Annotated in this window: 46 protein-coding genes and 1 pseudogene (2 of these 47 cut by a window edge); 42 read left to right on the forward strand and 5 right to left on the reverse strand. The window is 41.9% G+C overall.

What is annotated here, in order from left to right:
- From ACXAEY_RS04815 to ACXAEY_RS04840, 6 genes are all read left to right on the forward strand, one after another.
- On the forward strand, positions 1–216 hold the final stretch of the coding sequence (locus tag ACXAEY_RS04815; RefSeq protein ID WP_474810718.1) for a Crp/Fnr family transcriptional regulator. Its footprint begins 471 nt before the window's first position; only the last 216 of its 687 coding nucleotides appear in the window; the start codon falls outside the window, past its left edge; it ends in the stop codon at positions 214–216.
- 24 nt (positions 217–240) lie between these two features.
- On the forward strand, positions 241–705 hold the full coding sequence (locus ACXAEY_RS04820; RefSeq protein WP_474810719.1) for a DMT family transporter: 465 nt from the start codon (positions 241–243) through the stop codon (positions 703–705).
- Positions 706–852: 147 nt separating this feature from the next.
- Positions 853–1,584, forward strand: a complete 732-nt coding sequence (locus ACXAEY_RS04825) for a MurR/RpiR family transcriptional regulator (RefSeq protein ID WP_474810720.1) — start codon at positions 853–855, stop codon at positions 1,582–1,584.
- A gap of 119 nt (positions 1,585–1,703) precedes the next feature.
- Positions 1,704–3,635, forward strand: a complete 1,932-nt coding sequence (gene mngA / locus ACXAEY_RS04830) for a PTS 2-O-a-mannosyl-D-glycerate transporter subunit IIABC (protein ID WP_474810721.1) — start codon at positions 1,704–1,706, stop codon at positions 3,633–3,635.
- A gap of 22 nt (positions 3,636–3,657) precedes the next feature.
- Positions 3,658–6,267: a mannosylglycerate hydrolase gene (gene mngB, locus ACXAEY_RS04835; protein ID WP_474810722.1), complete on the forward strand. Its 2,610-nt coding sequence runs from the start codon at positions 3,658–3,660 to the stop codon at positions 6,265–6,267.
- A 10-nt stretch (positions 6,268–6,277) separates the two neighbouring features.
- Positions 6,278–7,378, forward strand: a complete 1,101-nt coding sequence (locus ACXAEY_RS04840) for a glycerate kinase family protein (protein WP_474810724.1) — start codon at positions 6,278–6,280, stop codon at positions 7,376–7,378.
- Positions 7,379–7,509: 131 nt separating this feature from the next.
- Here ACXAEY_RS04840 and katG read toward each other — a convergent pair whose 3' ends face one another.
- Positions 7,510–9,756, reverse strand: coding sequence for a catalase/peroxidase HPI (katG, locus tag ACXAEY_RS04845; RefSeq protein WP_474810725.1), 2,247 nt, complete (start codon positions 9,754–9,756; stop codon positions 7,510–7,512).
- A 308-nt stretch (positions 9,757–10,064) separates the two neighbouring features.
- Between katG and ACXAEY_RS04850 the strand changes: the two genes are divergently transcribed.
- The 8 genes from ACXAEY_RS04850 to ACXAEY_RS04885 all read left to right on the forward strand — a co-directional run bounded on the left by ACXAEY_RS04850 (position 10,065) and on the right by ACXAEY_RS04885 (position 22,938).
- Positions 10,065–13,256, forward strand: a complete 3,192-nt coding sequence (locus tag ACXAEY_RS04850; protein WP_474810726.1) for a DEAD/DEAH box helicase — start codon at positions 10,065–10,067, stop codon at positions 13,254–13,256.
- Between the two features lie 243 nt (positions 13,257–13,499).
- Positions 13,500–13,940 carry an Lrp/AsnC family transcriptional regulator gene (locus ACXAEY_RS04855; RefSeq protein ID WP_474810727.1) on the forward strand — a complete coding sequence of 147 codons (441 nt, stop codon included), beginning with the start codon at positions 13,500–13,502 and terminating at the stop codon, positions 13,938–13,940.
- A 50-nt stretch (positions 13,941–13,990) separates the two neighbouring features.
- Positions 13,991–15,607: an ABC transporter substrate-binding protein gene (locus tag ACXAEY_RS04860; protein WP_474810728.1), complete on the forward strand. Its 1,617-nt coding sequence runs from the start codon at positions 13,991–13,993 to the stop codon at positions 15,605–15,607.
- Positions 15,608–15,642: 35 nt separating this feature from the next.
- Positions 15,643–16,719: a M42 family metallopeptidase gene (locus ACXAEY_RS04865; protein ID WP_474810729.1), complete on the forward strand. Its 1,077-nt coding sequence runs from the start codon at positions 15,643–15,645 to the stop codon at positions 16,717–16,719.
- Between the two features lie 194 nt (positions 16,720–16,913).
- The gene (locus tag ACXAEY_RS04870) at positions 16,914–18,980 is read left to right on the forward strand and encodes a right-handed parallel beta-helix repeat-containing protein (RefSeq protein WP_474810730.1); all 2,067 of its coding nucleotides are present in this window, start codon (positions 16,914–16,916) and stop codon (positions 18,978–18,980) included.
- A gap of 121 nt (positions 18,981–19,101) precedes the next feature.
- The gene (locus tag ACXAEY_RS04875) at positions 19,102–19,470 is read left to right on the forward strand and encodes an ArsR/SmtB family transcription factor (RefSeq protein ID WP_474810731.1); all 369 of its coding nucleotides are present in this window, start codon (positions 19,102–19,104) and stop codon (positions 19,468–19,470) included.
- A gap of 26 nt (positions 19,471–19,496) precedes the next feature.
- Positions 19,497–21,986, forward strand: a complete 2,490-nt coding sequence (locus ACXAEY_RS04880; protein WP_474810732.1) for a heavy metal translocating P-type ATPase — start codon at positions 19,497–19,499, stop codon at positions 21,984–21,986.
- 91 nt (positions 21,987–22,077) lie between these two features.
- Positions 22,078–22,938, forward strand: a complete 861-nt coding sequence (locus tag ACXAEY_RS04885) for an AraC family transcriptional regulator (RefSeq protein WP_474810733.1) — start codon at positions 22,078–22,080, stop codon at positions 22,936–22,938.
- A 68-nt stretch (positions 22,939–23,006) separates the two neighbouring features.
- Here ACXAEY_RS04885 and ACXAEY_RS04890 read toward each other — a convergent pair whose 3' ends face one another.
- Positions 23,007–23,501 carry a CBO0543 family protein gene (locus ACXAEY_RS04890; RefSeq protein ID WP_474810734.1) on the reverse strand — a complete coding sequence of 165 codons (495 nt, stop codon included), beginning with the start codon at positions 23,499–23,501 and terminating at the stop codon, positions 23,007–23,009.
- A gap of 157 nt (positions 23,502–23,658) precedes the next feature.
- Here ACXAEY_RS04890 and ACXAEY_RS04895 point away from each other — a divergent pair, with 157 nt between their 5' ends.
- The 12 genes from ACXAEY_RS04895 (at position 23,659) to ACXAEY_RS04950 (ending at position 35,629) form a co-directional block, all read left to right on the forward strand.
- A complete protein-coding gene (locus ACXAEY_RS04895) occupies positions 23,659–24,111 on the forward strand; it encodes a MarR family winged helix-turn-helix transcriptional regulator (protein ID WP_474810735.1) in 453 nt (150 codons plus the stop codon).
- Positions 24,108–26,507: an MMPL family transporter gene (locus tag ACXAEY_RS04900; protein WP_474810736.1), complete on the forward strand. Its 2,400-nt coding sequence runs from the start codon at positions 24,108–24,110 to the stop codon at positions 26,505–26,507. The genes ACXAEY_RS04895 and ACXAEY_RS04900 overlap by 4 nt, the downstream gene beginning before the upstream one ends.
- Positions 26,508–26,650: 143 nt before the next feature.
- On the forward strand, positions 26,651–26,806 hold the full coding sequence (locus ACXAEY_RS04905; protein ID WP_474810737.1) for a hypothetical protein: 156 nt from the start codon (positions 26,651–26,653) through the stop codon (positions 26,804–26,806).
- Positions 26,807–26,869: 63 nt separating this feature from the next.
- Entirely contained in the window at positions 26,870–27,730 is an 861-nt protein-coding gene (locus ACXAEY_RS04910) for a hypothetical protein (protein ID WP_474810738.1), read from the forward strand.
- A 119-nt stretch (positions 27,731–27,849) separates the two neighbouring features.
- Complete coding sequence (locus ACXAEY_RS04915) at positions 27,850–28,827, forward strand: LacI family DNA-binding transcriptional regulator (RefSeq protein ID WP_474814734.1); 978 nt, start codon at positions 27,850–27,852, stop codon at positions 28,825–28,827.
- A 6-nt stretch (positions 28,828–28,833) separates the two neighbouring features.
- Complete coding sequence (rbsK, locus tag ACXAEY_RS04920) at positions 28,834–29,724, forward strand: ribokinase (RefSeq protein WP_474810739.1); 891 nt, start codon at positions 28,834–28,836, stop codon at positions 29,722–29,724.
- Complete coding sequence (gene rbsD, locus ACXAEY_RS04925) at positions 29,721–30,107, forward strand: D-ribose pyranase (RefSeq protein ID WP_270179747.1); 387 nt, start codon at positions 29,721–29,723, stop codon at positions 30,105–30,107. Before rbsK ends, rbsD begins: the two co-directional genes overlap by 4 nt.
- A 14-nt stretch (positions 30,108–30,121) precedes the next feature.
- Positions 30,122–31,612, forward strand: coding sequence for a sugar ABC transporter ATP-binding protein (locus ACXAEY_RS04930; protein WP_474810740.1), 1,491 nt, complete (start codon positions 30,122–30,124; stop codon positions 31,610–31,612).
- Complete coding sequence (gene rbsC, locus ACXAEY_RS04935; RefSeq protein ID WP_270179745.1) at positions 31,605–32,555, forward strand: ribose ABC transporter permease RbsC; 951 nt, start codon at positions 31,605–31,607, stop codon at positions 32,553–32,555. Before ACXAEY_RS04930 ends, rbsC begins: the two co-directional genes overlap by 8 nt.
- Before the next feature lie 10 nt (positions 32,556–32,565).
- Complete coding sequence (rbsB, locus tag ACXAEY_RS04940) at positions 32,566–33,498, forward strand: ribose ABC transporter substrate-binding protein RbsB (protein ID WP_474810741.1); 933 nt, start codon at positions 32,566–32,568, stop codon at positions 33,496–33,498.
- 258 nt (positions 33,499–33,756) lie between these two features.
- Entirely contained in the window at positions 33,757–34,593 is an 837-nt protein-coding gene (locus ACXAEY_RS04945; protein WP_474810742.1) for an ABC transporter permease subunit, read from the forward strand.
- Between the two features lie 13 nt (positions 34,594–34,606).
- Complete coding sequence (locus ACXAEY_RS04950; protein WP_474810743.1) at positions 34,607–35,629, forward strand: ABC transporter permease; 1,023 nt, start codon at positions 34,607–34,609, stop codon at positions 35,627–35,629.
- Positions 35,630–35,729: 100 nt separating this feature from the next.
- Here ACXAEY_RS04950 and ACXAEY_RS04955 read toward each other — a convergent pair whose 3' ends face one another.
- On the reverse strand, positions 35,730–37,187 hold the full coding sequence (locus ACXAEY_RS04955) for an aldehyde dehydrogenase family protein (protein ID WP_474810744.1): 1,458 nt from the start codon (positions 37,185–37,187) through the stop codon (positions 35,730–35,732).
- Positions 37,188–37,403: 216 nt separating this feature from the next.
- Here ACXAEY_RS04955 and ACXAEY_RS04960 point away from each other — a divergent pair, with 216 nt between their 5' ends.
- The 7 genes from ACXAEY_RS04960 (at position 37,404) to ACXAEY_RS04990 (ending at position 45,985) form a co-directional block, all read left to right on the forward strand.
- Positions 37,404–38,477 carry an SDR family NAD(P)-dependent oxidoreductase gene (locus tag ACXAEY_RS04960; protein ID WP_474810745.1) on the forward strand — a complete coding sequence of 358 codons (1,074 nt, stop codon included), beginning with the start codon at positions 37,404–37,406 and terminating at the stop codon, positions 38,475–38,477.
- Between the two features lie 392 nt (positions 38,478–38,869).
- Positions 38,870–39,781: a peptidoglycan-binding protein gene (locus ACXAEY_RS04965; RefSeq protein ID WP_270179740.1), complete on the forward strand. Its 912-nt coding sequence runs from the start codon at positions 38,870–38,872 to the stop codon at positions 39,779–39,781.
- 220 nt (positions 39,782–40,001) lie between these two features.
- On the forward strand, positions 40,002–42,461 hold the full coding sequence (locus tag ACXAEY_RS04970) for a S8 family serine peptidase (protein ID WP_474810746.1): 2,460 nt from the start codon (positions 40,002–40,004) through the stop codon (positions 42,459–42,461).
- A 796-nt stretch (positions 42,462–43,257) separates the two neighbouring features.
- A complete protein-coding gene (locus tag ACXAEY_RS04975; protein ID WP_474810747.1) occupies positions 43,258–44,124 on the forward strand; it encodes a GNAT family N-acetyltransferase in 867 nt (288 codons plus the stop codon).
- A gap of 176 nt (positions 44,125–44,300) precedes the next feature.
- Positions 44,301–44,453: a hypothetical protein gene (locus ACXAEY_RS04980; protein ID WP_474810748.1), complete on the forward strand. Its 153-nt coding sequence runs from the start codon at positions 44,301–44,303 to the stop codon at positions 44,451–44,453.
- 99 nt (positions 44,454–44,552) lie between these two features.
- On the forward strand, positions 44,553–45,062 hold the full coding sequence (locus tag ACXAEY_RS04985; RefSeq protein ID WP_474810749.1) for an N-acetyltransferase family protein: 510 nt from the start codon (positions 44,553–44,555) through the stop codon (positions 45,060–45,062).
- A gap of 155 nt (positions 45,063–45,217) precedes the next feature.
- A complete protein-coding gene (locus ACXAEY_RS04990; RefSeq protein WP_474810750.1) occupies positions 45,218–45,985 on the forward strand; it encodes a class I SAM-dependent methyltransferase in 768 nt (255 codons plus the stop codon).
- 46 nt (positions 45,986–46,031) lie between these two features.
- On the opposite strand, the pseudogene ACXAEY_RS04995 reads toward ACXAEY_RS04990, so the two are convergent.
- Both ACXAEY_RS04995 and ACXAEY_RS05000 read right to left on the reverse strand, forming a co-directional pair.
- Positions 46,032–46,910, reverse strand: a pseudogene (locus ACXAEY_RS04995) (IS3 family transposase); the annotation flags it as partial.
- A gap of 11 nt (positions 46,911–46,921) precedes the next feature.
- Positions 46,922–47,242 (reverse strand): transposase, encoded by a 321-nt coding sequence (locus ACXAEY_RS05000; RefSeq protein ID WP_474810219.1) that lies wholly within the window; start codon positions 47,240–47,242, stop codon positions 46,922–46,924.
- 181 nt (positions 47,243–47,423) lie between these two features.
- Here ACXAEY_RS05000 and ACXAEY_RS05005 point away from each other — a divergent pair, with 181 nt between their 5' ends.
- The 9 genes from ACXAEY_RS05005 to fabG form a co-directional block, all read left to right on the forward strand.
- Positions 47,424–50,639 carry a BTAD domain-containing putative transcriptional regulator gene (locus tag ACXAEY_RS05005; protein ID WP_474810751.1) on the forward strand — a complete coding sequence of 1,072 codons (3,216 nt, stop codon included), beginning with the start codon at positions 47,424–47,426 and terminating at the stop codon, positions 50,637–50,639.
- 87 nt (positions 50,640–50,726) lie between these two features.
- The gene (locus ACXAEY_RS05010; protein ID WP_474810753.1) at positions 50,727–51,953 is read left to right on the forward strand and encodes a substrate-binding domain-containing protein; all 1,227 of its coding nucleotides are present in this window, start codon (positions 50,727–50,729) and stop codon (positions 51,951–51,953) included.
- Between the two features lie 71 nt (positions 51,954–52,024).
- The gene (locus tag ACXAEY_RS05015) at positions 52,025–52,789 is read left to right on the forward strand and encodes an ABC transporter ATP-binding protein (protein WP_474810754.1); all 765 of its coding nucleotides are present in this window, start codon (positions 52,025–52,027) and stop codon (positions 52,787–52,789) included.
- Positions 52,773–53,480 carry an ABC transporter ATP-binding protein gene (locus tag ACXAEY_RS05020; RefSeq protein WP_474810755.1) on the forward strand — a complete coding sequence of 236 codons (708 nt, stop codon included), beginning with the start codon at positions 52,773–52,775 and terminating at the stop codon, positions 53,478–53,480. Before ACXAEY_RS05015 ends, ACXAEY_RS05020 begins: the two co-directional genes overlap by 17 nt.
- A gap of 15 nt (positions 53,481–53,495) precedes the next feature.
- Positions 53,496–54,356, forward strand: coding sequence for a branched-chain amino acid ABC transporter permease (locus ACXAEY_RS05025; protein WP_270179730.1), 861 nt, complete (start codon positions 53,496–53,498; stop codon positions 54,354–54,356).
- Positions 54,357–54,360: 4 nt separating this feature from the next.
- On the forward strand, positions 54,361–55,362 hold the full coding sequence (locus ACXAEY_RS05030; RefSeq protein WP_474810756.1) for a branched-chain amino acid ABC transporter permease: 1,002 nt from the start codon (positions 54,361–54,363) through the stop codon (positions 55,360–55,362).
- 8 nt (positions 55,363–55,370) lie between these two features.
- Entirely contained in the window at positions 55,371–56,393 is a 1,023-nt protein-coding gene (locus tag ACXAEY_RS05035) for a 3-oxoacyl-ACP synthase (RefSeq protein ID WP_474810757.1), read from the forward strand.
- Positions 56,390–57,289 (forward strand): intracellular short-chain-length polyhydroxyalkanoate depolymerase, encoded by a 900-nt coding sequence (gene phaZ, locus ACXAEY_RS05040; protein WP_474810758.1) that lies wholly within the window; start codon positions 56,390–56,392, stop codon positions 57,287–57,289. The genes ACXAEY_RS05035 and phaZ overlap by 4 nt, the downstream gene beginning before the upstream one ends.
- Positions 57,290–57,299: 10 nt before the next feature.
- A protein-coding gene (gene fabG / locus ACXAEY_RS05045) for a 3-oxoacyl-ACP reductase FabG (protein WP_474810759.1) crosses the window boundary here: on the forward strand, positions 57,300–57,671 show its 5' portion. It continues 369 nt past the right edge of the window; the window shows 372 of its 741 coding nt (coding positions 1–372); the start codon lies at positions 57,300–57,302; the stop codon falls past the right edge of the window.

The following is a 57,671-nucleotide window of genomic DNA, read 5'->3' on the forward strand; positions in this document are numbered from 1 at the left end:
CTTCTCTCAGTTACAGAAGATGAACATGAATTGGAACAAGATAAAAAAGTCAATTTGACCGATGCTTCGAACCTGATCGGAACGAGCTATCGCCACCTTAATCGGATTATTAAACAGTTCTGTGAAGAAGGTTTGATCGAACGGAGCAGCGGTGGCATTTTAGTGAAAGATCGAAAAGGTCTTGAAGCGTTGGTCGGTCAAAGTATATATGAATAGCAATCAATTTGAGGTGATTATAAAATGATGATCGGTTTACTAATGGCAGTCATCGCTGGCTCATTTGTTAGTTTGCAAAATATCTTCAATAGTAAAGTAAGTGAACGAGCAGGATCCCTAGTTACAACAACGCTTGTGCTAGGTCTAGGATTTCTCGCTTCCCTTGTGATCGGATTGTTTGTTGAAGGTGGAAATCTATTTATGCTTGCAGATATGAAGCCTTGGTACTGGTTAAGCGGTGCGATCGGTATCGGTGTCGTGGTCTGCTTAGTGCAAAGTATTAACCACCTAGGTCCTACATTCGCCATTTCGATCGTGATGGCTTCACAGTTAGGTTTTGCCATTCTTTCAGACTCACTCGGCATTTTAGGATTAAAACAAGTCCCTTTCACATTTCAACAGCTTTTAGCGGTCATCGTGATTGTCTCCGGAATGATTATTTTTAAAATGAGTGGTAAGAAAGAGGAAGAAGTTGCGAAGGCTGCTTAATTCGTGATGAAAATATAGATCTATCCACCTTATCTTGTAGTAAGGTGGATTTTTTGTACCTAATTTCACTGGATTAACCTGGTCGTTCCAACAACTAAACCAACGGTGGTAAAATAAGTGTAAGACTACGCGTGAAGGAATGGTGTCATGTTATCTTTGGAGGAACGCTATCGCAAATTTGAATTTCAGTTGACTGATTTAGAAGATCAGATCATTCAATATATGCTCGAGCATCGTAGAGATGTTGTGAAGATGTCGATTCAGAAGCTTGCAAAGGAAACACATACTGTTCCGAATTCGATTATGAGATTGATGAAGAAGTTAGAGTATGAAGGGTTTACTCAGTTAAAGCTACGACTTAAAGATGAGATGGAAGAAACGGAGACAAAACCTGATTCGTTTCAATATGAAATCGAGCGAACGTTTGAATTAACAGATCCGAAGCTGATCGAAGTTGCGAGTGAATGGATGCATCAATCTCAGCGGTTGCTCGTATACGGCGCAGGAGCACTTTCCTATATTAGTGAACTGCTCGTTATGAATATTAAACCCTTCCATAAAGACGTAACGTTTACCGTACATAGACATCAAAATATAGCTGCGTTACACCATTTTACGAAAAAAGATCTGGTTATCCTCTTGAGTCAGTCAGGAGACACGGATCAAACCGTTGAACTTGCAGAATATGCGAAAGAGCGCGGTGCACGGGTTTTAGGAATGAGTCATATGGGTGAAAGTCGTTTGAGTCGGGTAGCGGATTTAATGCTGTATTGCTATGCACCTAAGGAAGAAATAAAAGGATATAATACTACGAATTTCGTCCCGATGGCGATCGTTGGACGAAAGGTAGTCGAAGCTTACAGAAAGCTCTGTGTATAAATACACAGAGCTTCTCTAATAGAGATCAGTTTTGTGAATGCGCTAACAAAAATAAGGGATAGAAGAAAAAATACTTTAAGCTATAGTTGTAAGCGATTACTTGATGAGGGGGTATAAACATGAACCTACAAAGCGTCACTTCTCTCGATTTGATTAAGATCAATCAACAGTACGCTTCAAAACGTGAAGCAATAGAATCATTAACAGAAGCCTTAGACGTAGCAGGTAAGCTATCAGATAAAAACCAATACTTAGAGGCGGTTTTAGACCGCGAAAAGCTTTCACCGACAGGTTTCGAAGGTGGACTTGCGATTCCACATGGAAAATCGACCGGTGTAAAAGAAGCGGCATTTGCGGTTGCAACTGTGACAAAGCCGATCGAGGATTGGGAAAGCGTCGACCCGACTAACGAGGTAGACCTCGTCTTTCTCCTCGCCATTCCTGAAGCAGAAGCAGGTACGACGCATGTTTCTCTTCTAGCGGATTTAGTTACGCGACTTTCCGACCCAGCTTATAAAGATCGGTTAGTAAAGGTGCAATCAGCAAAAGATCTCTATGATGCGCTAGGCAATGCTGAGGAAAAGGTGTCTAGTGAAGAAGATGAGTCTCGTCCTCTTGTTCTAGGTGTTACCGCCTGTCCTGCAGGTATCGCGCACACATACATGGCAGCAGAAGCTCTTTCAAAAGCAGCCGAGGGACTAAATGTAAGGATGAAAGTAGAAAAGCAAGGTGCGAATGGAATCGAAGGGCGTCATACGAAGAAAGACTTAAGTGAAGCTGTTGGGGTCATTTTCGCAAACGATGTAGCAGTGAAGGACCAAGATCGGTATAAGCACTTACCGATCGTGAAGACGAATGTCGCGTCTCCGATGAAGGAAGGAAAACAGCTGATTGAAAAAGTGATGCAAAAGAAACGTTCTGGTGATCAAAACATCGACCATTTAGATGAGATGGATGAAGAAGAAGGTGGTAAGCCTTTCAAAACGGAAATCAAAGATTCCATCTTAACAGGGATCTCGTACATTATTCCGATCATCGTAGCTGGTGGTATGATTTCAGCTTTTGCAACATTAATTGCACAAGGATTTGGTATGGAGGAGCTCCTTGCTACCGAAGGATCATGGCTGAATCAAGTGAAAACGCTTGGAGGACTGCTATTAAGTACGCTGATGGTACCCGTTCTTGCAGCATATATGGCGTACTCGATCGCTGATAAGCCAGGTCTTGGTCCTGGTTTTGCAGCAGGTGTCGCTGCAAACATGATTGGAAGCGGGTTTCTTGGCGGGATGCTAGGTGGATTTCTCGCAGGTTTCCTATTGAAATATATGAAGCAGAAAATTAAGCCGAGCGGAACATTCGCTGGTTTTGTGAGCTTCTGGGTCTACCCGGTATTTGGCTCACTCATCACGATTTTAATCATGCTGTTTGTAGTCGGTGAACCCGTTGCATGGTTGAATGGGGCACTTCTAGGTTGGCTTGATGGGATGACAGGTACAAATGCAATTATTCTTGGTGCTTTAATCGGTGGTTTCGTTTCATTTGATTTAGGTGGTCCAGTTAATAAAGCGGCTTATACGTTCTGTATCGGTGCGATGGCGAGCGGTAACTTTATTCCTTACGCTGTCTTTGCATCAGTAAAGATGGTGTCGGCATTCTCCGTTACAGCAGCAACGATCATTGCGAGTCGTTCGTTTAGTCAAAGTGAAAAAGCAGTTGGAAAACAAACGTGGATACTAGGTTTGGCCGGAATTACAGAAGGAGCGATTCCGTTCATGATCAATGATCCGATTCGCGTGATCCCATCTCTCGTCGCAGGTTCTGCCGTTACAGGAGCAATCGTATCTGTCGCGAATATCGGACTAAATGTCCCGGGCGCAGGCATCTTCTCACTTGCTCTACTACAAGGCGGATCAGGTGGCGTCATGAATGCAGTGATCTGGTTTGGAGCTGCGATCGTTGGTGCAGCAATATCAACTCTTCTCTTAATTCTATCTAGAAAACAAAAAATCCATAAAGTTGGATACGAAAAAGCGCTAAAACAAGCAGCATAATTTTTAAACGAGGTGAAGCAGCATGGCAGCGAACGTACACATCGTCCCACATATGCACTGGGACAGAGAATGGTATTTCTCAACGGAAGAATCACGAATTTTACTCGTTAACAATATGGAAGAAATTTTAACAAGGCTCGAAACCGATCCAGACTATCCTTACTATGTATTGGATGGACAAACCGCAATTCTAGAAGACTTCTTTGAGATTCGTCCTGACCAACGAGACCGCGTCAAACGCCTCATTCAAGCAGGTAAATTGATTATTGGCCCGTGGTATACGCAAACGGATGAAATGGTCGTTGGAGGAGAATCAATCGTACGAAACCTTTATTATGGAATGAAAGATTCCAAGGAATTTGGTGAGCCGATGAAGATCGGCTACCTTCCAGATTCATTTGGGCAATCAGCTCAAATGCCGCAAATATTGAATGGGTTCGATATTAAGTATTCGATATTCTGGAGAGGAACATCTGAACGTCACGGTACGGATAAGACGGAATTTTATTGGACAGCACCAGGGGGCTCTAAAGTCCTTGTACAGCTGATGCCGCTCGGATACGCAATTGGAAAATATCTTCCCGAAGAAGAGGAAGCATTGCAAACGAGAATGGATAAGTACTTTAAAGTATTAGACCGCGGGGCTACTGGAGAAGATGTGCTTCTTCCTAACGGACACGATCAGATGCCGATCCAGCAAAATATATATGATGTGATTTCTAAGTTAGAAAAGCTTTATCCAGAAAGAGAGTTTTTCTTAAGCCGCTATGAAGACTTACTAGAGAAGATCGAGAAAAGCGAAGGGCTCGATGAAATTTACGGCGAATTTCTTCACGGGAAGTATCAGCGTGTCCATCGAAGCATTTATTCGACTCGCGCAGACATTAAAGCTGCAAACACGCGCATTGAGAATAAATTAACGAATCATCTAGAGCCATTAGCGTCTCTAGCATACAAACTAGGATTTGAGTACCACCACGGGTTGATCGAGCCGATTTGGAAAGAAATCATGAAAAATCATGCACATGATAGTATCGGATGCTGCTGTTCTGATAAAGTTCATGCTGAAATCATGGGACGTTTTCAAAATGCAGAAGAGCGCACGGATCGCTTGATCGATTTCTACAAACGGAAGATCGCGGATCACATCGATACAGAGAAAACGGACGATCGTCTTGTATTATTTAACTTATTACCTGAACAGCGTGAAGAAGTTTATACAACTGCGATTACGACGAAATTTGAAGGCTTCAAACTGATTGATGACCATGGAGAAATTTTATCATATGAGATTCTTTCAAAAGAAATCGTGGACCCTGGCTTGATTGACCGTCAAATCGTTCACTATGGAAACTATGATCCTTTTATCAAATATACGATTCAAGTAAAGCCAAACTTACCGGGAATCGGATACCGTACGTATACTGTTGTGGAAGATGAGGATATTCAATCTGTAATACCTAGTGAGAGGTATCGAGTCGTCGAAACCGAAGCCTATGTGATCCATTTCGAAAACAATGGAACGCTAACGATCAAAGATAAGCAGTCTCAGAAAACACATGACGGTGTACTGAACCTTGAAAACCTCGGTGATGATGGGGACGAATATGACTTTTCACCTTTAGAAGGGGAAGAAGCTCAATTTAGTCGTCATAAAGTATCTGATGCAGAAGTTCGTGTACAAACAACGAAAGAGGCGTACCTTGCTCAGATTTCTTATGAGTGGAACGTACCAGCTAATCTAGAGACAAGAAAAAAAGCGGGTCGTGAATGGACGACGTTATCATTCACCTTTGACCTTAAGATCCCAGTAGAAGGAAAAGCGATCGAAGTGACGTGTAACGTTACGAACACGGCAAGTGATCATCGTATCCGCGTTCTCATTCCAACTGGAATCGCGAGCTCCTTTTCTTTCGCTGACCAGCAGTTTGGAACGATCGAGAGGAACGTCATCGATGAGGGGATGGACGTTTGGGAAAGTGAAGGCTGGGATGAGCGACCAGATGCGATCTATCCATTCCTTAGCTACGTAGGCTTAGAAAGTCAAGAAGACACCGCGATCGTAATGACTAAGAGCGTCAGAGAATATGAGATTATAGGCGAGCGGTTTGATACCATTGCGCTGACACTTTTCCGCTGTGTAGGTGTGCTAGGTAAAGAGAACCTTGTTCGAAGACCAGGTCGTCCATCAGGGATCAAACTTCCAACACCAGACTCTCAAATGCTAGGTACGTATCAGTTTGAGTTTGGTTTTGCTTATGCGAAAGGCAATCGAGATGAATCGAAAGTAGCACATCTCGTGAAACGCTATTTAAGTCCTTTTGTTTCCTATAACAAGATTCCGCATAATGCGATGAAGCTAAATCAAGAGGATGTTCGTGTACCTTCAGAGTATAGCTTGTTCAGCTTCGAAGAAAGTGATCTCGTGATGAGTACATTGAAAAAGGCAGAATCCGAGGAAGCGTTGATTTTGCGTTACTACAATCCTACACGGAATGATCAGACGCTCAAGCTCGAGCATCCTTCGCTCACAAAAGTAGAAGAAGTTAACCTAAATGAAGTGAAAAAGGGCAGAGGAACAACGGAACTACAACTCTCACCAAGTCAGGTGAAAAGCTATTTGGTTCAGTGAGGGTGAGAAGATGAACGTACTGGTTGCAATGGATTCGTTTAAAGGTTCTCTTTCTTCAAAGGAAGCTGGTGAGGCAGTAAAAGTTGGGGTTCATCGAGTGTTCCCAGATAGTTTCGTTGACGTCATCCCGATTGCTGATGGAGGAGAGGGGTCGCTAGAGGCGATCAGTTCTCTTCCAGGGCAGTTTGAAACGGTCGAGATTCACCAACTTGATGGCAAGAAGCGAGAGGCACGCTACTATCGAACGAATAAGGCTGCTTACATTGAATCAGCTGAAGCGGTAGGGTTGCATTTAATCGAAACGGAGGAATTAGTGCCGTCCAGGTTAACGAGCTACGGGATTGGCGAGCTGATTTTGGATGCAGAGAAGAAAGGTAGCAAAGATATCTACGTCTTTCTTGGAGGGACAGGGACGACGGATGGAGGGCTTGGGATGCTTCAAGCACTTGGGGTCAAATGCTTTGACAGTTCAAATAATGAGCTACCGTCCACCCATAATCCACTTCTTCATACAACTTCAATTCAACGTAGTACACAAAGAGTCAAGGCTAATCTCTATTTAGTAACGGATGTTGATAATCCATATCACGGGGAGCGGGGAGCGGCTTATGTGTTTGGTCCACAAAAAGAGATGAAGAAATCAGATGTTCCAGTTTATGATGCTGCCCTTCGTAAAGCAGCAACACTTCTTTCTATTTCAGGGCAAGAAAAAGGAGCAGGAGCTGCTGGCGGCATGGGGGGAGCGCTCTACTCCCTTGGCGCAACTAGGGTAGCTGGTATCGAGTGGATGCTGGAACATCTAAAAGTAGAAGAAAAGCTGAAAAAAGCTAACGTTATCTTTACTGGAGAGGGCCAAATCGATCGACAAACAGCTTATGGAAAAGTTCCTGCAGGAGTAGGAGGTCTAGCTTATAAGCATAAGATCCCATGCTTTGCATTAGCGGGGCAGGTCGTTGAACCAGTGGATAATCTTTATGAAAAACTAACTTCTGTTGTTTCAATTCAGCAAGGATGCCACCCACTAGAGCATGCTATTGATCCAGAAATTACGAAGTCTCAGCTTGCTTATAGTGCAGAGCAGGTGGTCCGGATTTGGAAGTCGAGTCAATAGATTCATTTGAAGATGAAAAAAAGAATAAAGTAATTAGAGCTTAACAAGTGACGCATGTGTTCAAAATAAAAAGCACCCTACCAGATGCCCTTGAATCAATTTGATTCATAGTCTAGTAGGGTGCTTAGTTCTTATGCGTTTTGAGATGTTACGACGTTTTTGTTTGATTTAAGATCGAAACGATCAGCGTCCATGATCTTAACCCATGCATTTACGAAGTCGCGAACAAATTTCTCTTTGTTATCTTCCTGCGCGTATACTTCGACCATTGCACGAAGAACGGAGTTTGAACCAAATACGAGATCCACACGGGAAGCCGTTCTTACAAGCTCACCAGTCTTGCGGTCGCGTCCTTCGTATTGGTTAAAGCCGCTTGGCTTCCATTCAATACCCATATCGAGGAGATTTACAAAGAAATTGTTTGAAAGCGTTCCGACTTTGTTAGTGAATACGCCATGTTTCGTATCGTTATAGTTTGTTCCTAATACTCGCATTCCACCAACTAACACCGTCATCTCAGGAGCAGATAGACCGAGCAATTGTGCTTTATCGACGAGTAGTTCTTCAGGGCTTAGCGTGTATTCTTTCTTCTGGTAATTACGGAACCCGTCTGCCATCGGCTCTAGTACTTCAAAGCTTTCAATATCTGTTTGTTCTTGGGTCGCATCGCCTCGTCCAGGAGAGAATGGAACAGTGATGTCGACACCTGCATCTTTTGCAGCTTTTTCTACTGCTGCAGATCCACCTAGAACGATCAAGTCAGCAAGGCTAACTTTTTTATCAAGGTCGTTTTGGATGTCCTCATAGATCGATAGTACGCGAGAAAGCTGTTCAGGCTCATTTACTTCCCAATTCTTCATCGGCTCAAGACGAATGCGAGCACCGTTTGCGCCACCGCGGTTATCTGAGCCACGGAACGTGCTAGCGGAAGCCCATGCAGTCGTAACAAGCTCGCTAATCGTTAATCCAGAGCTTAGGATTTTTGATTTCAGATCCTCGATCTCTGCGTTCGTTAGTTCATAGTCAACTGTAGGAACTGGATCTTGCCAGATCAAATCTTCTTCTGGCACTTCAGGACCAAGGTATCTTGCTTTTGGACCCATGTCACGGTGAAGCAATTTGAACCATGCACGAGCGAACACCTCTGCGAAATACTCTGGATCCTGGTGGAAACGACGAGAGATCTTTTCGTAGATTGGGTCTTCGCGAAGAGCCATGTCAGCAGTTGTCATCATCGTGTTCACTTTGATAGACGAATCCTCAGCGTCTGGTGCAAGGTGTTCTTCTTTCGGGTTAACTGGCTTCCATTGATGTGCACCAGCAGCACTCTTCGTGAGCTCCCATTCATAACCGAATAGTAGATCGTAGTATCCGTTATCCCATTTCGTAGGGTTCGCAGTCCATGCGCCATCAATACCACTTGTGATGGTGTCACGTCCTTTCCCACTACCGTGCGTGCTCTTCCATCCTAATCCTTGTTCTTCGATGTCAGCCGCTTCTGGAGCTGCACCTACATGTGCTTCTGCATCTCCTGCGCCGTGTGCTTTACCGAATGTGTGACCGCCGGCCGTTAATGCAACGGTTTCCTCATCGTTCATGCCCATACGAGCGAATGTTTCACGAATATCACGTGCACTTGCAAGAGGATCAGGGTTACCGTTAGGTCCTTCAGGGTTTACATAGATTAGCCCCATCTGAACAGCAGCGAGCGGGCTTTCAAGTTCGCGGTCACCAGAATAACGGTTATCCGCTAACCATTCTTTTTCCATTCCCCAATAAACATCTTCTTCTGGATGCCATACGTCTTCACGTCCGCCTCCGAAACCGAATGTTTTCAAGCCCATGTCTTCAAGTGCAACGTTACCCGTTAGTACGAGTAAGTCAGCCCAGGAAATCTTGTTTCCGTATTTTTGCTTGATCGGCCATAGTAAACGTCGCGCTTTATCCAGGTTAGCGTTATCCGGCCAGCTGTTGAGTGGTGCGAAACGCTGTGTACCCGTTCCACCGCCACCGCGTCCGTCGCCTGTACGGTATGTACCGGCAGCATGCCACGACATACGGATGAAGAGTGGTCCGTAATGACCGTAGTCAGCTGGCCACCAGTCTTGGCTAGTCGTCATCAAGTCTCGAAGGTCTTGCTTCAGTGCATAGTAGTCTAGTTTTTCAAATTCTTCTGCGTAATCGAAGTCATCACCCATTGGGTTCGTCTTTCGATCGTGCTGATGAAGTATATTAAGGTTCAGTTGGTTAGGCCACCAGTCTTTGTTAGTCGTTCCAACTTGTGTTGTAGTGATCGCATTTTCCTCTTTCGTCTTGCCGTGAGATACAGGGCATTGTCCAGCTGCAGCTTGGCTATCGTGCATTTCGTTTTTATCCATGTGTAATTTCCCTCCTAAAAAATGAGTAAAATGTGGTGATAATGTTTCTTAGATTATAATTATAATAAATTAATAGTTATTTTGAAAGAAAAACGACTCTATTTTTTAAAAAAGTTTGATAGTCTAGTGAAAATACACGGTTTTCATAAAACTAAATTTGTGCTGAGCTTCTAATGAAGTGGGTCTTTTTATTGAAGGTAAGGGTTTAAAAGTGGCAAGTACACTATGATAAAATGAGACAAAGAGTAACATGTCGGCAAGTGTAATACATGATTCCCCTCAACATTTGAAAGAAGGACGAGGATCTGATGGATATAACCTTAAGCAATAAAATAATAAAAGAACGATGCGGTAACCTTTCTTTCAAAAGAGGGGAGGACTATTATCGCTCAAATAAAGTAACGTTCCATGACTATCAAACGGACTATTGTAAAGCGACGGTTTCTGGAACAGAAGATTTTCAAGTGACTCTTGTAAATGATTCCGGTAGTTATCGAGGTGAGTGTAGCTGTCCCTCCTTATTGAACTTTGAAAAGGACTGTCAGCATATTGCAGCTGTGTTGATTGGGATAAAGGATATTCATGATGGAAGGGTTTCACCGAATACGGATGATCCTTCACCAAATGTGACGGAAGATTTTATGAAGTTATTCAATGAGAAACCTACAAGAACGGGTGAGCAACGGTTTTTCGAAAATAGAAAAACTCTCGATGTGACGTTTACTTGTAAACCAGTTTCAGTGGAAAATGGAGATTACGTGCTAGGAATTGAACTAACAATCGACCATACGAAGGTGCATCATGTACGAAGCTTTCTTATGGACATCAGACAAGGCAAAGCGAGCGACCTTTCTTCTATGTTTAGGTATGATCCGTCCGTCCATTGCTTCTCAGCAATAGCCGATACGATCATCCACCAGCTCATTCAAGTCGTCCTTGATGAAGAAGCATTTCTTGAATCGATCGAGAGTAAGAAAGAAAGCTTGGTGACAAGTCAAATGCTACTCGTCCCCCCATCTGCATGGATGAAAGTTGTTCCGCTTATTAAGGATGGTTCAGTTGTCCAAATTGAATACGGTGGCGAACGGTTTGAGCGCATCCAAATAATTGACGGAACGCCACCCATCACCTTTCTATTCGACGAATTACGAGGGGATACCTTCCAATTATCTATGAATGGTTTGGAACGAATGCTCATACTGAGATCCTATCGTTCTATCTTGTACGACGGAAAACTATTTCAGTTGGATTGGCGAGATTGTGAGCGTTTATACGACCTTACTCAAATGCTCCCATCCAGTAATGAGAATGTTATTCCGATCCCTGCAAAACATATCGATCATTTTCTCGAACATATTGTTCCAGATTTGAAAAGGATCGGAAGCGTCAAGCTTTCACAATCGATCAATCAAAGATTTTATAAAACGCCTCTCGTTGCAAAGCTCTATTTAGATCGTCTTAAAAATCGGTTACTCGCTGGATTAGAGTTTCACTATGATGGAGTCGTCATTCAACCGCTCGAGAGCAGAGATGTTCCTACAGGTCAGGCGATTATTCGAGATCTTGAAAAAGAAGAAGAAATTCTCAGATTGATGGATGAGAGTGGATTTTCGAAAACAGACGGTGGGTATCATATGCAAAATGAAGCCCTCGAGTATGAGTTTCTCTACCATGTTGTGCCTAAGCTCCAACAGAAAGTTCAACTCTATGCGACTACAGCGGTTCGCAATCGTCTCGTGAGAAAAGGCAATCATCCTACAATAAGGGTGAAGCATAAGAAGAAGGAACGGACGAACTGGTTGGAATTTAAGTTCGAGATGGACGGAATATCCGATAACCAAGTGCGTGAGATATTAGAGGCATTAGAAGAAAAACGAAAATATTATCGGCTGAAGAACGGCTCTCTCTTATCACTTGAAACGAGCGAAATGGAAGAGATGCATCGTTTTCTAACCACCGTCCCACCTCAAGATGAAGCGTTTGAGACAACCTTAAACCTCCCTGTAGAGAAAGGTCTCTATGTACTCGATTCGCTAGGGGATATGGTGAAAGCAGAGGAGTCATTTAAGAAATTTCTTGATGGGATGTATCGCCCTGAGCAGATAGATGTTGAAGTGCCACAAGATTTACAGCATATTTTGCGGGACTATCAAATCACAGGGTACAAATGGATGAAAACACTCGCGAGCTATGGTTTCGGAGGCGTCCTTGCTGATGATATGGGACTTGGGAAAACACTGCAAAGCATCACTTACATTGTATCTGAGTTATCAGCGATTCGAGAAAGCAAGAAGCCAATTTTAATCGTTTGCCCTTCTTCACTTACGTATAATTGGTTACATGAGATGAAGAAGTTCGCACCTGGCGTCCATTCTGTCGTCATCGATGGAACGAAAGCCAATCGAGAGAAATTACAGAAAGACTGTAAAGAAGCGGATGTCTTAATCACCTCTTACCCTCTTCTTCGTAGAGATAGGAAGTGGTATAGCGACCAAACCTTTCACACGGTTTTCTTTGATGAAGCGCAAGCTTTCAAGAATCCCTCCACACAAACAGCACGTGCGGTGAAAATGATCAAAGCAGATCAGCGCTTCGGACTAACAGGGACTCCTGTAGAGAATTCGATCGAAGAGCTTTGGGCGATTTATCACGTGGTATTCCCGCAATTATTTGGTGGTCTCAATGATTATAGTCACCTGACGAGGAAAACCATCGCAAGACGAGTACGGCCGTTCTTGCTGCGGAGAATGAAGGGAGATGTTCTTGCTGAACTGCCTGGCAAGATGGAGTCTCTAGAATCATCGGAGCTTTTACCTGAACAAAAGAAGCTTTATGCTGGTTATTTAGCGAAGCTTAGAACGGATACATTGAAGCATCTTGACCGAGATACGATACGGAAAAATCGTATAAAAATCTTAGCCGGTTTAACACGATTGCGACAAATTTGCTGTCACCCCGCCCTTTTTGTTGATGGATACAAAGGGAGTTCAGCTAAGTTTGAACAGCTTCTACAAATCATCGAAGAATCTCGTGTATCAGGTAGGAGAGTATTGATCTTCTCACAGTTCACTCAAATGCTGAAGCTAATCGGAATAGAACTCACGAAGCGCGGACATACTTATTTCTATCTTGATGGAGAAACACCCTCTGAATCACGGTTAGAAACGTGTCAGCGATTTAACGCAGGTGAAAGAGAACTGTTTCTCATTTCATTAAAAGCAGGAGGAACCGGGCTCAACTTAACAGGAGCGGACACCGTCGTCCTCTACGATCTCTGGTGGAATCCTGCAGTTGAAGAACAAGCTGCTGACCGAACTCACCGCATGGGGCAGGACAAAGTAGTCAATGTCATCAAACTCGTAGCGCGCGGAACAATCGAAGAGAAGATGAATGATCTTCAAGAGAAGAAAAGAGAGATGATTGCAGACATTATTAATCCAGGTGAGCATGAGCGAACGAGGTTAACGGAAGATGATATACGTGAGATATTTTTGGAGTAAATAGGTTGATAGGAGACAGGGGTACTAACCTCTGTCTTTTTTATTTTGGAAAAACAAGATCTGATTATTGAGAAAATTCATTCATTAATCTATAATATCTCTAAATCCATTTTTAGGTATAATTTTCAAAATAAATACTATATTCCGTACAATATACGTCGTTTATTATCATTTTAGGGCATTAATTTTGCTGTTAAGTATCTTGATGGATGGAAGGATAATAAAAGTAAGGTGGTGTAAATCATGACTTTGGATGAATTAGATCGAGGGTTAGTCATTTGTTTATCACATGATGGTCGTATGTCCTTCAAAGACATTGCAGAAGAACTAGACGTTACCGAGAAAACGATCAGGTTGAGGTATAAAAAGCTAGTAGATGCAGGTGTTCTAAAAGTAGTAGGCATAGTTGACCCCGTTTCAGTAGGTGTTAAGGTTGCAGCAATCTTTCAGTTAGATGTTGAGCCTAAACGTTTGCATGACATTGTAGAAGAGATGAAAGGTTATAAAGAAGTACGCTACATCACACTAACCTCTGGTGATTATCCTCTGATGATTCAAACAAACTTACCGAATCAGGAAGATATCAGGAAAATGGTGTACAAACTATATGACATCGATGGTATACGAAAGGTTAATACAACGTATCAATTCGATATCTTCAAGAACACTCATGACATTCTTTAGTGGAAGCGAGTAAGTGTCGGCATTGCTACAAAAAATTTGGAGGGATTAGGTTGAGAAGACTACTTGGAATCCTGCTCACGATTGCAGTTGGGATGGTGCTGACTGCTTGTACAGGGGGAGACGAATCATCTACAGAATCAGGTGAAGAAGGTTCAAAAGAAGGAGGAACATTAATATTTGCTAGAGGTGCTGATTCCTTATCGCTTGATGCGATCGATGTAACTGATGGTGAATCAACCCGGGTTACGCATAATATCTATGAAACTCTTTTTAACTACGATGAAAACCTAGAATTACAGGACGGACTCGCTACTGACTATGAACTAGCAGATGATGAGTTAACGTGGACATTAACACTCCGCGAGGGAGTGAAATTCCACGATGGTACAGCTTTTAATGCGGATGCGGTCGTGTTTAACTTTGATCGATGGATGGATCCGAATCATCCTCAGCATAATGGTGACTTTACCTACTATTCCTTTTTATATGGAGGCTTCAAGGGGGACGAAGACCATAAGATTGAGCGCGTTAAAGCAATCGATGAGTATACGGTGGAGATAAAGTTGACAGAACCAACTGCACCATTTGTCAGCTACTTAGCTATCCCGATGTTTGGTATTGCAAGCCCTGCAGCTATCGAAAAGTACGGAGACAGTTATAACGAAAACCCTGTCGGTACTGGACCTTTCAAATTTGAGAGCTGGACGAGGAACGACAAGATATTACTAAGTAAGAATGAAGAGTATTATGTTGAAGACATCCCTCACCTAGATCAACTCATCTTCAGAGTCATTCCAGATAATTCTGCGCGTTTTACTGCCCTGCAAACAGGTGAAGTCGATATGATTGATGGTTTAAGCCCAGATGATGCAGACCTAGTAGAGTCAGATGGAAATCTTGATTTAGTCAAAAGACCAGGATTTAATATTGGCTACATGGCTTTCAATATGGAAAAAGCACCATTTGATGACCAAAAAGTGCGGAAGGCATTAAACTATGCGATCAATAAAGATTCGATCATCGATGCGTTCTATAATGGTATGGCTGAGAAAGCTGTAAATCCTATTCCTCCTTCACTTTGGGGGTATAACGAAGAAATCGATGGCTATACGTACGACCCAGAAAAAGCAAAACAATTACTTGCAGAAGCTGGATTACAAGAAGGTTTTACAACCGAACTATGGGCGATGAGTAATCCAAGACCTTATATGCCCCAACCTTTAAAGATTGCAGAAGCCATTCAGTCCGATTTAGCTGAAGTCGGTGTGAACGTCGAGATCAACACGTACGAGTGGGCGACGTACCTGGACAAAACGAGTAACGGTGAGCATGACATGGCACTGTTCGGTTGGACTGGTGTTATGGCTGATCCTGATAACTTCCTATTTCCTAATTTAAGTAAAACAAATGCAACAGCACCAGCAAACAATCGTGCGTTTTACAAGAACGATGAGTTTACAAATCTATTATTAGAAGCTAGAACCACATTCGATGAAGAAAAGCGGATTGAAATCTATAAAGAAGCACAGGAAATGTTTTATGATGATGCACCATGGGCGCTAATTGGACATACGACACCTCCTCTTTCAAAGCAGAAGTATGTTAAAGGTTTTGTCGCTCATCCAATGAGTGATGACGCGTTTTGGGATGTTTACTTAACGAAATAAATGTCATAAGAAGATAGAGGATAAGGAGAATTTCTATGTTTACATTGCTGAAAGAATTATGTGACACGATCGGTCCATCGGGGTACGAACAAGATGTTCAAAGGAAAATCTTATCCTTAGTCAAGGATTATGTGGATGAATACAACGTAGATTCATTAGGTAATCTGATCGTGAAAATAAATGGTACGAATGCTAATTTCCCCTCCCTTTTAATTGCTGCACATTCAGATGAGATTGGATTCGTAGTGAAGAAGATCGAACAAAATGGCTTGATCCGATTTGAACAAGTTGGAGGGTTTGATGACCGTATTCTATTATCTCAACCTGTGATGATAAAGTCTTCTAACGGTCCGGTCCACGGTGTCATCGGTACAATCTCTGCCCATTATGTGAAGTGGGACAATCCTAATCGCGTTAGTAATCATAGAGAGCTCTATATTGACGTTGGGGCATTAAATGACGAAGAAGCGATCAAAATGGGGATAAAAGTTGGTCAACCGATTAGCTATGGAACTGAATTAAAGAAGATAGGAACTGAGGAGTTTCCAAAAGTTATGGGGAAAGCGTTGGATGACAGAGCTGGATCAGCTTTATTAATCGACCTCATTCAACGGTTGAGTAAGGATTCACTTGAACATGGAGATCTCTATATGGCTTTTACCGTTCAAGAGGAAGTCGGATTAAGGGGCGCCTCTGTAGTAGCATCTAGTATTAAGCCTGATTTCGCATTAGCCATCGATACGACCCCTACTAGCGATACCAATGATGTCATCATGACCGGAACTAGAGTAGTAGGAGGTGGTCCGTGTGTGAAACTAGCTGATAAGTCACTGATTTCTCATCCACTAATAAGTAATCTCCTTGTGAAAGTTGCTCAAGAAAAAGAAATTCCATATCAGGAAGAGATTTTTATGGGGATTGGAACGGATGCAGGTGCAATTCATATGACGGGTGAAGGGGTGTCGACTGGAGCACTGTCGATCCCATCACGCTATACGCACTCACCACATGAAGTGGTGGATTTAACAGATCTATCTAACTGTGGAGAGCTGTTGCTTCATTTCATCTCCTCATTAGATGAGTTGAACGGAAAGACGTTTTTGGATTCATAATGATCAAGCGTGAAGAGTCTGTCCAAATAAAAGTGGACGGGCTCTTTTTTTATGAATTAACGGATTCTTAGGCCTGCACACAAGCATTCGAGTCCCATCGGTAATACACATGCTATAAGTGCTATTTGCCTCTATCGAGTAAGAATAACTTATAAGGCGCGTAACCGAAATTTGAAAGAAGGTGTGGAACACGAATGTTAGGGAGTGAGAATCTACCTTTAGGTTTACAAAAACTATTGGAAGAGTGGAAGAATAGTGTGAAAGATTACCATTCAGAGCTAGTAAAGATGATGGCGGACAGCTCTGGTGCATCTTCACAATCGAACGGACAAACAGCTCAAAGAACGTTACATGTACCAAAAGACTTTTCAACGATTACGAAAGCTGTAAGAAAAGCGAAGTCTGGTGATGTGATCCTCGTTTCGAACGGTACGTATTATGAGAGTATCACTGTTCCTTCTGATAAACCTTCCCTTCGTTTTATCGCAAATGGAGACAAGGTGATGCTGAATGGACAAGGGAAGCTGAAAAATGGATTCATGTTGATAGCGAATAACGTAGAAATAAAGGGATTTATAATAGAAGATTACGTGAAAGCAGCGATTGAAGTAAAAGGTGTATACGGTGTTAAACTGATCGAGAATACGATTCATGGAGTAAGTAAAGGGCACGGAATCCAATTAGATCAAGGAACATTTTCTAATTTGATCTGGAAGAATATCATCTCGAATGCGTATCAAAATGGAATTAACCTTCAATCAAAAAACGTTTGGGTTGTTGATAATGCGATCCGCCAGAGCGGGAATGGAATTCGCATCCAAACGGTAGGGAATCACATCGTTGGGAACGTCATTCAGCATAATAGGGCGAGTGGAATTCTAGAAGATGAAGGATTTAATCTTATCTATGATAACGAGATTAGTGAAAACCAGAAAGACGGAATTGAACTGCCTTCGAGTCTTGGTGGCTCAATCTCTTTAGGAAACAAAATTGAAAACAATAAGATGAACGGGCAAACGATAAAAACACCAGGCAATGTCGTGCTAGACAACGACTTCATAGGGAATGAGTTATATGGTGTCGATGTAGAAGGTAAGTTAAACGTTATCGAATTGAATAAATTGATTGAGAATATGAACGGACTTGTAGTCAATAAAAGTGCTACGAGAAACCTTGTTTATCGCAACCACTTTAAAAGTAATCGAAAGAGTGACCTCATTGTTGAAAACCCTAAAAATACGTTCCTCCAAAATCATCTAAACCACATTTCCAACCCAAAAGAAGAACCCAACTCAAAAAACGATTTGATCCATGTACCTCAGGACTATGAAACGATATCTTCGGCCGTTAATGCCGCATCGCCTGGCAGTACCATTTTAGTAGAAAACGGGGTGTATCATGAAGAGGTGTCGGTGCCAATCTCAAAGTCTGGTATCCGAATCATCGCACAAGGGAACCACGTAACCCTAGATGGTAGAAACAAATTGAAAGTTGGCTTCGACCTATCATCTAGTATTTTACTCATACAAGGATTCAAGATTGTTAATTATACTAATGCCGGAATCTACGTGAAGGGCATTGGCGTTTCGCTCGTTGAAAATGAGATTAAGAACATTATGAGTGGAAGCGGTATTGAGCTTTCCCTTGCGTTTTCTACTCTTATATGGAAAAACGAGATCGCTCATGCAAGTGATGATGGTATACGAATTAAAGCGATGAACACATGGATCGTTGATAACAGTGTCTATGCCAATGGTGGAAATGGAGTAAACTTTGAAGGGAATACCACGGTCGGTAGCACTGTAACTCAAAACCGCTTCTTTTCTAACGGTATGAATGGGATTGTGGACAACGCTGGTTTTAACTTTTTATACAACAATGAAATAAGAGGAAATAATCATGATGGTGTTTATGAAATTGCGGGGCTTGGCTCTGGAGCTATCATAGGAAACACTCTTTTATCGAATGGGTTAAACGGTGTAAGACTTGAAAATGAAGGTGATCATGTTTCAGGGAATACCATTAGATTCAACTCTGAAAGCGGCGTCTTGATTAAAGCAAATTTTCATAACGTAGAACATAACACAATTTCATTAAACAAGAGGAACGGTGTTTTACTTGAAAAAGAAGCAAATCACAATTTCTTGAGCAGAAATACGCTGTATAGGAATAGTCCTTTTGATGTAAAAGAAGAGGATAAGAATAACGCCTTCTTACAGAATGAGTGTATGAGAAGTGATCCACCAGAGATTTGTGGGTAACTCCTCTATTTATAAGAAACGCTTGAATACGAATTCAAGCGTTTTTCTATTGCTTTCAAATGAGGAAAATACTAAACTATAAACAAATAATCAAACAATCATTTGAATGAAGGTGACGAAGATGAGTGAAAAGGTAATGAAGCGAAATAAAGAGACGTGCGATACATTTTGTTATGATGAAGAACTCGTTCAACGAGTGCAGCCTGAAATAGAAAAGGTTGTAGGAGTCGAGCTGATTTTTAAAGCGCTATCAGATGCTACGAGAATGAAGATTGCATATGCCCTAACGTTAGAAAAAGAGCTGTGTGTGTGCGATGTGGCAAATATTATTGGTTCTACGACTGCCACGGCATCCCATCATCTACGGTTATTAAGAAACATGAAGTTGGCCAAATACCGCAAAGAAGGAAAGCTAGTATTTTACTCTTTAGCAGATGATCATGTGCATCAGTTGGTTTCGATTGCGATGCTACATGCTAAGCATTCTTAGATGGCTTTTGTATTGGAGGTGGAGAGATGAGTGAGCGAGAAAACCATTCAAGCTGTTGTTCAGCTGATTCAGACGTTATTGAGCTAACTGAAGCGAGTTGTTGTTCTTCCAATAACGACAGTCCTTCCTTGTCGACATGCTGTTCAAATGAGAAAAGTAAAGAAGCTGATGCGGTATCGAGCTGCTGTGATTCAGTTGAGAAGGAAGTTCAGAATCAAAAAGAGCAAGATACCGTACAGTACAAGGTGATCGGCATGGACTGTCCTTCCTGTGCCCTCACGATTGAAAAAGGATTACGAAAGACAAAAGGAATTCGTACTGTTCAAGTTTCATATGGTACAGGAAAAATGGCTGTAGGTGCCGAGTCTTCTTCTATTTATCATGAGATCCCGAGCCATGTTCGCAAACTCGGTTTTGAAGCAGAACCATTTCATCAACCGAAAAACATGCAGACATACAAGGTAGAAGGAATGGACTGCGGTTCTTGTGCGATGACGATCGAAAAACACCTTGCGAAAAATCCGAAGGTACATGAAGTAAAGGTAAACTTCTCTACAGGCAACATGCAGGTCGATCACACGACAAATCAAAAAGAGATAATAAAAGAAGTGGAACGAGCAGGTTTTACAGCTTCGTTGCAATCTTCACGTGGGGAAGAACAGGAGAAGAAAAGAAACGTTCCCGTTACCACACTATCTGGAATCTTTCTCGCTCTTGGATTTATAGGGTCATTTACGAGTCTGAACGCTGACATCATTGCAGCATTGTACGCAGTTGCCATCGTCATCGGAGGATACAAGCCTGCAAAAAGTGCTTATTACGCGATTAGAAGTGGGTCTCTCGATATGAACGTTCTCATGGCTTCAGCCGCAATTGGGGCAGCACTGATCGGTGAGTGGTTCGAAGGTGCAACTGTTGTCTGGCTCTTTGCACTAGGAAACAAATTGCAAAACAGGTCGATCGAGCGTACAAGAGATTCGATACGGAGCCTCATCAACCTATCACCTTCTGAAGCAACGGTTAAAATAGGTGATCAGCACATCCGAAAACCGGTTGAGGAAGTGAACATCAACGATGTGATCATCGTGAAACCAGGTGACAAGATCCCTCTTGATGGTGAAGTATTAACTGGCACATCTAGTATCAATCAAGCTGCGATAACAGGTGAGTCGTTACCTGTCGACAAACATAAAGGTGATACGGTATATGCAGGTACCGTTAATGAGAGCGGCTCTCTTGAGGTACGCGTAACAAAATACGTTGAAGATACTACGATAGCAAAGATTGTCCACCTTGTAGAAGAGGCACAAGAGAAAAAAGCGCCAACTCAAGCATTCGTTGATCGCTTCGCAAAAGTCTATACCCCGATCGTGTTTATACTCGCTCTCCTCGTCATGGTCGTTCCACCATTACTAGGATTTGGAGCGTGGGGAGAATGGCTCTATAAAGGCCTCGCGTTGTTAGTCGTAGCTTGTCCGTGTGCTCTCGTTATCTCTACACCCGTTGCAATCGTATCTGCAATTGGGAACGCAGCGAATAACGGTGTCTTGATCAAGGGAGGCACGTTCTTAGAAAAAGCCGGAGCGATCAAAGCGATGGCATTTGATAAGACGGGGACTCTTACAGAAGGAAAACCAAAAGTGACGCAGGTTCTTTCGCATGACGCAAATACTGAAGAGCTTCTCAGTATCGCAAGAACGATTGAAGAACATTCCACTCATCCCATTGCTCAGGCAATCATTACGTATGCAAAAGAGCGAGATATATCGATTAAAGAGGGGACTTCTTTTAAAGCTATTCCAGGGAAAGGCGCACAAGCGACGATTAACGGAATCGATTATTTTGCGGGTAATCCGAAGTTATTCGCTGAAATGAACGTTTTGTTGGATGACTATGATATCGAAACGTTACAAAGAGATGGCAACACGCTTGTTGTAGTTGGAAACGAAACGGACGTTTTAGGTGTGATCGCTGTGGCGGATACGATTCGTGACATCACCGTTCGTTCGATACAGAAGTTAAAAGAAGTCGGTTTGGAAGAAATCGTCATGCTAACCGGGGATAATTCTGGCACAGCTAAGAAAATTGCAAGCGAAACCGGAGTCGATCGGTATTTCGCAGAATTACTGCCTGAAGGAAAAGTAACATCCATTAAAGCTCTGCAAAATGAAGGGAAACGTGTTGCGATGGTTGGAGATGGTATCAATGATGCCCCTGCTCTTGCGACATCCGATCTAGGTATCGCGATGGGCGGCGCTGGAACAGACACGGCGATGGAAACAGCTGACATCGTATTGATGGCCGATAATTTGGAGAAACTCCCTTATACGATAAATTTGAGCCGCAGAGCACTGAAGATTATTAAGCAAAATATTTGGTTTTCATTAGTGACGAAAGTGGCGGCGCTCCTGCTCATTTTCCCTGGTTTCTTAACCCTGTGGATGGCAGTGTTAAGTGACACAGGTGCTGCGTTACTCGTCATTTTAAACAGCATGCGGTTGTTAAAAAAAGAATAAAACTCTTCTATAAAACCTGTCATTTCAAAGCATGGAATGACAGGTTTTTATGATAAGGTATTGCTAAAGTGTGAGTAAGGGAGTGAGTGATGTGACGTTAATCGAGTCGATGCAAAAAGGCATTGATTTTATGGAGGATCATTTGTTGGAAGAGATAACCGTACGAGATATAGCTGCAGCTGCGTATCTCTCTCCATTTCATTTTCAACGAGCCTTCACGATTTTAACCGGGACCACCTTAGCAGAATATTTGCGTAGAAGAAGGTTAACATTGGTCGCTCAGGAATTAAAAAGTAGTGACGTTAAGATCATCGACCTCGCTTATAAGTACGGCTACGATACTCCCGAGTCTTTCTCAAAAGCCTTTCGTAAACAGCATGGGGTGTCTCCAAGCGAAGCACGAAAAGTGACCGGAAAGATAACAGCTTATAACCGCCTGGTTATCCAGGTGAGTCTGAAAGGAGCGGAACCAATGCAGTACGATATTGTTGAAAAAGACGCGTTTCAAGTTGTTGGTATGAAGAAAGACATGTCTTGTGTAAACGGAGAGAATCTCACACTTATACCAAAAATGTGGGAAGAAGTGAACTCAAATGGTACCGATCAATCCCTTTTAAAGAAAAATGATGGTCATGTCAAAGGCATGCTGGGGATTTGTGTGAGCAAGAACGATCAAAAGTCCGAACAAATGGAGTATTGGATTGCTGTTGCACATGAAGGAAACAGTGCAGAGAATATGGAGACTCTTCAGATACCGAAGAGTCGATGGGCGATTTTTAGTGTTCACGGTGCGATGCCTCACGCAATGCAGAATGCCTGGAAGAAAATCTATTCAGAATGGTTCCCATCGAACGGGTACGAAAATGCTGGTGGACCAGAGCTCGAAGTGTATGCGGAAGGGAACCCGAATAGCGAAGATTACTATTCAGAAATTTGGATCCCGGTGAAATAAAAGAACTATGAAAGAACGTGAACTTATAGATGAGAGCTTTCCTATAGCTGGAAAGCTCTCATTTTCATTTACAAGTAGTTAAAGGTTAACAAGTATAGAAATGTCACGAGACAAGAAAGTACTAGCGCTGCTAGCTTATGAATATGATGAAGACGGACCATTGGGAACATTACCATCACAAATAGGATCGACCACCCGAAATGCCAACCGTTGTGATATGAAATAACATCCATCTTTGTACCGATCCATTCGATCAGTCCAAAGATTACAATCCATTTGAGTGTATAAAGTACTTGTTTTTTGATACCTGATGGATAATGAGATAAGAACACAAATGCTACCAATGGATTAATGATTAAGTTATGGACGAAGTGAACGTTCATCAAATTAAAGAAATGATCTTTGTGAAGTTCCCAAAGGTGAAAATGACTATGAGAAATAAATTCATATAAGAACGAAGCTAAGGAAATATACAACATTGATGGATAGTATGACTCCCAGTTCTTCCAATCCCCTTTCAAGATGGCGAATAGAAAGACAAGGGCAACAAGGAATAAATTCATTACATCTTCTCCTAAAGTATGCGTCATTGCTAGAGTGGTCAATAAGAGTGCGATAGATACAAGAGATTTCCTTTTTTCCAAGAATGAAAGCACTTGACATTTATATAGTTCACCCCCTAAACTATATAGAGTAATGTAGTTTAGGGGGTGAACTAAATTGGATGATCGATTAATAGAAGCAGTTGAACTCTTTGAAGATGTGATGGTGTTTGGAACTGAAAGGGTTTTGAAAAATGTCGAAGCCGACGTTTGGCAAGAGTACTCCCTCGAGCAGATCCAAGTACTTAAGCTTATAAGTAAAAACGGTGCTCTAACTGCAGGTGTCATAGCTGAACTTCAAGGGGTACATAAGAGTGCAATTTCGAATCGTTTGAAGAAACTTGAAGAAAAAGCATTGATCAAAATCGTTAAGTCAGAACAAGATCAGCGAACGAAACTCGTTGATTTAACTGAAAAAGGTACAGAAGTTTTGAAAGAATCAGATCAAGCTGTGTACGCCTACATTCATGATCTGTTCGCAAACCATGTAAAAGATGAGGAGCTAGACAATTTCTTAATTATGTTCCGAAAGATTAAGTCGATATTGAAGTTAGAGGGGGAAAGAGGATGAATGCGATCATCAAATTGAGATGGCCCATTACGATCGGACTGTTAATCGTTACGGTTCTATTGTATGTTTTAGCTCCAAATTTAACAAAGCAGGCAGAAGAAGCGGGAACGTTTCAGCTCCCTGATGATGCTGCCTCAATACGAGCGGCTGAAATTCTGAATGATGCAGGAGCGGGAGAGGAAACTATTTCGTTAGTGTATTCATTTGAGAAAACGATAGATGACTCCTTAAGGGAAGAGATTTCATCTACTGTAAAAGAAATTCAAGATCTAGGGGATCCGATCAGTTCTGTTTTGGCACCTTTTGAGAGTGAAGAACTTGAAGCACAGCTCGTCTCAGAGGACAAGAAAACTGTTCTCGTTCCCATCACTGTCGATGGCTCACAAGAAGATGTGGTCGAGCTCGCTGATACGATAAGAGCAGATATTGTAAAAGAGCAAGAATCTGTTTACCTCACTGGAGAAGCGATCATCAATCATGATGTGAACTTGAGTGCACAGGAAGGGTTAAAACGGACGGAAATCATTACAGTCGTTCTTATCTTTGCATTACTTCTAGCTGTATTCCGGTCACTTGTGACACCGATCATCCCACTTATGGCTGTTGGGATTACGTATTTGCTGAGTCAGTCGATCGTAGCATTTTTTATCGATTGGTTCGGTTTTCCTGTATCGAACTACACGCAAATTTTCCTTGTCGCCATTCTCTTTGGAATAGGGACAGATTACTGTATCTTGCTACTGAGCAGGTTTAAAGAAGAACTTGGAGCAGGACAGCCGATCAACGATGCGATCGTCCGCACTTACAAAACAGCTGGAAGAACACTCTATATAAGTGGTCTCGCTGTGTTTATCGGGTTCTTTGCGATCGGATTTGCAGACTTTCCTATCTTTAAGTCAGCGGTAGCGGTAGCAGTAGGGATTGCAGTCTTGCTACTTGTACTGAGCACCGTTATGCCATTCTTCATGGCAACGCTAAAAGAAAAACTATTCTGGCCATCAAAGAAATCTGTATCCCATAACGATAGCAAGCTTTGGGGATGGATGAGTAAGCTTTCTGTTAATCGCCCACTTCTTTCGATGGTTGTTGTTGGAGTCATCACAGTTCCACTATTGTTCACATACGATGATGCCTTATCGTTCAATACAGTTGATGAAGTAGGAAATAGCTATGAGTCTGTTAAGGGCCTGCGGGCTATTGAAGATGGGTTCGGTCAAGGAGATTCATTGCCAGTACAAGTTTTACTTTCTAGTGATGAAAAACTAGTGACAGAGAACGCTGTTCCTTATGTAGAGAAACTTAGTGCTGAACTTGTAAAGATTGAAGGAGTGGATAGCGTCCGTTCGATCACAAGACCTGCAGGTGAGGTCATCGATGAGCTTTATGCAGATTACCAGATTGGTAGAGTTGCAGAAGGCGTAAACCAGGCAGCTGATGGATTGGACGGTGCTGTACAAGGGCTAAATCAAGCTGCCCAAGCGCAGACGCCGCCTAACGCGCCGCAACAAAATCCTTTAGAAGGATTAAATCAAATTTCTGAAGGGTTACACACTGCTGGCGATCAGCTTCAGGGAATGAGTGAGAGCCAAACGATTCGTGATACGGGGTTATATATTCCAGAAGGCACTCTCGAAAACGAGGAGTTTGCACAAGTGATCGACCGATACGCATTTGGTGAGGAAACGGGAACGAAGATAGAAGTCATCTTATCGGATAACCCTTACTCACCAGAAGCGATCGATACGGTTGATCGTATTTCAGAAACGACGGATCGCGTGATCAAGGAAACGCCGCTAGAAGATGCTGAGGTTGCGATAGGCGGTGTATCGAGTATTAACCGTGATTTGAGCGACATTTCTAACAGCGATTTTACCCAAACGGTAACGATCATGTTAATCAGTTTATTTGTAGCATTAGCGATTATCTTTAGATCCTTTATCATGCCGCTCTATATGATTGGTTCGCTTTTACTCACCTACTTTACATCAGTGGCAGTTGCAGAATGGATTTTTGTGAATGGACTTGGCTACGACGGAATTAGCTGGGCTGTACCGTTCTTTGGATTCGTGATGCTGATCGCACTTGGTGTCGACTATTCGATCTTTCTATTAGATCGATTCCGTGAAGAATCAGCAAACGGCTTATCCGTTGTAGATGCGATCAAAGTCTCGATGTCTAAGATGGGTACCGTTATTATTACAGCTGCGATTATTCTAGCTGGGACGTTTGCAGCGATGGTTCCTTCAGGAGTATTGAGTCTCGTGCAGATTGCTACCATTGTAATCACTGGATTATTGTTATATGGTCTGATTGTTCTGCCATTACTCATTCCAGCTGTTACCGTGTCATTCAACAATGGCGTTTGGTGGCCGTTTCACGCTAAAAAACGTAACTAAATAGAAATCCCGTCCAATGCAATTGGGCGGGATTTTTTCTATGTGAAAGCTATAATACACAATTGCTATTGCGGTCAGGACAGCCTTTTGAAATACTTGGTAGTAGGGATTAGCAAATATTCAACAGAAAATAGGTGGAAAGTATGGAAGGTTTAGGGATACTCATCGTGATCATCATCTTCTTATGGTCCATTACCAAAACCATTACGAACGCATCAGAGAAGATTACAAATCAGCTGCAAAAACAAAATGGTTTGTTAGAAGATATAAAAGAACGGATGGATAAGAACAATCTATAGTCAAAGACGCTTGTATGTTTGTGGAAGTTATTATGAATCATGTTAATGAGGAGAGTGAACGTATTGAGTATAAGATACCGCTATTACGAAGGCCCTGAAGATTTAACGTTGCAGTATGATTTTTGGAAAAAAGTAACTTCAGATCTTCCTTATGCATGGAAGCCAACGATTTCACCCAGTCAGTTTGTCACTCAGGAGCAATTTCATCCGAAGTCTCGTGCATTCGCTTTTGATGGCGATACGTTAGTTGGGTATATGAGTTTTACTGGAAGCCGTGAGTTTGTCTCGCTTGGTTATCCGTGGGTACTCGAAGGGTATGAAGGTGATATTCAGAACGAGTTATATGATCGTGTCTACGGATTTGCTATAAGTGAAGAATTTGGGGCGAAAAAATTCGCGCAGCGTTTTCGTAGTCAGTGGAAAAAACCCATCGACTTTTTCTTATCCAAAGGGTTTGAGACAATACATACCTCACCGATAGTTGGAACAAATTTAGATGGGATAACAACAAAGCAAAACGAAGTGTTGTCCTCTCATGTTGAGGAAGGATTTCAATTCGATAAATGGGAAGGTTTAGAGCGTAGCTATAATCGTCATACTTCAGATGCAGAAATTGAAATGATGAGACAGTACTACAGTTCAGTAAACTTTGACTATGGAATCGAATATAGAATGAACGGCGAACGAGGAGGATACGCAGGAGTTGCCATCAGAGAGGATACAAACTATGCCGAGGTTATTGCAATGTCTTTACGTGATGACTTGATGGACGTATTCGAAGACGTGATGTCGTCAATTGAGCTAGAAAGTTCTCGTCTTGGAGCTAACACATTGAGCATTTCAACAGCATTTTTACCAGAAGCGTTTGCTAGAGACGGTTATGTGAAGTTAACTGAAGACGTGATGGTAATGAAGAGTGTATAAGTGGAGTGAGTTTGTAACAACGTAAAGAAAAAGGTTTAAAAAAGGATTGCAAGCGGTTCCAATAATATGTTACTTTATGTGTAACCGGTTACACATAAAGAGATCAGGGAGTGAAGAACGTGGTTACGATCAAAGATGTTGCACAAGAAGCGGGCGTTTCAGTCGCAACGGTTTCCCGTGTATTAAATGATAATGGATACGTGGGGTCCGAAACGAGAGAAAAAGTGATGAAAGCAATCACGAAATTGAAATATAGCCCGAATGAAGTGGCACGTTCTCTCTATAAACGTGAATCAAGATTGATCGGGTTGCTGCTTCCTGATATAACCAACCCATTTTTCCCACAGCTAGCAAGAGGTGTGGAGGATGAAGTGAACCGTGAAGGGTATCGGTTATTACTTGGTAATAGCGATGAAAGTATACAAAAAGAATTAGATTATATACAAACATTTGCGCAGAATAATGTCGTTGGAATGATTTCTGCAACGAATTATCTTGATCACGAGCTTTATGAAGCACTAGCTCTTCCTTTAGTTTTGTTAGACCGGACTTCAGAGGACTACCCTGCTGTTTATGCGGATGGAAGAGAAGGCGGTCGTATTGCGGCAAAAGCTTTAGTAGAAAAGGGAGCAAAACGTATCACCGTAATGAAGGGACCTTCTCATATCAAGCCAGCCCAAGATCGGTTTCGCGGGGCGATTGAGTATCTTAGTCAAGAAGAGGTTGATTTTTCAGTTATGTCGACAACGTCCTACTCTTTCGAAGATGCAAGAGGATGGGCAGAAGAGCTTTTTGATAAATATGCCGATACAGATGCGATTATCGCGAGTAACGATATTGTTGGAATTGCGATTCTTCATGAAGCGTTAAGATTAGGGAAACGAATTCCTGAAGACGTGCAGATTATCGGTTATGATGATATTCCTCAAAGCAGTCTTTCGTATCCAACACTCTCGACGATTAGACAACCAGCGTATGAAATGGGAAAACAGGCAGCTAAACTATTGATCAATATAATAAGAAAAGAGCAGGAAGTCGAACGTTCGATTCAACTTCCAGTAGAACTAATCGAACGAAACACAACGCGAAAGGGATGAAAGGGTATGAATAAAGCAAAAATCGCCGTTATCGGCAGTTCTTCAATGGACCTCGTCGTAACTTCAAAAAAGCGCCCAGGCGCTGGTGAAACGGTACTCGGTGAATCGTTTAAAACTGTACCAGGTGGAAAAGGTGCTAACCAGGCTGTTGCAGCTGCCCGACTTGGTGCAGAAGTCTATATGATCGGGCGCGTTGGAGATGATTCGTACGGTGAGGAGATCATAGCAAATTTTAAAAAGAATGGGGTTCGTACCGAGTATGTGGAACCGGTTACAGGTATAGAGTCTGGAACAGCTCACATCATCCTAGCAGAAGGTGATAACAGTATCGTAGTCGTGAAGGGTGCGAACGATTACGTTACACCTGATTATGTTGAACGAATGAGTTCCTTTCTACAAACGTGTGACCTCGTGATGATTCAACAAGAAGTTCCAGAAGAAACGGTAGCTTATGCAGCAAAACGTTGCAGCGAGATGAACGTTCCTTTGTTGCTAAACCCAGCACCAGCAAGAGAGATCTCAAATGAAGTAGTGGATTTAGCAACATATCTTACACCGAATGAACATGAATCCGCCGTGTTATTTAACGGACTACCTCCAAAAGAAGCTCTAAAAGCATTCCCAAACAAGGTATTGATTACAGAGGGAGAGCAAGGAGTTCGCTATTTTGATGGGGAAAAAGAAGTTCTTGTTCCTACGTTTAAGGTTGAAGTCGTTGATACGACTGGGGCTGGAGATACGTTCAACGCAGCGTTCGGTGTTGCGGTTGCCGAATCAAAAGAGATGCAAGAAAGTATTCGATTCGCAAATCGTGCTGCATCCCTTTCTGTAACAGGATTTGGAGCACAGGGCGGAATGCCTACTCGTGAAGAAGTAGAACGGAGGCTATCAGAATGAAGCGAAATGGAATGTTAAACAGTCACATCACAAAACTACTCGCTGACCTCGGTCACACAGATACCATCGTTGTGGCAGATGCAGGACTTCCAGTACCGAATCATGTCCAGAAGATCGACCTGTCTTTAAAAGAAGGAGTGCCCTCTTTTCTTGATGTTGTACAACTATTGAAAGAAGAAATGGTCGTTGAAAAAGTAACGCTCGCTGATGAAGTGAAACGTAACGAGCGCGTGTATGATGAGATGTCGTCTCTCTTTGAAGAGGTTGATTACACATCTCACGAATCTTTGAAGGAACAGACCAATAGGGCAAAAGCTGTTATTCGAACAGGAGAAGTTACGCCGTTTGCCAACTGCATTCTCCATGCAGGAGTAATCTTTTAAAAAGGGGTGATAACATGCAGGTCAAAATGAGCAGTATTCATAAAGCGTTTGGAAACAACAAGGTGCTAGAAGGTGTGGACATAACGATTAAAGATGGTGAAGTTCATGCCTTGATGGGTGAAAATGGAGCAGGAAAGTCAACGCTCATGAACATTTTAACAGGACTTCACTCAAAGGATCAGGGTACCATCCATATCGATGGAAAAGAAAAAGTGTTTTCAAATCCAAAGGAAGCTGAGGAATTTGGAATTGCTTTTATCCATCAAGAGCTCAATATATGGCCGGAATTAACGGTGCTCGAGAACTTATTCATCAATAAGGAACCGGTTACATCTTTAGGGATTATTCGCACGAAAAAAATGAAAGCGATTGCGAAGGAGCAGTTCGATAAGCTGTCGATTTCTATTCCACTCTCCAAGGAGGCTGGTCACTGCTCAGTTGGTGAACAGCAAATGATCGAGATCGCAAAAGCGCTTATGACTGATGCAAAGGTCATTATAATGGATGAACCAACTGCGGCATTAACCGATCGAGAAATCGAAAAGCTATTTACAGTTATCCGTTCTCTGAAAAAAGCTGGTGTGTCGATCGTCTATATCTCGCATCGAATGGAAGAGATCTTTACGATATGCGATACCATCACAGTGATGCGTGATGGTCAAACGGTAGATACGACTCCGATCCCGGAAACGAACTTCGACGATGTTGTTCGAAAAATGGTTGGACGTGAATTGACGGATCGCTTTCCTACTCGTGAAGTGAACGTAGGCGACACCGTACTCGAAGTTAAAAACCTTACTCGTAAAGGAGTATTCGAAGACGTGAGCTTTAAAGTTCAGTCAGGTGAAATCGTTGGGGTATCAGGCTTGATGGGAGCAGGACGAACGGAGATCGTACGAACGATCTTTGGACTCGATGGAAAGTATCAAGGAGAAATTTTTGTGAACGGTCAACCGGTCATCGTAAAAAGTCCTGAGCAAGCCGTGAATTTAGGACTCGGATTGATTACGGAAGATCGAAAAGAAGAAGGACTCATACTCGATTTTTCTATAAAAGATAACATCGCACTTTCAAGTCTTTTTAGTTTTACGAAGAACGGAATCATTAATGAAAAAAGTGAAAAAGACTTTGTTGATCTGTTGATCAAGCGATTGACGATCAAGACAGAATCAGCAGAGACGAGCGTTGGCAATTTATCAGGAGGAAACCAGCAGAAGGTCGTTATCGCAAAGTGGATCGGCATCGGACCAAAAGTACTGATCTTAGATGAACCAACGAGAGGGGTAGACGTTGGGGCGAAGCGCGAAATCTACCAGCTGATGAATGAGTTGACTGATAGGGGAGTTGCGATCGTGATGGTCTCATCCGAACTTCCTGAAGTGATGGGGATGAGTGATCGTATCCTAGTCGTGCACGAAGGGACGATTGCAGGAGAAGTATCAAAAGAAGAAGCATCGCAGGAAAAAATAATGACACTGGCAACAGGAGGTCACGTAAATGAGTAAACTTACTAATAACCACGTTGGAAATCTCATGCAAAAGCTCGGACCACTAGTCGGCTTGCTCGTACTTGTAGCAACCGTTTCAATAATCAACCCTAGCTTTCTTGAACCGCTAAACTTACTGAACCTGCTTAGACAGGTGGCAATCAATGCTCTTATCGCCTATGGTATGACGTTTGTCATCTTAACGGGAGGCATTGATTTATCCGTCGGATCGATCCTTGCACTGTCTAGTGCTTTGATGGCAGGTATGATGGTCTCTGGAATAGATCCCATTCTCGCAATTCTAATAGGATGTCTACTTGGAGCCGTAATGGGAATGGTGAACGGTCTTTTAATTACCAAAGGGAAAATGGCTCCGTTTATTGCAACACTTGCTACGATGACGATGTTTCGTGGTTTAACGCTCGTCTACACGGATGGAAATCCAATCACAGGACTTGGGGACAGCTACGCGTTTCAACTGTTTGGAAGAGGGTATTTCCTCGGAATTCCAGTGCCTGCAATAACGATGCTTTTGTCGTTTGCGGTTCTATGGGTTATTCTTCATAAAACCCCGTTTGGTCGTAAAACATATGCGATCGGTGGGAATGAGAAAGCAGCACTCATATCTGGTATTAAAGTATCTCGCATCAAAATTATGGTGTATTCTCTTGCTGGGCTACTATCTGCACTTGCAGGAGCGATCCTCACGTCACGTCTAAACTCTGCACAGCCAACTGCAGGTACATCATACGAATTAGATGCGATCGCGGCGGTCGTACTAGGTGGAACAAGCTTATCAGGTGGTCGAGGCTTAATTGTCGGCACGCTGATCGGCGCACTGATTATCGGTACATTGAATAATGGCTTAAACTTGCTTGGCGTTTCATCTTTCTTCCAAATGGTCGTCAAAGGTGTCGTCATCATCATCGCAGTATTAATCGATCGAAAGAAAGCAGCTTAGGAGGGTTACAATGAAGAAGATATTACCACTACTGCTCAGCTTGTCACTTCTTTTACTAGGAGCGTGCTCACTGCAACCGCCGGAATGGGCGAAGCCTGATAAGAAAACAGATCTTGAGGATATTAAGTTAGGATTATCGGTCTCTACATTGAATAACCCGTTCTTCGTCTCGATGAAAAACGGCGTTGAAGCTGAAGCAAAAGCGCAGGGGATGGAAGTCGTCGTCGTTGATGCTCAAAACGATGCAGCAAAACAAATCAACGATGTGCAAGATTTGATCCAGCAAGGTGTCGATGCCTTGTTAATCAATCCAACAGATTCATCTGCAATCTCAACGGCTGTGCAATCTGCAAACAGTTTAGGCATACCAGTAGTCACGCTTGATCGCTCTGCTGAAGAAGGCGAGGTTGCAACGCTCGTCAGTTCAGACAACGAAAAAGGTGGCGAGATGGCAGGAAAGTTCTTGGTGGAGCAGCTTGGTGAAGGCGCTAAAGTGGCTGAGTTAGAAGGCGTTCCAGGTGCGTCTGCCACTCGTGAACGTGGCGCAGGTTTTCACAACATTGCCGATGAGAAGTTAGACGTTGTAGCTAAGCAAACGGCTAACTTTGATCGAACAGAGGGTCTAAACACGATGGAAAACTTGCTACAAGGAAATCCTGGTATCGAAGCTGTATTTGCTCACAATGATGAAATGGCGCTAGGAGCATACCAGGCGATTCAAAGTTCTGGAAGAGATGTGCTAGTTGTAGGTTTTGATGGAAATGAAGATGCGATCAATAGCATCAAAGACGGAAAGTTATCAGCTACAGTGGCACAGCAGCCTGAGAAGATTGGATCACTTGCTGTACAAGCTGCAATGGATGTTCTTCAAGGGAATGATGTGGAAGATACCATTCCAGTTCCTCTAAAGTTAGTAACAGAGGAAACGGCTTCTGAAGAATAGGCAACCAACGCTTTTCATACGTTCCCTTTTCAGAGGATTCATGGCTCCATGGCTCATTCCTTAAATTGGATAGAAACACAAAAGTATAAATTGGTTTCAAGCCGCCTCGATGAGGCGGCTTTTGATTGTTTTTTTGAATGTATATTTTTGTAAAATGTTATGCTAAGATTTTTGATAAGAGGTTTACCAAAACGAATAATATTGGGGACGATGAGATGAAGCTGAGTATTAATAAGAAAAGGTTGGAATCTTGACCTTATGAATTATATCCGCCAATACATATTAACAATCATTGGATTCATTTTTATAGGCGCACTTCCATTTCTATTTGAAGGGATAGGTATAAATATAAGCCTCTACCTAAAAGAGTTAGGAGGATTACTTAAAGCAATTTTTAATCCTGCTCAACTTACATATTCGATCGGTCTAAGTGAGAGGGGGTTATTTCCTTATCTATTTACTCCTGTTAGCTACTCTTTAGTTATCTTACTAGGTTCGTTGGTTATTTCACTAATTGGTGCTGTAATGTTAGTTTTACTAGTTTTCCTTCTGAAAAGAGATGTTTTACATAAAATACGTTACTTGATTTCTATTTTGGAAGGCGTACCAGATATCTTTTTGCTTCTGTTAATCCAAGTCCTTGTTGTTAGTCTCTATAAGAAAACGGGGTATTTGTTGTTGAATTTTACAACTATGCCAGGTGAGCAAATTTACTTCTTACCTATTTTTCTTATGAGTATCTTACCAACACTCTATCTTTTCCGGATGTTGGTTATCGCGTTCGACGAAGAAAGGTTTAAAAGTTATGTGGAACTTGCTAGATCAAAGGGCATAGCCTGGAAAACAATAATACTTAAGCATATTTTTCCTAATGTTTTATTAGCCTTATTTAATAATATCAATCAGATTATTTGGATCATGCTTTCGAGTCAACTAATCATCGAATATTTATTAAACAGCAATGGTGTGTTCATGTTTATTTTTAATTATCTTTCACCTGAAGTTTTGATGACCTCTTTAATATTGTTATATACTCCGTTGTTTGTGATTTTGCTACTATTTCGGGTGATCCTCAATAAAAGATTACCTTCGTGAGAGGGGAAAAAGAATGAGGAACGCATTTAAGAGTCCTCCACTTTTAATTGGATTCATGTTTATTGCTATATTGCTTTTTAGTAGTATATTGAACGGTTTTATTTATGGAGAAGAAATCATTCAAGAGAACACTAGATATAATAGTGAGGGAGAGGCGATTAGTTCTGCCCCTTTTCCTCCTTCTCTAGCTCACCCTTTAGGTACGGACACAGACGGTTACGATTTGGCACATATTATTATTCATGGAGCTAAATATACGTTGGGTGCAGCGATATGCGTGAGCATTGCTAGAGTTTTTATTTCGTTATTTCTTAGCCTGATCGTGACACTGTATTTTAAGAGATTGAAGCATATCATAAAAGAATTCAGCCAATCATTTAGTTTCATCCCATCAACACTATTTACCTACTTTATGCTTGTTTCAGTCGTAACGATGAGTATTGATGGTTTCCAATTTACGTTCTCCGAACAAGTGGTTTTTCAAGTGTTTATTATGACGATCATCGCAATTCCTTCACTTACATTATTTATAAGTGAGGAGATGGAAAGGTTTTATACAAAACCGTTCGTTGAAGGGGCAAAAATACTCGGTGGAAGTCGATTACATGTATTTAAGAATCATATATTCCCCTATATTAAACCGGTATTGTTAGTCTCTTTCGGTCAAAATGTTGTTAATGCTTTATTAATCCTGGCTCACCTTGGAGTGTTAAACTTATTTTTCGGCGGTACATACATATCTTTTAGTCCCTTCACACCTGTTGAGAAAAATTCTATCTCGTATGAATGGTCTGGATTAATCGGAAGTTATCTTCCCTTAGTTGCAACTGAACCATGGATTCCGCTTGTGCCAGTTTTGTTTTTTGCATTGAGTAGTATAGCGATTCAATTATGCATCGTTGGGTACCAATCTAGTATTGATTCCAAGCAGAATATCAAATTATTAAAGACTTCGCATAAGAATGAACTAAAAGAAAAAGAGAAGCATATCCAGGTTAAGGATTCGGACTTTAAATCTGTGAAGCAAAATTTTTAGAAATGTGTTCTGTCGATTGGTTCTGACCAGTAGGTGTTAGATACCTAACAATATTAACTCCAAAAAAGCCCTCGAACAACTTCGAGGGCTTCATATATGCCTATTTAAAAAACGGATACTCACGGCGCTCTTGTTGGACAGAAATCCATTTCACGGTTGTAAACTTATCTAATGCCCATTCTCCGCCGAATCGCCCGAGTCCAGATTCCTTTTCACCGCCGAATGCCATGTGCGCTTCGTCATTCACAGGCTGGTCATTGATGTGCACCATACCCGTTTCGATTTGCTGAGCCACTTGAACCCCGCGATTCAAGTCGCGAGAGTGAACGGAGCCACTAAGGCCATATGGAGAGCCATTTGCAAGTTCAATCGCTTCTTCTTCTGTGCTGAATGAAATGATTGGAGCTACAGCACCGAAGATTTCATTTTTTGCGATCGGCATTTCGTTTGTGACGTTCGTTAGAATGACAGGCTGCATCACGTTGCCTTCCACTTCACCGCCAAGAATTTTTTCAGCCCCTTGTTCAAGTGAAGCATCAAGAGATTCTTGGATACGTTCAATTGCTTCCTTATTAATTAGTGGTCCTACAGCAGTATTCGCATCTGCTGGGTCACCTGATTGAAGAGATGCTACTTTTTCTTTGAACGCTTCAACGAATTCATCATGAACACTTTCATGAACAAGGATCCGGTTGATCGCCATACAGATCTGACCCTGATGGAGGAATTTACCGAATGCTGCTGCTTCTGCAGCTTGATCGATGTCAGCATCATCTAGAACGATAAAGACGTTGTTGCCTCCAAGCTCTAATGCTGTTTCCTTAATGTGCTTCCCTGCAAGTTCACCGATATGTTTTCCAACTTCAGTGGACCCTGTGAAAGAGATCAACTTTGGAATCGGATGAGTAACAAAAGCATCCCCGATTTCTGATCCACGACCAGCGACAACGTTAAGAACCCCTTTCGGTAGGCCTGCTTCTTCAAAAAGCTCTGCGATTAAGAAGCCTGCTGTAACGGGTGTTTCTGAAGCCGGTTTAAGGACTACAGCATTACCTGTGGCGAGTGCTGGTGCGACTGAACGCATGGAAAGATGAAGTGGGAAGTTCCACGGTCCGATGACACCGATCACTCCTTTTGCACTCTTATAAATACGGTTCTCTTTCCCTGGCGTATCAGAAGGCGCGATTTGCCCTTTCATTCTATAAGGAAAAGAAGCGGATTCTTTTACGACACGGGTAGCTGCAGCCCATTCCACGTTTGCTTTGATCTTTGTACTACCAGACTCTTTTACTAGCCAGTCGATGATTTCTTCTTTTCGTTCTGCCATGATCGAGGCTAACCGATCGAGAATTTGCTGTCTTTCTCCAGGCGTTGTTTTTGCCCATTCTTTTTGTGCTTCTTTTGCTGTTTGATAAGCATGATCTAAATCTTCTTCAGATGCAGATTGAAGTGTGAATAATTCTTCCCCGGAAAATGGATTATAATTTGTTACAGTTTTATCACTCGTTCCCGTTAACCATTCACCATTAATGTACTGCTTTGTATATGAGTTAGCCATTGGACATCCTCCTTTTCGTGTACAAATAAGAAGGTTCCCGCTACGCTAAACTACTAAACTTGTCGGTACGCGAGAATTTCTTCCAATCATTAGCACCGTCTTTTAGGAGAGTTTCATCTCGTTATTAATGTTTTATAGACGTATATATGCTAAACTACGAACGGTACAGAGATAAATAACCACTACTGATGAGAACGTTTTAATGGGGTGAACTTTATGAATATACTCTTAACAGGGGCGACTGGTTTTCTTGGAAAACAGCTTACCTTGAAGTTATTGAGTGAAGGCCACAGCGTCTATGCATTGATCCGCAATGAACGTAAGGCAGATCGGTTAATCGAAGCATTGCCAGCAGATCTACAAAACAACTTATTCATTATAAAAGGAAACTTAGGGGACGAGCGCTTAGGCGTTCCGTTCGAAACAATCGATCTATTAAAAGGTAAAATCGATACGGTCTATCACATCGCAGCTTATCTTTCATTCGATGATCGTGAAAGAGACAAGACGTTTGAGATTAACGTTGAAGGAACGAGAAACGTACTTGAGTTTTCAAAAGATATTCAAGTGAAGAATTTTTATCATGTAAGTACAGCTTACACATTAGGCGCACAACTTCATGGACGTGAAGAGCTGCATCCTAAGGATAATACGTTCGTAAATCCTTATGAAGAAAGTAAGTGTCACGCAGAGCACCTTGTGTTTGATTATAATAACGTCTTCAATGTCTCTATTTTTAGACCAGCAATCATTATTGGTGACTCGAAAACTGGTGAAGCTGAAACGACCTTTGCTCTTTATGGCGTGATTAGAAGTCTTGAATTATTAAAGAAGAGATTAGATCGGAAGCAGGATACGCCTAGTGAAAAGATTAAGTTCCTTTGTAATCAGGAAGCAGCACAAAATTTAGTACCTGTCGATTATGTCGTAAATGTGTTAGCGCTTGGGCTTACTAGCGCGAAGCCAGATACAATCTATCACATTACGAATTCACAGCCTCCAACCAATCAGCTCGTATTAGATTTGATTCAATCAGCGCTTGATTTTTACAGTGTGGAATTAGTGCCTACAGATTATGAAGGAGAACTAACAGATCAGGACATGAAGTTGAATCAACCTATGAAGGTTTTTCACAAGTACTTTGAGAAAACATTGACTTTCGATGATTCAAATACGAAGAAGCTATTGCATGAGAGCAACGTAGAGGAATTACATTTAGATAGGGAAACCTTACAAATGATTATTTCCGGTGGTATGAAGAGCCAAAACAAAGTGAATGTAACTCAATAAATAAGAAGGCAGCTCTAGCAGCTGCCTCTTTTTTTTATTGCAAAAGTTCTTTAAAAGGTTTGTAAATTTGAAGGTAAATTTAACTAGTTCTAAATTCACCCAAGGTTAATTCCGCCACCATTGAGTAGATTCATTTCGCTATTAAGAACCTATTAACAAGGGTGATAGAGTTTGGAACTGACATGTTTGTAATATATTGTCGTTGTAAATAGTACTATGTTACCTAATTGTGCAAAGGTTATAAAAACTGTATTAATCTGTCATATTTATGTAACTGACTTGTTACTACACTAAAATGGCTGTGTTATATTTGGCTGTTACTATATGGGACATAGGTGATCAAGAGAAAAGAAACACCGAAAAATTATTTATCTCTCAGGAGGAATGTGTACATGGTAACTCGTAAAAACATTGTAAGGAACGTTGTTACATCTACAGCACTGGCTGGAATGATGTTTGCTAGCCCGGTAGTATCAGAAGCTGCTCTAGGAGATCAAACACTTTCTTACGGTGAAAAACACGGCGACGTCGTCGAGTTACAGGATGTACTGTCAGCCAAAGGATATTTCGACTATCATAAATCTACAGGTTATTACGGTTCAATTACTGAAGGTGCTGTAAAGCAATTCCAAAAAGCTCACGGTCTTGCTGTGGACGGCATCGCAGGTCCAAATACATTCGCAGCAATTGAAAAAGTCAATCAAGGACAAGCTCATCGTACGTTGATTCAAGGTGATCGAGGTCACCAAGTTTCAGCTCTTCAAGAAGAGCTTGGTGGATATTACAACTATAAAGTAGACGGAATCTATGGTCCTATCACAGAGAAAGCAGTCCGTGCTTTCCAGGCTGATAATGGACTAGCTGTTGACGGCATTGCCGGAGCTAACACTTGGGCAGCGCTGACAGGTAAGACAGTAAATGCAAAACCAGCGTCTACAGAATCTACTACTACTAATACTAATACCACTTCTGCTAAGCAAACAAACACAGAAAGCAAGTCATCTGAGCAAAGTGGACAAGAATTTAAAGTCGAAGCAACAGCTTATACTGCATATTGTGAAGGATGTTCAGGCGTTACAGCGACAGGAATCGACTTAAGAGCGAATCCTAACCAAAAAGTCATCGCAGTAGACCCTGACGTAATCCCACTTGGATCTAAAGTACATGTAGAAGGCTATGGTACTGCAATCGCTGGTGACACTGGCGGTGCAATCCAAGGTAACCGTATCGATCTATTCATGCCTGAAAGACAAGATGCTTTAAACTTTGGTCGTAAGACAGTCACTGTAACAGTGCTAGATTAATAGTGAATTTACAGAGCCTAACTCAAATGAGTTAGGCTTTTTTTTGTCGTAAAAGTACTATCCCTAAATGACCCAAAGTAGTACGAGATACTACTTTTGGATGAGTCTTATATAGTTCTTTCTCAACCAGGATTTAAAACCTTTAGTGAATAGGAAAATGGTCGCTACCAATGGATAATGAATAGTAAGAAAACATTGAATATTAAAAGGAGGAAGACGGATGAGAATGAGGCTTTGGTACGTAGTGGCACTCTCGTTTTTACTAATAGTAGGTTTTATAAACCCCCCTCAACCTTCAGCTAATCAATCTGCGGCGATCGACCCAGAATTATCTCAGCTGATGACGGAAGGGAATGGACCATTTGAAGTAATCGTAACGTTCTATGGAGATGGAGCTCCAACGGATGTTCAGTCGAACTTATTGGAAGAGGTTGGGGTTGATAAAGGGTTAACGCTTAAGAGTCTTCCGATGGCTGGCGTAATCGCGACGAAAGCTCAAATAAACGACCTTGCAGCTAACGATATGGTTCAGTCTATCTATTTGAATGAGAAGCTTGACTATTTCAACGCGGATGCAACAGATCTAACGGGTGTTGATAAAGTACGTACGGATGACGACATGAGAAAAGCAAACGGAGGACTTCCTGTTACAGGAAAAGGGATCGGTGTTGTTGTGAACGATAGCGGTGTAGATGGCACACATAAAGACCACGAGTTTGGTGAAAACCTTGTACAAAACGTTATGGGATCAACGAATCTTAGCAGTTTGTCTCCTGGTCTACTTCCTGTTACATATCAAGAGGATGTAGCAAATACTGATACTAACTCCGGTCACGGTACCCACGTAGCTGGTACGGTTGGTGGTACAGGAGAAATGTCGAGCGGGAAGTATGAAGGAGCGGCTCCAGGAGCAGACTTGATCGGATATGGCTCTGGCGCAGCACTGTTCGTACTAGATGGAATCGGTGGATTTGATTACGCCTTAACGCATCAGTCTCAGTACGACATAAGAGTCATTACAAATTCATGGGGATCGTCAGGTGATTTTGATCCTAATCACCCGATTAACATTGCGAGTAAGAAAGTGTATGATCGCGGAATCGTCGTTCTTTTTGCAGCAGGAAATGAAGGTCCTGGAGAAAACACACATAACCCTTATGCAAAAGCACCATGGGTTATCTCGGTAGCAGCGGGAGAAAAAGATGGCACGCTAGCTGATTTCTCATCTCGTGGTACAAAAGGAGTCGGTGGGACGTTTGAAATGGATGGAGAAACGTGGACATGGGAAGACCGTCCGACTGTTACAGCACCAGGAGTTGATATCGTTTCAACTCGAGTTATCGCACCAGTAAGTTCACTATCAGCTCCTCAAGACGCTGAAGAACTTGATCCAGCGCACGTTCCTTTCTATACGCACATGAGTGGAACGTCGATGGCAACCCCTCACGTAGCAGGTGTTGTAGCACTAATGTTAGAGGCAAACCCTTTACTTTCACCTGATGAAGTGAAATCGATCGTGCAAGCGACAGCTACAAACATGCCAGGGTACGAAGCGTGGGAAGTAGGCGCAGGTTATTTGAACGCATACACTGCAGTAGATGCTGCTTTTGGTAATAACGACTATGGCAAGACAGTCAATTACAACAAAGAGTTTAATAGCTCTGTAGAAGCTTCGACCACGCGTGCTCCATTTTCAGTAGACTACAATCCTGTAACTCTTGTTTCAGATAATCAGCATGAGTTTGAAGTGCAAGAAGGCTTAACAAATCTTGTAGCGAAAGTGAATGCTTATGGCGTATTGGGGGAGACCGGTAATCCGGTCAACCTCGTTTTAATCGCTCCAGATGGAACGGAGTACAGCTCTGGAATCAGCTTGTTGTTTACGTTAACAACAGACAGAACGGTGTCTGTTAATGCACCGATGCCTGGTACTTGGAAAGCAGAAGTAAGAGGATTACGCGGTGACGAAGCGAATCCAACTGCAGGCCTTTCTTTCCCTGATAACATAGAAGGAACTCTTTCTTTTACAAAAGTGAGTGGATTTACTGGTCTCAATGATATAGAAGGCCATCCAGCAGCTGCTGCGATCAAGAGCGGTGTGAAGGAGCTGCTGTTTGATGCGAATGCTAAAGGAAACTTTATGCCTGATAGCAAGCTGCAAAGAAAAGACCTAGCACAGTATCTTGTGATGGGTGCTGAGATTCGTCAGTCAGAAGCCAAAGCATTAAGTGATGTGTCTTCTGATCTGCTTTCTTACGCGTCTGCTGTTACGTCTGAAGGAGCCGCATTCCGAGATGGAACTCATTCCCAGAAAGGAGTTATGCTTACTAAAGATGGTAAGTTCGATCCAAAAGGAAACGTTACAAGAGCAGAACTTGCTTATTCGCTTGTTCAGAGTCTTGGTCTAGAAGAAGATGCGAAAGCATTCAGTGGTGACGTTACAGTTCAATACAAGGAAGAGCGTGTAAAGGTTGTTGACGCTGCTGATATTCCCCAGCACTTGAAAGGGTATGTTCAGCTTGCACTTGATCTTAATATCATCAATGCGAGCTTCGAGGTTTCGCAAGGACAGTATGATCTTGAACCAACCGTTGTTGCACATTTTGAGCCGAATACTGATGTAACACGCGGTGATTTTGCCGTAGCGATGACAAGGTATTTTGAAGCATTTCTAAAATAAGAAGAGCTCTCGCTATGATATAAGTAGTTTTGGCATGAAAAAGTGAACAGGCAAAATTAATTGAGTATCAAATTATAAACGAATTTGATACTCTTTTTTCATTGTTATGATAGAGTTCCTTTCACTTTATAGTTGAAAAGCACAGGAACATGTAGTGGAGAATAATCATTGTTCGGTCGTACTATCGCGTGTTAAAACGATTCTGATTTTACAGTGAGGTAGGGTTTTGCCACCATAAAAAAACAGGAGCTCAAACTATTCCAAGCTCCTGTTAAATCATATTGATTTCTTCTATCTAAAACATACCTTATATAGTTTGTATCATTAATCATCTAATTCTATATCGGAATTGATTTTCCATCATATGTTTTTTCCTGACTTTGAATAACTAGGGATTAGAAATATTCCTACCATAAACATAGCAAAGGTTAGTCCGCGTATAACATCATAAAAAGCATTTTCTTTAAGAAGAAATACGTTTATGATCATTACAATCGCCCCTAAAATGACCATAGATATTCCTAATACTTGCCTCACCGTTAATATACACCTCCGTTTAGAATATCGTCACAAAATGAATCTTACTTATCAAACTATCTTTAATTCAAGTCTTCAAGCCCTGTAAAGGAACAATCTATCCACTTCATCTTACCATGAATTTTCCAATTAGGATGGTAATTATTGTTGTAGTTACTTGATTGTTTTTTGTACTCCAAAACAGGGCTATTTTTATTTTCTTTATGTTAACGTAAAAGAGAGGGTATAGGCGATTTCATACATAAGGTAGGTTAGTAGTATGGTGGAAGTGGCGGTTATGAAGAAGAGTGAATTACAATCAGTAAGTCGTTTCATCGCTAAACTAAATCGAAGAGAAGATTGCCATATTGGATACTGTGGCACGAACAGCTGTGAAATAGCGGATACAATGAGGGAAGAATTCGAGCTGCCTTACTGGAAAAGCTTTGTCACGGTATATCAGTCAAACGTCCTTGTCGGTGTGCTTGGATTTGAAGTTGATTTGGAGCGTAATCTGGTGGAAGTATGGGGCCCATTTGTTGAAGATCAGTATTGGTCGTTCATACCAACGATGTGGGAGAAAATGCTTCAACTTCTTCCAGAAGAAACAAGTGTAATACAGATGTTTCCGAATAAGAAGAATATAAACTGTGTTAGATTTGCAGAGAAATTAGGGTTCTCCCACAGTAGTGAGCAAGCGATTTTAGAGTTTAATAGACAGAGCTTTAGACGGGAAAACAAACTAGAAGAGATATCAGAAGAGTACATCATCCCTTTTATTTCTTTACACGACCAGACATTTCCGAACACGTACTATAGTGGTGGCCAAATTGTTGAGCGGTTGAACGACACTAGGAAGGTGTTTATTACCAGTGATGAAGGCACGTTAACTGGTTACATCTATGTAGAAGTTGAACCAGAGTTTGGAGAAGCAAACATTGAATTTTTCGCAGTAGATGAAGCGTTTCGTGGGAGAGGAGCTGGAGGAAAATTACTAGATCAAGCCCTGTTCTGGATGTTTACTTTCAAAGAGGTCAACACGGTCACACTTTGTGTGAATGCAGAAAATCTAAAAGCACTTCAGTTGTATGAGAGAGCTGGTTTTACGCTCGTACACGAGCTGAGTGCATATTCAAAAGAAATATAGTCGACAGTTTATGACAGAAAGCGGGTGGTGCCTGGTACCACTCGCTTTTTCTTTATGTCATCTGCACATTTTCTACTTTTAGGTAACACTTGTCCAAGCATGTGGGACGAGCATACGTAAGATAAGGTATGAAATGTTTAATCATTTCAAATTCTTGTTATGGAGGTATTGTCACTATGAACGCCGACCTTAGAGAAGTATTTAAGGGCATGGTTGATGACCTGTTTGACGGGACAAAAAAGAAAAAGAAGAAAAAGAAGATAAAGCATGAGAAGAAACATGATAAGAAGAAGGATAAAAAGAAAAAGAAGTGTCGTTGCCACCGCTAATTATCCTTATTAATGAAATATTCCCTTTCCGGAGTTAATGTAGGGTTCCTGCATTAACTCTTCTTTTCACTTAAATTTAATTGAAAGGAGATTGAGTTGATGTATTTTAGAAGTCGAAATCCTAAAAGCGACGATCAGAAGCTAATTAAAATAGGAACTGAAATTTTCGCTGTTAGCCCAAAAAAAGTTCAACGAATCATTGACCATTCTTTTGAAGTTCTTGTCGTTTGTGATAAAAACGATGAAGTTGTAGGGTTTCTCTCCTATCGATTACGAATTAACCATATGATTCTTGTAGATTATGTGATGCTTCGTCATGATCTGCAGGGAAGTGGGATTGCTCGATCATTACTACCTGCTTTTGAGAAATATATCCAAAACAAAGGAATAACTGTGCTCTACGGTCTTGTCGATCGTGAAAATACCCAGGGGTTGGAAAGTTTAAAACGATTAGGTTTTGAAGTGAAGGGTGAAGTGCTGTCGAACTATATCATCGAGAAGAAGTTGACTCGTCAGAACTCCATACCTGAAAGCTCATTACCTAAACACTCTTTACCTAATAGCTACTTAAAACGATTGACCCCTGCTCCTCGTTTGAGAAAAAGGTAATCCAATTTTTCGGTTTTCTATTTTCTATGGGAAACCGATCTTTTTATTCTCGGATTAATCGTGTTGGAAAATTTTTGATATACTTAATTACGTGTTATTGATCAGTGTTTTATCTTAATGATTCACATCTGGTAGACGAAAGGTGCGTGAGTAGTGTGAAGAAAAATTTCACATCAGAGGATGCGATAAAGAGCTGGGATAACAATGCGAGAAGTTACACGAACAACTATTCAGAAGCAGGAGATTTACATAGAGAAGTCTTTTTAAATCCTGCGTTGTTCTCTTTAATCGGAGAAGTAGAACATAAACGCTTTTTAGATGCAGGCTGCGGAGAGGGGTATCTGAGCAGGATGTTAGCTCAAAGAGGTGCTACCGTCACAGCAGTAGATTATTCAAGAAACATGCTCGAAATCGCAAATGAGAAAACAGCATCTCATTTACCGATCAACTATGTTCATGGTAATTGTGAAGATTTGTCTACTCTTAAGGATGCTAGCTTTGAAACAATCGTATCGAACATGGTGATGCAGGACCTTGTAGATCATGAGCGTGCATTAAGAGAGATGTATCGGTTGTTAGTTGATGGGGGAAGTTTCATCTTTTCTATCTTACACCCATGTTTTATCACACCAGAAAGCGGATGGGAGAAAGATGAGCAGGGTGAAAAACTTCATTGGAATGTCGATCGGTACTTCTACGAAGGTGTATACGAACAAAGAGGACTCGGGGAGGCTGGAGCGCTTTTCTACTATCACCGTACGCTATCAACCTACTTAAACAGCATCATAAAAGCGGGGTTCACTATCGTAAAGGTAGTAGAACCGACTCCTTCTGAGGAAATCCTAAAGAAATATCCTACATTTGAAGAAGACTTTCGCTGCGCTGACTTTATTGTATTTCAATTGAGGAAACCTACCGAGTGACAGTGATTTAACCCCCTAAATATGGACACAGGCAAATTCCGAAATTTCAACTCGCATTTTTATAGCTTTTATAGAAATCTGATGGTGAAGCGAATCCAAGTTTTTGTTGGATTCGCTTTGTGTTGTAATAACGAATATAGGATAGGCTGTTTCTTCGAAACGTGCCACCATCAATACTGGGATAGAAGCACGGGAATTCCACCTTAAGCTGAGAGAAAAAGCTCTCTATAACGGCATTATCCCAACAGTTTGCTTTACGGGACATACTTGGTGTGAAGCCCATTGTTTTACTTAACTGATTGTAGCGTAGAGAGCGATAAACACTGCCTTGATCACTATGAAGAAGAACACCAGATAAGCTTTTGAGTTTTCGTTTCTTTTGTGCTTCTTTTAATGTTGCCTCAATTAGATCCTGGTTCGGACTATCACTTAATTGGAAAGCAATCACTTCGCGATTAAATAGGTCCATCATCGTTGAGATGTACCATTTCTTATTTTCTATGACCACTTCTGTCATATCCGTTACCCACTTTTGGTTGGGATGCAACGCTTCAAACTGGCGGTTTAATAGGTTCTCATAAACGTAGCCACCTGCCAATACCTTCACTTGTTTGGTCGCTTTCTTTTGACGGACTGTAGCCTTAAGATTTGCTTCACGCATTAAACGAGCTACTTTCTTGTGGTTTACGATTCTAGCCTTCTTTCCTGTTTTCATATGCTTGGCAATGCGCTTGGCCCCATACGTACCGCGCCGAATGGCATAAATCCGTCTAATACGAGTGAGAAGCGTTTTATCTGAATCGTTGGCGACCTTTTTCGGTCGCTTCAAAGAAGCATAGTAACCACTACGCGATACGTTTAGTACTTGGCAAAGCAATCGAACAGGATAATTGGCTGAATCCTTCCTCAAGTAGGAAATCGCTGCGTACTTATTGCTTACTCGTTCTCTTTGAGAAAGGCCTGGAACTTTTTTAGGATTTCATTCTCCAACTCTTTTTCTTTCAATTTCTTCTCTAGTTCTTTAATCCGTTTGGCGTCAGCTAAACTACCCTGACCTTCCACTTTAGATCGTATCGTTCTGGAGGAATCCTTAAGTCCTTCGTCTCCCCATTTTTTATAGCGATGGAGCCAGTTATAAATTGAATCTGGGTTGAAACCAATCTCTTCTGCCACAACTCTGACAGGTTTATTTTCTTTTAGAACTTGATCAACAGCTCTTTTTCTTAATTCGAATGTAGAATGTGGTTTTCTCGCCATCAATTCTTTCCCCCTTAAACTCACTTGTGTCGTATCTTTATGATACCTCATGTGTCCACAATAAGGGGGTCGATCACAGGCACCACTCAGGTTTTGTCGAAAGAGATGAGAGCGCTCACATTGTGTTGAAGAATATGGTAAACTATTAGAAAAATCAGAAATATAAAGACGGGGTGTGTACATGCAACCTACCGTTCCGATTATTGAAACAAAACTTGTACCACCAGCATTGAAGGATACATATATTTACCGGGGATCTGTAATAAAAAAGCTAAAAGAAGTTACGACTTATCCCATTACCATCATTCATGGAGGGGCGGGTTATGGGAAAAGCACGATACTGAGTCAGTTCGTTAAGCAATGCAAGGTACCGGTATGCTGGTATACAGTGACAGAATCGGATGATGACATTTTCCCTTTTATCCACTATGTGGTTTATGCCGTTCGAAAGAAGTTTCCTTCCTTCTGTAAAGAACTCCTCGAAGTTATATCGAATATGGATTACTGGGTCAGCGAAGAAGATCTTCAGCTATTAAGTGCCTTATTTATCAACGAATGCGCAAAGATAGAATCAGACCTCATTATTGTCATCGATGATTTTCAACTCGTTGATCACGTGTTTATAATTAATCAATGGATTGAGAAAGTCATTAAGCTTCTCCCTTCAAATGTTCATCTTCTTGTTTCAACTCGCATGAAGCCGAAATGGAATAGCCTGATTAAACTAAGCGTGAGTAATAGAATGCTAGATATAGGTGAGAGTGACCTATCGCTCTCTGGTGAAGAGACGCGTGTTTTTCTAACTGATTTCTATGAAGCGGCTATCTCCGAAGAACAGGTGAAGAGCATTCATTCTTTAACAGAAGGCTGGATCATCGCGATCAATATGATAGGAAGTCAATTGTCACAAGCTGATGAAATCGACTCGATACTAAGCTTTACTCATACGTCCATGGAAGAGCTCTTTTCTTACCTTGCTCAGGAAGTTTTCAACAAACAGTCTAGAGAAGTTCAAGCGTTTTTGCTGGATTCTTCAATCTTTCAAGAACTCAAGGCAGAAGAATGTGATCACGTCCTATGTCGACCAAACACGGGTGATATGCTGGAGGATTTGTTTTCTAAGAATCTATTTATTCAAAAAGTCGATCACGATCGCTATCGATATCATGCTTTATTCAAGGCGTTCTTAACGAGGAGAGGTACTGAGCAACAATGTGAACGGATGAAGAAGCTTCGGTACTTATTGGCACAATACCTTGAAGAAACGAATTGTTATGAAGAGGCAGTCGTCCATTATATAGAACTTCATGATGAGTCTTCCCTTGCTCGAGTACTTCTTAAAACGAGTGAGAGGATGATTCATTACCGTCAGCTTGAAACGCTACTCGATCATTTGAACGCTCTTTCTGATCATATAAAAGACCACTATTATCAGCTATGGTTGTACGAAGGAGACGTATGGCGCTACCGGTCTTATTACGATCGTGCCTTTACATGTTACAAGAAAGCAATTGAAACTGCTAAATTAAATGAAGACGATCTCATCATTAGCAGAGCGAACGAAGGAATTGGAAACATCTATTTAGATACGATTCAGCCTGGAAAAGCAGAGCGCTTTCTAGCCGAAGCGATCCATTATCTTGACCGAACAGATAAAAACCATCCTGATAAGGAAAGGTTGTTTCGTCTCCTTGCTGAAAACCTTGTGAATTCTGGTCAAGCTGCTAAAGCCCTTAACTGGTATGTGAAAAGTGAAGGAGACGCATCATGGGTTGCTGGAAATCTGGATGCTCGTTTGTTATTGCGTACAGGTAAGATTTTTGAGTCAAGAGAACTTCTTCTTACTCGAAATTCATCGAAAGAACAATTACCTCAATCACATCGCGAAACGGAACTTTTGCTTTCTCTGCTAGAATCGCTTAGCGGTAATGGAGATCGAGCGAAAGAACTTGCGCAGCAAGGGATACAGCAGGGAATACAACAGGGTTCAGCGTTTATCGAAGCATGCGGATGGATAAGAATGGGTCACGCAGTAGCAATATCAACACACTATGAAGAGAAGTTAGCGGTAAACTGCTATGAAACAGCGTTAGAATTAATGGACTCTATAAAAGTCGATCGAGGAAAAGCGGAACCTTTCATGGGTCTTTGTGCGATGTATGGAAGAAAGGGAACGTGGGAGCGTTCAAAAGAATATGGAGAGCGTGCTCTTTATGAAACGAAAAGAGTAAAAGATGAATGGCTCTCTACGCTTATTAAACTATGTATCGGGCGATCTGCCTTCTATAGTGAGCAGTTACTCGATGCTGAGAAATGGCTTCTTGAAGCCTATCGATCTGCAAAGTCGTGCGGAGATGGTTACGCTGAGATGCTTGCTGCGATGTGGCTAGCTTTTTTGAAAAAGGATGTAGACGACTTCAAAACGTATGTGAGTATTTTTCTTCAGAAGGTTCAAATTGAAGAATATGAATTCTTATTCAAGAAGAGAACAACCTTTGGCCCGAAAGATCTACAGCAATTTCTGCCTCTTCTTCTCCAAGCAAAAGAGTCAGGAGTTTATGAATCTTACATTTCAAAGCTACTCGATTCATGGGGATATAACCACATAGAATCACATCCTGGCTATACGCTTCGCGTTAAGACGCTTGGAGAATTTAGTGTATCGCTCGGGGACAACGTTCTTGATCATAAGATGTGGCAGCGTGAAAAAGGAAAAGAACTATTTCAATATTTACTTGTTCGTCGAAACGCCTTCGTTCGAAAAGAAGAGATTTTCCATGACGTTTGGCCCGATACAGATGAAACCAATAGCCAGAGAGATTTTAAGGTCGCGTTTAATGCGCTGAACAAAGCGCTTGAGCCTGATCGTAAAAAAAGAGGGCAGCCATATTTTGTGATTCGTCAAGACTCCTCTTACGGTTTCAATAGAACCGCTGTAATCGACCTGGATTGCCATCATTTTGAGCATTGGATAACGGAGGGGTTGAAAGAAAATCGAATCGTTCAGTCTAAAAAACTGCTAGAAAAAGGTTTGCATTATTACGGTGGAGACTTTTTGACTGAGCGTCGTGTCCAATGGGCTGAAATTGAGCGTGAACGTCTTCGCCAGCTTTATGTGAGAGGCTTAGAAAAATTAGCTCAGCTTTTTATTCGGTTGTCTGAGTTTGAGAAGGCGATTCCGATTTGTAGAAAGATTATCGAAGTCGATGCGCTGTGGGAAGAGGCATACCGACTGTTGATGTATTGTTATTACCAACGTAACAACCGACCTCAAGCAATGAGATTGTATAGGGAGTGTACGGTTAAACTTCGTGAAGAGCTTGCAGTAGAACCTATGGAATCCACAAAACAAATGTATGACATGATCTGTTCTGAAAACGTTTCCTTTCATGTATAAGATCGCTTCTTTAGAAGAAGCGGTCTTTTTTATTTGTAACTCGTGTGTAACTTCATCCCTGTAAGCTATTCCTATAGAACCAACTGAATGAAAAGGGGGAAGAAGTTCGTGCGTAAACTCGTGGTTTTGATGATGGTGTTATCTCTTATTTTAGGTGCCTGTAGTTCAAACTCTCAGTCCTCAGGGGAAGCGAACAATGATGATGGTAAGGAAACGATTAAGATCGGAGTGCTCGCTTCATTAACCGGAGCACTTGAAACGTACGGGAATCAAACGAAGCAAGGATTTGAGCTCGGACTGGACTATGCGACTGATGGAACGATGGAAGTTGAAGGGAAGAAGATCGAAGTCGTTTATGAAGATACTGAAACGAAGCCAGAAGTTGCAGTGCAAAAGGCAACAAAACTTCTTGAAGAAGATGAAGTCGACTTCTTAGTTGGATCATCAAGTTCAGGAGACACGCTTGCCGTTCTTCCGTTAGCAGAGGAATACGAACGGATCATGGTCGTTGAACCTGCGGTTGCAGATAGCATCACAGGCTCAGAATACAACGACTATATCTTTCGAACAGCCCGAAGTTCTTCTCAGGACGCTATTGCCGGAGCAGCAGCGATCGCAGGTGAAGGAGTGAAGATCGCAACGTTTGCACCAGACTATTCTTTTGGAATCGATGGGGTTGCGGCATTTAAAGAGGCTGCAGAGGACCTCGGTGCTGAAGTTGTACTTGAAGAATACGCTGACCCAGCTGCAACAGATTTTACTCCAAACATCCAAAAAATAATTGAATCTGACCCGGATTACTTGTTTGTCATTTGGGCAGGAGCGAACTCCCCATGGAATCAGATCAGCGATATGAAGCTTCAGGAAAAAGGAATCAAAATTTCGACTGGAGCTCCGGATATCTCAGCATTAAAGACGATGGAACCGCTAGTCGGAATGGAAGGTTTTTCGGTGTATTATCATAGCTTGCCAGATAACGAGGTGAACGATTGGCTAGTAGAGGAACATAAGAAACGTTATGACGGGGCACTACCTGATTTGTTTACTCCTGGAGGAATGAGTTCAGCGATTTCGATCGTAGAAGCACTAAAACAAACTAAAGGTGATACAACAGCTGAAGGATTAATCGATGTGATGGAGGGCATGTCTTTTGAAACACCTAAAGGGACGATGACTTTCCGCGAAGAGGACCATCAAGCGCTTCAAACGATGTACGCAGTAAAGCTTGAAAAGCAAGAGGGTGTTGATCACCCTGTACCGGTACTTATCCGTGAGCTTTCTCCTGAAGAAACAGCACCACCTGTTCGTAACTAATTAGCTAATGAGAAAAGGTGCTGCTATCGTTTTTGCGCAGCCCTTTTCTATGTATGTTGGGAGGTTAGTACATGAGTATATTGGAAGTTCAAGATTTAACGATCGCATTTGGCGGGCAGCTCGCAGTAAACTCGGTCGATCTTACCATTAAGGAGAAGTCGTTCACATCCATCATCGGACCAAACGGAGCTGGTAAAACAACGTTGTTCAATTTATTGAGTGGGCAGCTGAAGCCAACCAAAGGAAGTGTTTTATTGAAGGGAGAGGACATTTCGAGCCAATCTCCTACCGTCCGAACTCGAAAAGGGATCGGCCGCTCTTTCCAGATTACGAACGTGTTCCCTAATTTAACAGTTTTGGAGAATGTACGTCTAGCCGTTCAGTCACAGGCTGGAGTTCGATACCAAATGCTCAGGCATTTCAGAGGCTATAAGAAAATGACGGAAGAAGCGTATGACTTACTAGAACAAGTGATGATGGCGAAACAAGCAGACGCTCTTGCGAGTAACTTAGCACATGGCGAAAAGCGAAAGTTAGAAATCGCAATGTTGTTAGCATTGAAGACAGAGTTGCTACTGCTCGATGAGCCGACAGCAGGCATGTCGCTAGAGGAAGTGCCTGCGATTTTAAAGATTATTGAAGATATTAAATCATCAAGTGATCGGACGATTCTACTCATCGAACACAAGATGGATATGATTATGAATCTTTCAGATCGGATCATCGTCCTCTTTAATGGCAGATTGCTCGCGGAAGGCACGCCACACGAGATTATGAATAATGAAACAGTGCAGAATGCGTACTTAGGAGGCTTATACGATGACCACACTGCTTGAGGTGAACGATATTCAAACCTATATAGGGCAGTACCATATCCTCCAGGGGGTTTCTTTTCAGGTGAAAAAAGGGGAAGTGACGGTTCTACTAGGTAGAAACGGGGCTGGCAAAACAACGTCTCTTCGTTCAATCATGGGCCTAACGCCTATTACTGACGGTCAAATCATGCTTAACGGAACGAATATATCAAAGCTTGCAACCTACCAAATCGCAAATAAAGGAATCGGATTTGTGCCAGAAGATCAGGGGATTTTTGGCGAACTGACGGTGGAAGAAAATATGAAGATTGCAATGCAAAAACAGGATGAGGCGACGCTTAACCGATTGGATAAGATGCTAACGCTCTTTCCTGACTTGAAAACATATTGGAAAAAACAAGGTGGGTACTTGAGCGGTGGGCAAAAGCAAATGCTATCGATTGCGAGAGCTTACCTTAATAAAAATGAATTGTTACTTATCGATGAACCTAGTAAGGGGCTTGCTCCGATTGTTGTTGAAAAGGTGATGGAATCGATTATGGAAATGAAGGATGAGACGACGATCGTCCTGGTCGAACAAAATTTCAGAATGGCGATGGGTGTGGGTGATACGTACTACATTATCGATGATGGAAGAAGTGTTGAAACTGGAAACATGCAGGAACTCGCAGACAATGAAGAGTTAAAGCGTAAGTATCTCGGTATCGCATAGAAATGAGGTGAAAAGGTGGATCTTTTGCTAAATTTAATGATTAATGGACTTGCGACAGGTATGCTGATCTTTTTGCTAGCAGCAGGGTTAACGCTCATCTTTGGCCTGATGGATGTTTTGAACTTTGCCCACGGTGGCTTGTTTGCCTGGGGAGCATATAGTGGCGTGTGGGTGTACGGCATGACTGGAAGTTTTGTTATGGCGATCGTTGGTGCACTATTAACTGGGATTATCCTCGGCTATGTAACGGAACGGTTCATTATTCAGCCAGTGTATGGGAATCATGTCCAACAAATCCTTATCACACTCGGACTGATGCTTGTTCTATCGGAAATGTTGAAGGTCGTATTCGGACCTAATCAAATCGTAGCGTCACCACCCGATTATTTATCAGGAAGCTGGCAACTAGGTGATGTTGTCATCATTAAGTATCGTGCATTTATCATTCTTATCGGTGTACTCGTGTTTGCGCTCGTTCATTATGTTCTAAAGAACACTAAGATCGGCCTTACCGTAAGAGCGGGTGTTATGAATAAAGAGATGGTGCAGGCCCTTGGAATCAACATTAAAAAAGTTTTCATGCTCGTTTTCATGATTGGATCCGCGATGGCAGCTCTTGGTGGTGTGCTTTTAGCTCCATATTCAGGTGTTATTTATGCCGAGATGGGGATGGATTTTGCCATACTTGCCTTTATCGTTGTCGTAATTGGTGGAATGGGGAATTTTGTTGGCTCGCTTTTTGCAGCGATGTTGATCGGCCTATCAGGCGCCTTCATGACGTATTATGTTCCAGATCTTTCTCTCGCAGTAAATATGCTGTTGATGGCTGTCGTGCTCGTTGTTAAACCACAAGGTCTATTCGGTGCAAAGGGGTGAGTGAATGTTAAGGCAGCAGAACAAAAGTCCTGTATGGATACTCGTATGTAGTGCAGTTCTCGTTTTATTTCCGTTTATAAATGACTCTAGAAGCCTTATGATCTTATTTACTCAGATCTTTATCTTAGCGATTTTTGCAATGAGCTATGATTTACTCCTCGGTTACACTGGAATCGTTTCGTTTGGGCATGCGATGTTCTTTGGAATTGGTGCGTATTCGACCGGAGTGTTGCTGAGTCGATTCGAACCGACGATGCTTTCACTTCTTATTTCCATTGCAGTAGGTATGCTCATCGCTTCGATCGTTAGTTACCTCGTTGGATTACTGACTTTAAGGCTCAGCAATCACTTTTATGCGATGCTAACGCTTGCACTTGCGGGATTATTTCTTGTAGTAGCTGAAAAATGGCGCTCTCTCACTCTAGGAAACGATGGGTTTACCTTTCGAGTGCCGGATATAATGAGAGATCGTCTTTCTTTTTATATGATTTGTCTTATACTCATGGTCGCAGTTTTCTTCATTTTGCTTAGGCTTACGAATTCGCCGATGGGTAAAGTGCTCGTAGCGGTTCGTGAAAATGAAGCGCGAACGCAGTCGCTTGGCTTTCACACGATTCACTACAAGCTTATCTCAAGTGTTGTTGCAGGTATGATTGCAAGTCTCTCAGGTTCGTTGTACGTGTTGTCACTTCGTTTTGTAAATACGAGTGTTTTCGCACTCGATGTTACGTTAGATGCCCTTTTGATGACGATTCTTGGAGGAGTCGGAACGTTGATCGGTCCAATTATTGGTGCGGCGATCATCGAGGTTTCTCATCACTGGTTATCTGAGCTAGGAAAATCTTATGCCATTTTCGAGAGATGGATTATCTTCTTTGGAATCTTATATATCTTAGCGGTGATGTTCTTTCCAAAAGGCATCGTTGGATCGCTTAAAGAGATGAGGTGGAAGAAGCGGAAAACGAAGGTGAAGACTGAAAATAAGAATAAGCGAATGGCAGGGTAGGTGAACGCATGACGATTGGAATTGTAAGTTCAGGTGTTTATATTCCAGATTCGTATATTACAGGGATAGAAATTGCTGAAAAAGCAGGCTTACCAGTAGATGTAGTAGAAACAAAGTTAGGCATTAAAAGAAAAGCAGTTCCAGGAGATGAGGATCATACATGTGAGATGGGGATCTATGCTGCGGAAAGTGCTCTAAAGGAAGCGGGTATGAAGGGAAAAGACATTGACCTTGTCATCTATATTGGAGAAGAGTATAAAGAGTACCCTCTTTGGACGGCAGCTCTTAAGACGCAGGATGCCATCGGAGCACATCACGCGTGGGGGTTCGATGCTGCGCTGCGGTGTGGCACGACCATTATGGCTCTAAAACTTGCCAAAAGCTTGATGCTAACAGATGACGAGATCACGACTGTTCTTCTGGCGGGTGGATATCGAAATGGAGATCTCATCGATTACTCGAACGAACGCACACGCTTTATGTTTAATCTGGGAGCTGGTGGCGGTGCACTGATCTTACAAAAAGGTTATAAGAAAAATCGACTTATGGAGTCGCACATCATGACCGATGGTTCTTTCTCTGAAGATGTTTTTGTAACCGCGGGTGGTACGAAGAATCCGATTACGGTTAGAGAGTTAGAACTAGGGTCATATCGATTAGATGTTAATGATCCGGTCGGGATGAAGAAAAGGCTCGAACAAAAATCAATGGATAATTTCTTATCAGTTATTCGAAATTCACTCTATAAAAGTGGAAAAAAGGAATCTGATATCGATTATGTCGCGATGCTCCATATGAAACGATCTGCACACGATTATGTCCTAAGTGAGCTTGGTCTCACAGAAGAACATTCTATTTACTTGGAGGAATATGGACACATCGGACAAATCGATCAGATTTTATCACTGAAGCTAGCTGAAGCACAAGGAAAGATTAAAGCAGGTGATGTAGTCGTACTAGTATCTGCAGGAATTGGTTATGCATGGGGAGCAACAACGATAATATGGGGAAACGAGGAGGAAAATTTATGATTACAATACCAACTGTTCAGAAAGTCAGTCTTCCTAATGGAGAAGTGATGGGGTATCGAAAACGAGATGGGGGAGAAAAAACAATCTTACTCGTTCATGGCAATATGACGTCTTCAAAGCATTGGGATCTTTTCTTCGAAACATTTCCTGCTTCTTATACGCTGATTGCTATCGATATGAGAGGATTTGGCGAATCATCTTACAACAATAGAGTTGAGGGGATAGAGGATTTTGCTCAAGATCTTAAATTCTTTGTGGATGAGTTAGGATTAAACGATTTTACAATGATCGGGTGGTCCACTGGCGGAGCCGTTTGCATGCAGTTTGAAGCACAGTACCCTGGATATTGCGATAAGATCGTCCTCATTTCTTCTGCTTCGACAAGGGGATATCCTTTCTTTGGGACTCATTCAGACGGAACGCCAGATCCTAACCAAAGGCTGAAAACAGTTGACGATATAGAAAAAGATCCGATGAGAACGATCCCGATTCAACAGGCCTATGATACGGGCAATCGAGCGCTTCTAAAAACGATTTGGAACTCTCTTATCTACACCCACAATCAGCCTGAAGAGAAGCGTTATGAAGCTTATGTAGATGATATGATGACACAGCGAAATCTTGCTGATGTTTACCATGCCTTAAATACATTCAATATAAGCAGTGTGACAAATGGGTTAACTGAAGGAACAAATCAGGCTAAACTCATACGTATCCCTGTTCTCGTGTTGCGTGGAGAACGAGATCTTGTCATCTCAAAAGAAATGACAGAAGAAATCGTAGAAGACCTTGGTACGAATACCACGTTCAAGGAGTTGTCTGCATCCGGTCACTCCCCATTCATCGATGCTTGTGATCAGCTTACAACTATCATTACTGACTTTTTAGAGAACTAGGAGGAGTATTATGAGGTTGCAAGATAAGGTGGCTGTCATTACAGGAGGAGCGAGCGGTATTGGTTTAGCTGCGACAGAACGTTTTGCGAAAGAAGGCGCACGCGTTGCTATGCTAGATTTACAAGAGGAAATTGGCAAGCAAAAAGCGGAGGAATTACAAGCTGAAGGATACCGTGTTACGTTTTATCAGGTTGATGTATCAAAGGAAGATGATGTACAAAGGACGATAAACGATATCGCTGAGGTAAACGGAACAATCGATATCTTAATTAATAATGCCGGCATTACAAAAGACAGTATGCTGCATAAAATGAGCGGTGAAGCGTTTAAGAACGTGATGGATGTTAATGTGAATGGTGTTTTCTACTGCACCCAGGCCGCT

It is taken from the genome of Anaerobacillus sp. ABA4_114, from assembly GCF_056159065.1.

What these genes read in the sequence shown, in the direction of transcription:
- ACXAEY_RS04820 (WP_474810719.1), top strand. Translation starts at nt 241, where the DNA reads ATGATGATCGGTTTACTAATGGCAGTCATCGCTGGCTCATTTGTTAGT.
- ACXAEY_RS04825 (WP_474810720.1), top strand. Translation starts at nt 853, where the DNA reads ATGTTATCTTTGGAGGAACGCTATCGCAAATTTGAATTTCAGTTGACT.
- mngA (WP_474810721.1), top strand. Translation starts at nt 1,704, where the DNA reads ATGAACCTACAAAGCGTCACTTCTCTCGATTTGATTAAGATCAATCAA.
- mngB (WP_474810722.1), top strand. Translation starts at nt 3,658, where the DNA reads ATGGCAGCGAACGTACACATCGTCCCACATATGCACTGGGACAGAGAA.
- ACXAEY_RS04840 (WP_474810724.1), top strand. Translation starts at nt 6,278, where the DNA reads ATGAACGTACTGGTTGCAATGGATTCGTTTAAAGGTTCTCTTTCTTCA.
- katG (WP_474810725.1), bottom strand. Translation starts at nt 9,756, where the DNA reads ATGGATAAAAACGAAATGCACGATAGCCAAGCTGCAGCTGGACAATGC.
- ACXAEY_RS04850 (WP_474810726.1), top strand. Translation starts at nt 10,065, where the DNA reads ATGGATATAACCTTAAGCAATAAAATAATAAAAGAACGATGCGGTAAC.
- ACXAEY_RS04855 (WP_474810727.1), top strand. Translation starts at nt 13,500, where the DNA reads ATGACTTTGGATGAATTAGATCGAGGGTTAGTCATTTGTTTATCACAT.
- ACXAEY_RS04865 (WP_474810729.1), top strand. Translation starts at nt 15,643, where the DNA reads ATGTTTACATTGCTGAAAGAATTATGTGACACGATCGGTCCATCGGGG.
- ACXAEY_RS04870 (WP_474810730.1), top strand. Translation starts at nt 16,914, where the DNA reads ATGTTAGGGAGTGAGAATCTACCTTTAGGTTTACAAAAACTATTGGAA.
- ACXAEY_RS04875 (WP_474810731.1), top strand. Translation starts at nt 19,102, where the DNA reads ATGAGTGAAAAGGTAATGAAGCGAAATAAAGAGACGTGCGATACATTT.
- ACXAEY_RS04880 (WP_474810732.1), top strand. Translation starts at nt 19,497, where the DNA reads ATGAGTGAGCGAGAAAACCATTCAAGCTGTTGTTCAGCTGATTCAGAC.
- ACXAEY_RS04890 (WP_474810734.1), bottom strand. Translation starts at nt 23,501, where the DNA reads ATGAATTTATTCCTTGTTGCCCTTGTCTTTCTATTCGCCATCTTGAAA.
- ACXAEY_RS04900 (WP_474810736.1), top strand. Translation starts at nt 24,108, where the DNA reads ATGAATGCGATCATCAAATTGAGATGGCCCATTACGATCGGACTGTTA.
- ACXAEY_RS04905 (WP_474810737.1), top strand. Translation starts at nt 26,651, where the DNA reads ATGGAAGGTTTAGGGATACTCATCGTGATCATCATCTTCTTATGGTCC.
- rbsK (WP_474810739.1), top strand. Translation starts at nt 28,834, where the DNA reads ATGAATAAAGCAAAAATCGCCGTTATCGGCAGTTCTTCAATGGACCTC.
- rbsD (WP_270179747.1), top strand. Translation starts at nt 29,721, where the DNA reads ATGAAGCGAAATGGAATGTTAAACAGTCACATCACAAAACTACTCGCT.
- ACXAEY_RS04930 (WP_474810740.1), top strand. Translation starts at nt 30,122, where the DNA reads ATGCAGGTCAAAATGAGCAGTATTCATAAAGCGTTTGGAAACAACAAG.
- rbsC (WP_270179745.1), top strand. Translation starts at nt 31,605, where the DNA reads ATGAGTAAACTTACTAATAACCACGTTGGAAATCTCATGCAAAAGCTC.
- rbsB (WP_474810741.1), top strand. Translation starts at nt 32,566, where the DNA reads ATGAAGAAGATATTACCACTACTGCTCAGCTTGTCACTTCTTTTACTA.
- ACXAEY_RS04945 (WP_474810742.1), top strand. Translation starts at nt 33,757, where the DNA reads ATGAATTATATCCGCCAATACATATTAACAATCATTGGATTCATTTTT.
- ACXAEY_RS04950 (WP_474810743.1), top strand. Translation starts at nt 34,607, where the DNA reads ATGAGGAACGCATTTAAGAGTCCTCCACTTTTAATTGGATTCATGTTT.
- ACXAEY_RS04955 (WP_474810744.1), bottom strand. Translation starts at nt 37,187, where the DNA reads ATGGCTAACTCATATACAAAGCAGTACATTAATGGTGAATGGTTAACG.
- ACXAEY_RS04960 (WP_474810745.1), top strand. Translation starts at nt 37,404, where the DNA reads ATGAATATACTCTTAACAGGGGCGACTGGTTTTCTTGGAAAACAGCTT.
- ACXAEY_RS04965 (WP_270179740.1), top strand. Translation starts at nt 38,870, where the DNA reads ATGGTAACTCGTAAAAACATTGTAAGGAACGTTGTTACATCTACAGCA.
- ACXAEY_RS04970 (WP_474810746.1), top strand. Translation starts at nt 40,002, where the DNA reads ATGAGAATGAGGCTTTGGTACGTAGTGGCACTCTCGTTTTTACTAATA.
- ACXAEY_RS04975 (WP_474810747.1), top strand. Translation starts at nt 43,258, where the DNA reads ATGGTGGAAGTGGCGGTTATGAAGAAGAGTGAATTACAATCAGTAAGT.
- ACXAEY_RS04980 (WP_474810748.1), top strand. Translation starts at nt 44,301, where the DNA reads ATGAACGCCGACCTTAGAGAAGTATTTAAGGGCATGGTTGATGACCTG.
- ACXAEY_RS04985 (WP_474810749.1), top strand. Translation starts at nt 44,553, where the DNA reads ATGTATTTTAGAAGTCGAAATCCTAAAAGCGACGATCAGAAGCTAATT.
- ACXAEY_RS05000 (WP_474810219.1), bottom strand. Translation starts at nt 47,242, where the DNA reads ATGGCGAGAAAACCACATTCTACATTCGAATTAAGAAAAAGAGCTGTT.
- ACXAEY_RS05005 (WP_474810751.1), top strand. Translation starts at nt 47,424, where the DNA reads ATGCAACCTACCGTTCCGATTATTGAAACAAAACTTGTACCACCAGCA.
- ACXAEY_RS05010 (WP_474810753.1), top strand. Translation starts at nt 50,727, where the DNA reads ATGAAAAGGGGGAAGAAGTTCGTGCGTAAACTCGTGGTTTTGATGATG.
- ACXAEY_RS05015 (WP_474810754.1), top strand. Translation starts at nt 52,025, where the DNA reads ATGAGTATATTGGAAGTTCAAGATTTAACGATCGCATTTGGCGGGCAG.
- ACXAEY_RS05020 (WP_474810755.1), top strand. Translation starts at nt 52,773, where the DNA reads ATGACCACACTGCTTGAGGTGAACGATATTCAAACCTATATAGGGCAG.
- ACXAEY_RS05030 (WP_474810756.1), top strand. Translation starts at nt 54,361, where the DNA reads ATGTTAAGGCAGCAGAACAAAAGTCCTGTATGGATACTCGTATGTAGT.
- ACXAEY_RS05035 (WP_474810757.1), top strand. Translation starts at nt 55,371, where the DNA reads ATGACGATTGGAATTGTAAGTTCAGGTGTTTATATTCCAGATTCGTAT.
- phaZ (WP_474810758.1), top strand. Translation starts at nt 56,390, where the DNA reads ATGATTACAATACCAACTGTTCAGAAAGTCAGTCTTCCTAATGGAGAA.